General features: G+C 64.7%; 36 protein-coding genes (2 of these 36 only partly in view). 26 read left to right on the forward strand and 10 right to left on the reverse strand.

Annotated features, from left to right (window positions below):
* The 24 genes in view from F1609_RS20800 to F1609_RS20915 are tightly spaced (at most 46 nt apart) and all read left to right on the forward strand, a layout consistent with a single transcriptional unit that may run on beyond the window.
* Positions 1-301: the 3' end of a flagellar biosynthetic protein FliR gene (locus F1609_RS20800; RefSeq protein ID WP_167078568.1), read on the forward strand. Its footprint begins 461 nt before the window's first position; the window shows 301 of its 762 coding nt (coding positions 462-762); its start codon lies off the left edge, out of view; its stop codon occupies positions 299-301.
* Positions 301-1,380: an EscU/YscU/HrcU family type III secretion system export apparatus switch protein gene (locus F1609_RS20805; RefSeq protein ID WP_167078569.1), complete on the forward strand. Its 1,080-nt coding sequence runs from the start codon at positions 301-303 to the stop codon at positions 1,378-1,380. Before F1609_RS20800 ends, F1609_RS20805 begins: the two co-directional genes overlap by 1 nt.
* Positions 1,377-3,443, forward strand: coding sequence for a flagellar biosynthesis protein FlhA (locus tag F1609_RS20810; RefSeq protein WP_167078570.1), 2,067 nt, complete (start codon positions 1,377-1,379; stop codon positions 3,441-3,443). The genes F1609_RS20805 and F1609_RS20810 overlap by 4 nt, the downstream gene beginning before the upstream one ends.
* Before the next feature lie 38 nt (positions 3,444-3,481).
* Positions 3,482-4,210: a flagellar hook-basal body protein gene (locus tag F1609_RS20815; protein WP_167078571.1), complete on the forward strand. Its 729-nt coding sequence runs from the start codon at positions 3,482-3,484 to the stop codon at positions 4,208-4,210.
* 29 nt (positions 4,211-4,239) lie between these two features.
* Positions 4,240-5,013, forward strand: coding sequence for a flagellar basal-body rod protein FlgG (gene flgG / locus F1609_RS20820; RefSeq protein ID WP_167078572.1), 774 nt, complete (start codon positions 4,240-4,242; stop codon positions 5,011-5,013).
* A 7-nt stretch (positions 5,014-5,020) separates the two neighbouring features.
* Positions 5,021-5,962: a flagellar basal body P-ring formation chaperone FlgA gene (gene flgA, locus F1609_RS20825; protein WP_167078573.1), complete on the forward strand. Its 942-nt coding sequence runs from the start codon at positions 5,021-5,023 to the stop codon at positions 5,960-5,962.
* Positions 5,963-5,972: 10 nt separating this feature from the next.
* Positions 5,973-6,545 (forward strand): flagellar basal body L-ring protein FlgH, encoded by a 573-nt coding sequence (locus F1609_RS20830; protein ID WP_167078574.1) that lies wholly within the window; start codon positions 5,973-5,975, stop codon positions 6,543-6,545.
* On the forward strand, positions 6,545-7,657 hold the full coding sequence (locus F1609_RS20835; RefSeq protein WP_167078575.1) for a flagellar basal body P-ring protein FlgI: 1,113 nt from the start codon (positions 6,545-6,547) through the stop codon (positions 7,655-7,657). The genes F1609_RS20830 and F1609_RS20835 overlap by 1 nt, the downstream gene beginning before the upstream one ends.
* 34 nt (positions 7,658-7,691) lie before the next feature.
* Positions 7,692-8,075 (forward strand): flagellar basal body rod protein FlgB, encoded by a 384-nt coding sequence (locus F1609_RS20840; protein ID WP_167078576.1) that lies wholly within the window; start codon positions 7,692-7,694, stop codon positions 8,073-8,075.
* Positions 8,075-8,512, forward strand: coding sequence for a flagellar basal body rod protein FlgC (gene flgC / locus F1609_RS20845; protein WP_167078577.1), 438 nt, complete (start codon positions 8,075-8,077; stop codon positions 8,510-8,512). The genes F1609_RS20840 and flgC overlap by 1 nt, the downstream gene beginning before the upstream one ends.
* Entirely contained in the window at positions 8,509-8,811 is a 303-nt protein-coding gene (gene fliE, locus F1609_RS20850) for a flagellar hook-basal body complex protein FliE (RefSeq protein ID WP_167078578.1), read from the forward strand. Before flgC ends, fliE begins: the two co-directional genes overlap by 4 nt.
* Before the next feature lie 12 nt (positions 8,812-8,823).
* Positions 8,824-10,272, forward strand: coding sequence for a flagellar basal-body MS-ring/collar protein FliF (fliF, locus tag F1609_RS20855; protein ID WP_167078579.1), 1,449 nt, complete (start codon positions 8,824-8,826; stop codon positions 10,270-10,272).
* Positions 10,272-10,784 (forward strand): hypothetical protein, encoded by a 513-nt coding sequence (locus F1609_RS20860; RefSeq protein ID WP_167078580.1) that lies wholly within the window; start codon positions 10,272-10,274, stop codon positions 10,782-10,784. The genes fliF and F1609_RS20860 overlap by 1 nt, the downstream gene beginning before the upstream one ends.
* Positions 10,784-12,127 carry a FliI/YscN family ATPase gene (locus F1609_RS20865; RefSeq protein ID WP_167078581.1) on the forward strand — a complete coding sequence of 448 codons (1,344 nt, stop codon included), beginning with the start codon at positions 10,784-10,786 and terminating at the stop codon, positions 12,125-12,127. The genes F1609_RS20860 and F1609_RS20865 overlap by 1 nt, the downstream gene beginning before the upstream one ends.
* Entirely contained in the window at positions 12,124-12,591 is a 468-nt protein-coding gene (locus tag F1609_RS20870) for a hypothetical protein (protein ID WP_167078582.1), read from the forward strand. Before F1609_RS20865 ends, F1609_RS20870 begins: the two co-directional genes overlap by 4 nt.
* Complete coding sequence (locus F1609_RS20875; protein WP_167078583.1) at positions 12,588-13,637, forward strand: hypothetical protein; 1,050 nt, start codon at positions 12,588-12,590, stop codon at positions 13,635-13,637. Before F1609_RS20870 ends, F1609_RS20875 begins: the two co-directional genes overlap by 4 nt.
* Positions 13,624-14,019 carry a flagellar hook assembly protein FlgD gene (locus F1609_RS20880; protein ID WP_166875373.1) on the forward strand — a complete coding sequence of 132 codons (396 nt, stop codon included), beginning with the start codon at positions 13,624-13,626 and terminating at the stop codon, positions 14,017-14,019. Before F1609_RS20875 ends, F1609_RS20880 begins: the two co-directional genes overlap by 14 nt.
* 15 nt (positions 14,020-14,034) lie before the next feature.
* Positions 14,035-15,213, forward strand: coding sequence for a flagellar basal-body rod protein FlgF (gene flgF / locus F1609_RS20885; RefSeq protein WP_167078584.1), 1,179 nt, complete (start codon positions 14,035-14,037; stop codon positions 15,211-15,213).
* Between the two features lie 9 nt (positions 15,214-15,222).
* The gene (locus F1609_RS35395) at positions 15,223-16,005 is read left to right on the forward strand and encodes a FliM/FliN family flagellar motor switch protein (protein WP_167078585.1); all 783 of its coding nucleotides are present in this window, start codon (positions 15,223-15,225) and stop codon (positions 16,003-16,005) included.
* 28 nt (positions 16,006-16,033) lie between these two features.
* On the forward strand, positions 16,034-16,366 hold the full coding sequence (locus F1609_RS20895) for a FliM/FliN family flagellar motor switch protein (RefSeq protein WP_167078586.1): 333 nt from the start codon (positions 16,034-16,036) through the stop codon (positions 16,364-16,366).
* Positions 16,363-16,821, forward strand: a complete 459-nt coding sequence (locus F1609_RS20900; RefSeq protein ID WP_167078587.1) for a flagellar biosynthetic protein FliO — start codon at positions 16,363-16,365, stop codon at positions 16,819-16,821. Before F1609_RS20895 ends, F1609_RS20900 begins: the two co-directional genes overlap by 4 nt.
* Positions 16,814-17,581 carry a flagellar type III secretion system pore protein FliP gene (fliP, locus tag F1609_RS20905; protein WP_167078588.1) on the forward strand — a complete coding sequence of 256 codons (768 nt, stop codon included), beginning with the start codon at positions 16,814-16,816 and terminating at the stop codon, positions 17,579-17,581. Before F1609_RS20900 ends, fliP begins: the two co-directional genes overlap by 8 nt.
* 46 nt (positions 17,582-17,627) lie before the next feature.
* Positions 17,628-18,350 carry a sigma-70 family RNA polymerase sigma factor gene (locus tag F1609_RS20910; protein WP_167078589.1) on the forward strand — a complete coding sequence of 241 codons (723 nt, stop codon included), beginning with the start codon at positions 17,628-17,630 and terminating at the stop codon, positions 18,348-18,350.
* Between the two features lie 26 nt (positions 18,351-18,376).
* Positions 18,377-18,769 (forward strand): hypothetical protein, encoded by a 393-nt coding sequence (locus F1609_RS20915; RefSeq protein WP_167078590.1) that lies wholly within the window; start codon positions 18,377-18,379, stop codon positions 18,767-18,769.
* On the opposite strand, the gene F1609_RS20920 is transcribed toward F1609_RS20915, so the two are convergent.
* The 8 genes from F1609_RS20920 to F1609_RS20955 form a co-directional block, all read right to left on the reverse strand.
* Positions 18,763-19,329: a FliH/SctL family protein gene (locus F1609_RS20920; protein WP_167078591.1), complete on the reverse strand. Its 567-nt coding sequence runs from the start codon at positions 19,327-19,329 to the stop codon at positions 18,763-18,765. The genes F1609_RS20915 and F1609_RS20920 overlap by 7 nt on opposite strands.
* A gap of 436 nt (positions 19,330-19,765) precedes the next feature.
* The gene (locus tag F1609_RS20925) at positions 19,766-20,938 is read right to left on the reverse strand and encodes a tetratricopeptide repeat protein (protein WP_167078592.1); all 1,173 of its coding nucleotides are present in this window, start codon (positions 20,936-20,938) and stop codon (positions 19,766-19,768) included.
* Positions 20,939-21,057: 119 nt separating this feature from the next.
* Positions 21,058-21,669 (reverse strand): tetratricopeptide repeat protein, encoded by a 612-nt coding sequence (locus F1609_RS20930; RefSeq protein ID WP_167078593.1) that lies wholly within the window; start codon positions 21,667-21,669, stop codon positions 21,058-21,060.
* A gap of 353 nt (positions 21,670-22,022) precedes the next feature.
* Positions 22,023-22,412, reverse strand: coding sequence for a hypothetical protein (locus F1609_RS20935; RefSeq protein ID WP_167078594.1), 390 nt, complete (start codon positions 22,410-22,412; stop codon positions 22,023-22,025).
* 2 nt (positions 22,413-22,414) lie between these two features.
* Positions 22,415-48,610 (reverse strand): Ig-like domain repeat protein, encoded by a 26,196-nt coding sequence (locus F1609_RS20940; protein WP_206752966.1) that lies wholly within the window; start codon positions 48,608-48,610, stop codon positions 22,415-22,417.
* A gap of 640 nt (positions 48,611-49,250) precedes the next feature.
* Positions 49,251-50,708, reverse strand: coding sequence for an AdeC/AdeK/OprM family multidrug efflux complex outer membrane factor (adeC, locus tag F1609_RS20945; RefSeq protein WP_308609478.1), 1,458 nt, complete (start codon positions 50,706-50,708; stop codon positions 49,251-49,253).
* A 1-nt stretch (position 50,709) separates the two neighbouring features.
* Positions 50,710-53,856 carry an efflux RND transporter permease subunit gene (locus F1609_RS20950; protein WP_167078596.1) on the reverse strand — a complete coding sequence of 1,049 codons (3,147 nt, stop codon included), beginning with the start codon at positions 53,854-53,856 and terminating at the stop codon, positions 50,710-50,712.
* A 2-nt stretch (positions 53,857-53,858) separates the two neighbouring features.
* Entirely contained in the window at positions 53,859-55,079 is a 1,221-nt protein-coding gene (locus F1609_RS20955) for an efflux RND transporter periplasmic adaptor subunit (RefSeq protein WP_167078597.1), read from the reverse strand.
* A 266-nt stretch (positions 55,080-55,345) separates the two neighbouring features.
* Here F1609_RS20955 and F1609_RS20960 point away from each other — a divergent pair, with 266 nt between their 5' ends.
* Positions 55,346-55,987, forward strand: coding sequence for a CerR family C-terminal domain-containing protein (locus F1609_RS20960; protein WP_229421984.1), 642 nt, complete (start codon positions 55,346-55,348; stop codon positions 55,985-55,987).
* Positions 55,974-56,711: a TetR/AcrR family transcriptional regulator gene (locus tag F1609_RS20965; protein WP_167078599.1), complete on the forward strand. Its 738-nt coding sequence runs from the start codon at positions 55,974-55,976 to the stop codon at positions 56,709-56,711. The genes F1609_RS20960 and F1609_RS20965 overlap by 14 nt, the downstream gene beginning before the upstream one ends.
* Positions 56,712-56,743: 32 nt before the next feature.
* On the opposite strand, the gene F1609_RS20970 is transcribed toward F1609_RS20965, so the two are convergent.
* Both F1609_RS20970 and F1609_RS20975 read right to left on the reverse strand, forming a co-directional pair.
* The gene (locus tag F1609_RS20970) at positions 56,744-57,373 is read right to left on the reverse strand and encodes a Rossmann-fold NAD(P)-binding domain-containing protein (RefSeq protein WP_167078600.1); all 630 of its coding nucleotides are present in this window, start codon (positions 57,371-57,373) and stop codon (positions 56,744-56,746) included.
* A gap of 56 nt (positions 57,374-57,429) precedes the next feature.
* Positions 57,430-57,671, reverse strand: the 3' portion of a protein-coding gene (locus F1609_RS20975) for a hypothetical protein (protein ID WP_167078601.1). The gene runs 445 nt beyond the window's last position; 242 of the gene's 687 nt are visible here — the last part of the coding sequence; its start codon lies beyond the right edge, outside the window; it ends in the stop codon at positions 57,430-57,432.

The following is a 57,671-nucleotide window of genomic DNA, read 5'->3' on the forward strand; positions in this document are numbered from 1 at the left end:
ACGCATTCCGCTCGGCGCCGGCCTGGCCCAGCCCGACCCGGCCATCATCATGCGCCAGTTCGGCATCGTGTTCACGCTCGGGCTGACCCTGGCGGCGCCGGTGCTGTTCTGCCTGTTCCTGGTGGAACTGGCGCTGGCGGTATTGTCGCGCAACCTGCAGCAGATGAATATCTTCGTGCTGGCGGCCCCGATCAAGATCGTGGTCGGCCTCAGCATGCTCGCCCTGATGGCGAACCACATCGGGGTGGTGGCCGAACGCATTTTCAATACCGTGTTTTCGTTCTGGGATGCGGTGCTCTGATGTCGGACGAAGGACAGGACAAAAGCCAGGACGCCACCCCACACAAGCTGCGCGAGGCGCAAAAACGCGGCCAGGTTTCCAAGAGCGTCGAGGCCAACTACGCCGCTGTGCTGGCGCTGCTGGTCGGGGTCTGCTTCGCCTCGGGCCCCGCGATCGCCCAGCGCGTGCTGCTGCTGGCGCGCCAGACCTTCGGCCAGGCCGGGCGCAGCGACTGGGCCAGCGACAACATCGCCATGTGGCTGGTACAGCTGTTCGCCAGCGGCGTCTCCGCCCTGCTGCCGCTGCTGCTCGGGCTGGCGCTGGTGGCTCTGGTGGTCAACGTCAGCCAGACCGGCGGGGTGTTCAGTTTCGATCCGATCACGCCCGATTTCAAGCGCCTTAACCCGGCCACGGGCCTGGAGCGCCTGTTTTCCCTGAAGATGCTGTACGAAGCGGCACGCAGCGTGGGCAAGCTGGTCTTGCTGGGCCTGGTGGCCTGGAGCGCCATGCGGGCCCTGATGCCGGATTTGATGAAGCTCAGCTACATTGATGCGCGCGGGCACGCTGCCCTGGTGCTCGGCAAGGTCGGCCCGCTGCTGTTCAAGCTGATGCTGGCGGTGCTGCTGCTGGCCATGATCGACGTGCTGTACACGCGCTGGGACTTCGCCAAGAAGATGCGGATGAGCCATCGCGACATCACCGACGAACACAAGCAAAAGGAGGGCGATCCGCGCATCCGCAGCCGCCTGCGCCAGCTGCGCAATGAAATGCTGAAACAGTCGCGTTCCGCGCGCAAATTACCCGAGGCAGACGTGCTCATTACCAACCCGACTCATATTGCCATCGCCTTGTCCTACCGGCACGGCGAGATGCCCGCGCCCAAGCTGCTTGCCAAGGGCAGCGGCAAGCAGGCGGCGCGCATGCGCCAGGCCGCGCGCGAGCTGAACATTCCCATTGTCGAGAACCGCCCGCTCGCGCGCGAGCTGTACAAACGCATCGGCGCCGACCAGTACGTGCCCGAAGACCTGTACCCGCGCGTGGCCAAGATCCTGATCTGGGTGTACGCCATGCGCCAGGGCCGCGCCGGGAGCGCCGCTTGAACGCCCTGCGCCGCGTCCTCGGGGCCAACACCGACATCGCCATGGTACTGCTGGTGGTCGGCGTGCTGTTCATGCTGTTCGCGCCAGTGCCGCCAGGCCTGCTCGACTTCCTGATCCTGGCCAACTTCAGCTTCGCCCTGCTGATCCTGCTGCTGACCTTCTACATGTCCAAGCCGGTCGAGTTTTCGACCTTCCCGTCGATGCTGCTGATCGCCACCCTCTTCCGGCTGGCCCTGAACATCTCGGCCACCCGCCTGATCCTGCGCGACGCCGACGCCGGCCATGTGATCGGCGCCATCGGGTCCTACGTCGTAGGGGGCAACTTCGTCATCGGCCTGATCGTGTTCCTGATCCTGGTCGTGGTCCAGTATGTGGTCGTCACCAGCGGCGCCCAGCGCGTCTCGGAAGTAGCGGCCCGCTTCACGCTCGACAGCATGCCGGGCCAGCAGATGAGCATCGACGCCGACCTCAACATGGGCTTCATCGACCAGGAAGAAGCCCAGCGCCGGCGCGCCAACATCAGCCGCGAAGCAGCTTTCTACGGCGCCATGGACGGCGCCAGCAAGTTCGTCAAGGGCGACGCTATTGCCGGCATCATCATCATGCTGATCAACAGCGTGGGCGGCCTGGTAATCGGCGTCATGCAGCTCGGCATGCCGTGGGACCAGGCCATGCAAACGTTTACCCTGCTCACCATCGGCGACGGCATCGTGACCCAGGTGCCGGCGCTGGTCATTTCGGTGGCGACCGGCCTGATCGTCACCCGCTCGGCCTCAGACGACAACCTCGGCAATGCCGCCTTCCGCCAGATCACCTCCTTCACCAAACCGCTGGCCATGGTCACCCTGACCATGGTAGCGCTGATGTTCATGCCCGGCATACCGGTCTGGCCGCCACTCAGCCTGGCGCTCCTGTTCGGCGCCGTGATGCTGCTGCGCCGCAAGTCGGGCGACCTGGCCCCAAGCGCCGTGGCCGAGGGCGCCGATCCCGCCAAGCCCGGCGCGCCCGCGGCAACCGGCGCCAAGGACGACGATGCCTACGGGCTGCTGCCAATCGAACCGGTGGAAGTGCAACTGGGCGTGGACCTGGTGCCAATGATGGAAACCGACCAGGCCCTGTTCATGGAACGCATCGCCACCTTCCGCAAGCAGTACGCGCTCGAGTCGGGACTGGTGCTGCCGAGCGCGCGTTTCCGCGCCAGTCCGCGGCTGGGCGCGAATGCCTACGAAATCCTGATATTCGGCGTGGCCGTGGCAAGGGGCGAGATCCGGCGCGACCGTATCCTGGCGATCCATCCGGGCGGCGAGATTGCCAAGCTGGCCGGGATCGATACCAAGGAACCGAGCTTCGGCCTGCCGGCCGTCTGGATCGAGGAAGCCGGCCGCGCCGAAGCGATGGCCGCCAAGTACACCCTGGTCGACCCGCCGACAGTGTTCATGACCCACTTGTGCGAAGTGCTGCGCCAGCACGCCGCCACCCTGCTCACGCGCCCGGAAACGGAACGCCTGCTGGGGCGCGTGCGCGACGCCCAGCCCGGCCTGGTCGAAGAAATCGTCCCCACCGTACTCGGCGTGGGCGAGGTGCAACGCGTGCTGCAAAACCTGCTCAAGGAAAAAGTATCGATCCGCAACCTCGACGCCGTCATCGAAACCCTGGTCGACCATGCCAAGAACAGCAAGGACCCGGCCTACCTGACCGAACTCGTGCGTCAACGCCTGGGCTCGCTGATCTGCCAGTCGCTGACCAACGGCAGTAATACCTTGCAAGTCATTACGCTCGATCCAACGATCGAGCACACCTTGCTGCAAAACATACGCGCGGTCGAAAGCGGCGGCGCCATGGTGGTCGAGCCGAAATTCGCCGAGCAGGTCATCACGCGCCTGGCCCAGCAGGCAGAAAAAATGATGAAGGCGAACCTGATGCCGGTGCTGCTGTGCGCGCCCGAACTGCGGCGCCATATCCGCACCCTGTCCGAGCGCATGGTGCCGCAGCTACGGGTGCTGTCGCTTGCCGAAGTGCCCAATTCGCTTGAACTGCGCGCCTATGCCACCGTATCGCTGTAACTCCACCAGCGACCTGAACAAGAACCCCGAGGAAAAGCATGAGCAACGCCCTTATCGCCTCCGTGCAGAGCATGCAGAACGACCTGCGCCGCATGGACACCATCAGCCAGAACATGGTCAATATCGCCACGCCGGGCTACAAGCGCGCCATTCCCGTGGCCGGCGCCTTCGACGCCATGCTGGCCGCACCACAGCTAGACGCGCTTTCCAGCCCGGCCCGGGCGCCGACGATTAACAGCGTGCTCGACCTGTCGGCCGGCGCCTTCAAGCAGACCAACAAGCCGTTCGACCTGGCCATTGCCGGCGACGGCTACTTCGAACTGGCCACACCCCAGGGGCCGGCATACACGCGCGCCGGCGACTTCCATCTCGACGCGCGCGGGCGCCTGGTGTCGCAAGCCGGCTACGCGCTGCAAGGCATGCAGGGCGACCTGGTGTTGAACGGCGCGGCCGCCGCTATCGACCACAGCGGGCGCATCACCCAGGATGGCGCCACCATCGGCCAAGTCAAACTGGTGCGCTTCGCCGACGCCAGGGCACTGGTCAAGAACGGCGCCGGCCTGTTGCAGGCGGCGGCCGGCATGGACGGCGCCACCGAAGCGAAGCCTGAACTGCAGGTCGGCTACCTGGAAAACTCGAACGTGACCCCGATGCGCGAGATGGTCAGCATGATGGAAACCACGCGCCACTTCGAAGCGGCCCAGAAGCTGTTCCAGGGCTATGACGAAAAAATCGCCAGCGCCATCCAGAAACTCGGCCAGTTCTGAGCCGCCCCACCTTTTACTCCAGGATGATCATGAACGATTCACTGTACATCGCCGCCACCGGCATGCAAGCCCAGCAGCAAAACATCGACGCCATCGCCAACAACCTGGCCAACGTCAGCACGGCCGGCTTCAAGAAGGGCCGCGTTAATTTCCAGGAAATGATGCACGTCGACCCGAACCAGCAAGGCGCCGCGCGCGCCGGCCTGAACGGCCCGCTGGGCCTGGGCATCAGCGTCGGCAGCGTGGCCAAGGATTTTGCGCCGGGCGCCCTGGCCCAGACCAACGCACCGATGGATCTGGCCATCAACGGCGCCGGCTTCATCGAAGTCACCCTGGCCGACGGCAGCCGCGGCTACACGCGCGGCGGCGCCCTGCAGATCAGCAAGGATAATTATCTTGCCACCGCCGACGGCTATGTGCTCAAGGCCGCCATCCACGTGCCGGCCAACGCCGCATCGGTCAAGATCGGCGCCGACGGCAAGGTGTCGGCCCAGATGAGCGCCAACGGCCCCCTGACCGAGATCGGCCAGATCGACCTGGCCAGCTTCGCCAACCCGTCGGCGCTCAATGCGCTCGCCGGCGGCATCTACGCGCCGACCGAAGCCTCGGGCGACGCCAACATCGGCAAACCGGGGCAGCAGGGCATGGGCGTGCTCGCACAAGGCGCGCTGGAAAACTCGAACGTGACCCTGGTCGACGAAATGGTCACCCTCATGATCGCCCAGCGCGCATACGAGATGAGCTCGAAGGTGATCCAGGCCTCGGACGAGATCATGGGCCTGACCAACAACCTGCGCCGCTGAACCTGTGATGCGCGCCCTGCCCCTCCTGTCCCTGATCGCCCTGCTGCTGGCAAGCAGCGGCGCGCTGGCTGCCGTCCAGGTAACGCTGAAAGGCAGCGCCCTGGTGACAGGCGCGCGTATCACCCTGGCCGACATCGCCAGCGTACAGGGCGAGAACGCGGCCGCGCTGGGCGTGCTCGACCTGGGCCCTGCTCCCCTGCCCGGCTACAGCGCCCGCATCTCGCGCGCGGAACTGGAACGCACCCTCCGCTCACGCGGACTGGCATGGCGGCTGGCGGGCGAGAACGCGGTCAGCATCGAGCGCCGCGCGCAGGCTTTCGATGCGCGCCAGCTGGTGGCGGTGGCCGAAGAGCAGCTGCGTACGCACCTCGCCGCCAGCCACAGCCGGGTGGAACTGCAACTGGCCGCGCCGCTGGCCGAGCTGCAAGTGCCGGCCGGTAAAGTGGCATTCACAGCGCGCCCTCTGGCGGCCGGCCTGGCGCCGCGCCGCCGCATGCAGGTGTGGGTCGATATCGCGGTCGACGGCGCGTTCGCGCGTGCGGTCGCGCTGCCCTTCCAGGTGCGCGCTTTCCGCCCGCTGCTGGTGGCCGCGCGCGACCTGCAAGCGGGCGCCCTGCCCGACTGCACCAGCCTGGTCGTGCGCGAGGACGATGTGACCGCGCTCGACGGTCCCGCCGCACCGCTCGCGTGCGGCGCGGTGCGCGGGCGCCTCAAGCAATCCCTGGCGGCCGGCGCGCCCTTGCTGGTGTCGGCCTTGCAGCCGGAACTGGCGGTGGCCCAGGGCGAGAGCATCCGCCTGCAACTGCAGGATGGTGCGATCGTGCTGGAATCACGCGCCACCGCCCTGTCCGACGGCAACGTCGGCCAACGGATCGAGGTCCGTCCGGCCGGCGCCAGCGGTACCGTGCGCGCCGAAGTCGTTGGCCCGGCTTTGGTCAAAATTAACTGAAAGCGAATCGATGAACATCCGGATACTCTCCCTGCCGCTGCTCTTGGCCCTGTGCTGCGGCACCACCCACGCGGATAATCTGTACAACGAAAAAACCTACCGCCCGCTGGCCTCGGACAAGCGCGCCCACTTGCCCGGGGACGTGCTGACGATCATGATCTACGAGAGTTCGAGCGCCCTGACCAGCGCCGACACCCAGCTCCAGCGCAACAACACGGTCGGGGTGCAAGCGGCCGCCGACCGCCACGCGCACAACCTGGCCGTGGGCGCCAACAATACCTTCGACGGCGGCGGCACGGTGCAGCGCGCCGGCAAACTGCTGGCCCAGATGAGCGTCACCATCACCGGCACCGCACCCAATGGCGACTTGCTGGTCGCCGGCGAGCAAATGCTGGAAATTAACTCCGACAAGCAGGTGATCAAGGTCGAAGGCCGCGTGCGCACGCTCGACATTTCCGATGCCAACACGGTCATGTCGTTCCGCATCGCCGACGCTAAAATCAGCTACCTGGGCGATGGCGACCTGGCTGCGCGCCAGCGTCCGGGCCTGTGGTCGCGCCTGTTCACCTGGGCGGGCTTCTGATGCGCCGCCTGTTCGCTCTCCTTCTGCTTGCGCTGGCCGCCGCCGCGCCGGTCCACGCCGACACCGTGCGCCTGAAGGACATCGGCAAGTTCGCCGGCTGGCGCGACAACGCCCTGGTCGGCTATGGCCTGGTGACGGGCCTGGCGGGCACCGGCGACTCGGCCGGCAACAAGGCCACGCGCCAGTCGATCGCCAACGTGCTGGCCCAGTTCGACGTGGCCGTGCTGCCGGACGATATCCAGAGCCGCAATGCCGCCGCCGTGATGATCACCGCCAAACTGCCGGCCGTGGCGCGCGAAGGAGACACCATCGACGTCACCGTCACCTCGATCGGCGACGCCCGCAGCCTGGCCGGCGGCAACCTGCTGATTTCCCCGCTCAAAGGGCCGAACGGCAAGGTCTACGCGCTGGCCCAGGGCGCGCTGTTCGTGGGCGGCTATAAATACGACATGAACGGCAGCGTGGCCCAAAAGAACCATCCGACCGTGGGCGCTATTCCTGGCGGCGCCACGGTCGAAGTGGCGGTGCGCGCCAACATCCTCAGTGCCGACAACACCATGACCTTCACCCTGGCCGAGGCCGACTACACCACCGCCTCGCGCATCGCCGGCGCCATCAATGGCGCGTTCGGGCTTGCGCTGGCCAAGGCGGTCGACGCCGCCGGCATCGAGATCGCGGTACCCGAGAACGCGCGCGCCAACCTGGTCGAATTCATCACCCGCATCGAACGCCTCGGCGTCGAGCCGGACAACCGCGCACGGGTGGTGGTCGACGAGCGCACCGGAACCGTCGTCTCGGGGGGCGACGTGCGCATCGCGCGCGTGGTGATCTCGCACGGCGACCTGAAACTGTCGATCGTGACCGACAACAGCGTCTCGCAGCCGCTGCTGGTGCGCCAGACCGGTCCCGACGTGCGCACGGAAACGGTAGCCAATTCGCGCATCCGGGTCAGCGAGCGCGATGAAACCGGCTTTGTGAGCGCCTCCAACAATTCCGTGGCCGACCTGATCCAGGCCCTGACCCGCATCAAGACCAGCACCCGCGACATCATCTCGATCCTGCGCGCGGTGAAAGCGGCCGGCGCGCTGCACGCCGACCTCGTCATCCAATAACCCATGCGCCTCATTTACTACAGGAGTTTCACCCATGTTCGGTTCCACTGAAGCCGTCACCGTCGACATGGTGCGGCTGGCCCTCGACGCGGCCAGCCTGCGCCAGCAGACCATCGCGCACAATATCGCCAACGTCAACACGCCGGGCTTCGCGCCGGCGCGCGTCGATTTCGAACAGCAGATGGGCGCCGCGCGCGCCGCGCTGAACCAGGGCGAGCCGGTCACCGCCGCCATGCTCGGTGGTGTGCGTCCGGTCGTCATGCGCCTGGCGCCATCGGGCGAGGCCGACCGCAGTGCCATGCTCGACCTGGAAGTGGCCGACATGGCCCAGAACACGGTCCACTACCAGGCCCTGGTCAAGGCCCTCGGCAAGCATATGTCGATCATGAGCGCAGCCGTCGCGGAAGGAAAACGCTGATGGATTACCGTAACGCATTCGCCATCAGCGCCAGCGGCATGACGGTCGAAAAGACGCGTCTCGACACCACCGCCGTCAACCTGGCCAATGTACACAGCACGCGCGGCCCGGATGGCAAGCTGTTCCGTCCGCTGACGGTCAAGGTGGGCGAAGCCGGCGCCAGTTTCGCCGCCGGTTTCACCCAGCTCCAGGGCGCCGCCCTGCGTGGCGCCGAAGTGGTGCGCATCGAAGAAGCCAACGTGGCGCCGCGCATGGTGTACGAGCCGGGCAACCCGGACGCCGATGCCAAGGGTTACGTGGCCATGCCGGGGGTGAACCAGGTGACCGAAATGGTCAACCTGGCCAGCGCCCTGCGCGCCTATGAAGCGAACGTGGTGGCGATGAACGCCGCCAAGACCATGGCCCTGAAAGCACTCGACCTGGGAGGTCCGCAATGAGTATCGACGCCATCACATTCCTGCCGCCGCTGGCCATGCCGGCCGCGCCCGACGCGGCAGGTGCCGCCAAGGCCCCGAGCGGGGAATTCGCCAGCTGGTTCAGTACCCAGCTGGCCGACGTCAACAGCCAGCTGGTCACGGCCGACCAGGGCATCGGGCAGCTCGCTGCCGGCGACGCCAGCAATCTGCACCAGATCATGATCAACCTCGAGCAGGCCAAGCTCTCCATGCAACTCGTAATGCAAGTCCGGAACCATCTGCTGGACGGCTATCGCGAACTCATGCAAATGCAAATGTAAAGGCTGCAACTCGTGACCGCTTTTAACGACTACTGGCAACGCGCCGACCAGCGCGCCCGCACCGGACTGGTGATCGGCGTGCTGCTGATCGCCGCCCTCACCGTGGCGCTCGGCGCCCTGCTGCTGCGCACCGACTACCAGGTCCTGTTCTCCGACCTGGCCCCGCAGGACGCCGCCACCATGACGGCCGAGCTGGACAAACTGAAAACCCCGTACCGCCTCAGCGGCGACGGCAACACCATCCTGGTCCCGGCCGAGATGGTGCACCGCACGCGCCTGAAGCTGGTGGCCAAGGAACTGCCGCTGCGCGGGGCGGTCGGCCTGGAACTGTTCAATTCGAGCGAAGTCGGCATGACCGAGTTCACCCAGAAGGTCAACTATCAGCGCGCCCTGCAGGGCGAACTGACCCGCACCATCCTCTCGCTCGACGAAGTGGCGACCGTGCGGGTGCACCTGGTGATGGCCGAGCAGGCCCTGTTCAAGAAGAACGTCAAGCAGGCCAAGGCCTCGATCAGCATCGCCATGAAGCCTGGCCGCACGCTCGACACGGCCCAGGTGCAGGGCATCCAGCGCCTGGTCGCGGCCGCCGTGCCCGACATCAGGGCCAGCGACGTGACTATCGTCGACCATAACGGCGTGGCGCTGACCCGGCGCAGCGGCGCCGAGGGCGACGAGGGCGCGGCAGGCGGCGACAGCCTGGACGACAAGCGTGCGCTAGAAACCTATCTGAACAAGAAGATATCGGCCATGCTCGACCGCACCTTCGGCCCCGGCCAGGGCATCGCCAGCGTCGACGTCACGCTCAACCACAAGCACATCAAGACCACTACCGAAAACGTGCTGGGCAAGGATGCGTCCGGCGAGGGCGAGGGCGCGGGCGCCGGCGTGATGGTGCGCGAACGCATGACCTCGCGCGACGGTCCTGCCGATGCCTCGGCGCCGGCCGGCGCCGGTCCTGCCAACGGCACGGTCACCAGCGAAACCGACTACCAGGTCGGGCGCCGGGTGGAACAGGTGGTCGCCTCGGCAGGCGCCATCAGCCGGGTCAACGTGGCCGTGGTGGTCAGCGGCGCGCTCGACCAGGCGCGCCTGGACCGGGTACGCGATGTGGTCGCGCTGGCGGCCGGCATCGACAAGGCGCGCGGCGACGCCGTCGCGGTGTATTCGATGGACCAGATGGCGACCGTGCCGGCCGCTGGCGCGGCGCTGGCCCAGGCCGTGCCGGCCCAGGCGGCAGCGCCCGCCGCGATCGGCGCCACCTCCGCCCCCGCCGCCGCATCGGCCAACACGCTGCTGCTGGCCCTGGGCGCGCTGATCGTGCTGGCCGTGCTGGCCCTGGCCTGGCGCCTGTTCGCGCGCCCGGCCCAGCCGCAACTGACCCTGGAACAGCGGCGCCTGCTCCTGAACCAGGTCAACGACTGGCTGGACGCGCCAGCGGCTGCGCGCAAGGACCAGTTCTGATGCCCGCGCACCGCCAATCGGCCCTGCTGCTACACGGCCTCGGCCAGGCCGACCAGCGCTGGATCCTGTCCCAGCTGGGTGAGCAAGACCGCCGCATCCTGGCCGGCCACCTGGCCGATCTGAAGGAACTCGGCATTCCGGCCGATCCCTCGATCGCCCGCCAGGCCGGCGGCGCGCGCGCGGTGGCCGACCAGGGCCCGCTGCACAAGGCGTCGGCGGCCGCCATGCTGCAGGTGCTGGCCGATGAACCGGTGTGGCTGGTGCGCCAGGTGCTGGCGCTGAGCGACTGGCCATGGCGCCAGGCCTACCTGGAAGCCCACCCGCAGCAGCAGCGCGCGCGCCTCGGCGGCGACGCCGGTACGCCCCTGCATCCACAAGCGGCGCAGCGCCTGCTGGAACGCCTGGCCGAGCGTGCCGGGCAACACGCCGCCAGCCCCGCCGGCCCGGCCAGTGGCGCCACCGCGGCCGGCCTGCTGGCGCGCCTGCGCCAGGCCATGCGTCGGAGCGCCTGATGCAGCGCTACCTCGACGCCATCCGCTCGGCCGATCTGGTGCGAAAAGTCGGGCACGTACGCCAGCTGGCGGGCCTGAGCATCGAGTCGTGCGGGCCGGACGCGCTGGTCGGCGAGATCTGCGAGATCCGCCCGCGCCGCGGCGGCGCCAGCGTGCGCGCCGAAGTGGTCGGCCTGCGCGACGGCCGCGTCATGCTCATGCCCTACGGCGAAATCCAGGGCATCGGGGTGGGCAGCGAAGTCGTCGCCACCGGGCGGATGCCGCGCATCGCGGTCGGCCAGGGCTTGCTGGGCCGCGTGATCGACGCCTTTGGCGACCCACTCGACGGCGGCGCGCCGATCCACGCCAGCGAGTTTCGTCCCCTCAAGGCCACGCCCCTCAACCCGCTCTCGCGCCCGCGCGTGACGACCGTGTTGGAAACCGGCGTGCGCGTGATCGACAGCATGCTGACCATGGGCCACGGCCAGCGCGTCGGCATTTTTGCCGGTAGCGGTGTCGGCAAGAGCACCTTGCTCGGCATGATCGCCCGCAATACCCTGGCCGAGGTCAATGTGATTGCCCTGATCGGCGAGCGCGGGCGCGAAGTGCGCGAATTCATCGACAAGCACCTGGGCCCGGAAGGGCTGGCGCGCTCGGTGGTGGTGGTCGCCACCTCGGACCAGCCGGCGCTGGCGCGCGCGCGCGCGGCCTACGCTGCCACGGCGATTGCCGAATACTTCCGCGACGCCGGCAAGCAAGTCATGCTCACCATGGATTCGGTGACCCGCTTCGCCATGGCACGCCGCGAAATCGGCCTGTCGATCGGCGAGCCGCCGACCGCGCGCGGCTACACCCCGTCCGTGTTCGCCGAACTGCCGGAACTGTGCGAGCGCTGCGGCACGGCCGACTCGGGCGGCGCCATTACCGCCTTGTATACAGTACTGGTCGAAGGCGACGACTTCAACGAGCCGATCTCGGACATGCTGCGCGCTACCCTGGACGGCCACATCGTGCTGGCGCGGCGCCTGGCGCAACAGGGGCACTACCCGGCCATCGACGTGCTGCACAGCGTCAGCCGCCTGTTCGGCGACCTGACTACCGAGGACGACCAGACACTGGTGCACGACACGCTCGAATGCCTGGCGGTGTACGACCGCAACCGCCAGCTGATCGACATGGGCGCTTACCGCGCCGGCAGCAGCGCCGAGATCGACAACGCCATTGCCCTGTGGCCGGCCCTGACCCGCTTCCTGCGCCAGCGCGAAGCGAGCGGGATCGCCCGCGCCGACGCCATGGCGGCCCTGCGCGAGGTCATGGCCCAGCGTACCGACGCGGCCGGCGCCGGCGGGGAGCAGACGGCATGAGCGGCGACCGCCGCGGCTTCGCTTACGCACTCGAACCGGTGCGCAGCGTGACGGCCTGGGAAATCGACGAGATCGCCGGCGAGCTCGCCGTATTGAACCAGGCCGCACGCGCGCTGCAGCAAGAGTGCGACGCGCTGGCCGGGCAGTTCGCGGCGGTGCGCGCCGACATCATCGCCCAGCGCCAGGCCCAGGCTGCGCTCGACATCGCCGGCCAGCGGCGCGCCCACGACTACATGCTGCAGGTGCAGGTGCAGCTGCAGGCCAAGGTGGTCGCGCTGCGCGCCGCCGAAGAGGAGCGCGACGCCATGTACCTGCGCCTGATCGACGCACGCAAGTTCGCCGAAAGCCTGGACCGCGACAAGGAAGCGCAGGCCGGCGAGCATGACCAGAAAGTCGCCAAGCAAGGCTACCAGCTGTCCGACGACAACTGGCTGCAACGAATTCATTGGAGGAAAACCACGTGACAAAAATCAGCGCCTTTATCCCCGCCCCGGACGACAAGTCCGCCGCGACGCGCCAGGCCGACGCCGCCAATCAGCGCGAGAGCTGGCTGCGCCAGATGGAGCTGGCCCAGTTGGCCGGCATGGGCAAGGCCGGCGGCGCCCAGGACCGCGCCAGCGCCAAAGCCGCGGCAGCGCCGCCGGCCACCCTGCGCCCGATGCCGCAGGCCGAACGCAGCGTCGAGCGCGAAGAAGAGCGCGCGCGCGACGCCGCACCCGAAAAGCGCCCCGACGACGCGGGCCAGCAAGGCAGCGACAACGCGCGCCCTGCAGCCGAACGCGTTCCCGAGGCCAGCCCGCAGGCCACAAGCGCGGCGCCCGCTGCGGCGCCCGCTGCGGCTGCGGCTGCGGCGCAACAGACCGCGCCAGCGGCCACGGCGCAAAACGCCAGTGTGATAGCGCACGGGCCAGCGGCCCACGCGCCGCGAGGCCCCGCCATCCTTTCCGCCCCCGCCACCACGAACGCACCGCCCCCCGACGCGCCCGATAGCGGCATGGCGCTGACGGCGGCAGCGGCGGCCGGGCGCGGCGGCGCGCTCCAGCTGGCGCTCGAGAGCGCCGCGCCGGCTTTGCCGGCGGTGGCCGCGCGCGAGCCGGTGCGCCTGAGCGCCACGCTGGCCGCCAGCACCGAGGAAGGCGATGCCCAGGAAGCAACGCCCGCGCACCAGGCGGCCGACACCGACGCCGAACTGGGCGACAAGCCGGTCTGGGAAAAGCGTCTGATGCACCTGACCGGCAAGGGCAAGGACGTCGACGTTTGGATCCGCGATGGCGAGCTCGATCCGGCTCAGTCGATGAGCCTGCTCTACCGCCTGGCCGGCGACATGGCCAGCGCCGGCCTGCGCCTGAAAGGCGCCACCGTCAACGGCAAAGCGCTGCTGCGCGCCGGCGCCGCCCTGCCGGCGTCCACGCGCGCGGATTTTGCACAGGCACTGGACACCGACGAACCGGCCGCGCACGAAAGCGCTGCCCCGATCACCCCCACAGGAAACCATCATGGCAATCGATAGCGTCAACACCGTCAACGCGACGAGCAACAGCTCGGTCAACCAGCAGGATTTCCTGCGCATCCTGCTGACCCAGCTCAATTCGCAAAACCCGTTGAAGCCGATGGACAACACGGCGTTCGTGGCCCAGCTGGCCCAGTTTTCCCAGCTTGAGCAAACCCAGCAGATGCTAAGCGGGATCAACCAGCTGGTGTCGGTGCAAACCGCGACCCAGACCGTGGCCCTGCTTGGCAAGACGGTCAGCTTGCTCAACAACAACGCCTACACCACGGGCGTGGTCAGCAACGTCTCGTTCAGCGGCACCACGCCGACCCTGTCGGTCAAGCCGGCAGCCGGCGCCGACATCAACAATATCGAGCGCAAGCAGATTCTCGACGTTAAATAGACCCAAGGACATCCCATGCTCAAATCAATCAATATCGGCACCTCGGGTCTGATCGGCTTCTCCAAGGAACTGGAAACCATCAGCAACAACGTAGCCAACCTGAATACGCCCGGCTTCAAGGGCGCCAACAGCCAGTTCGCCGCCCTGTTTTCGGCCGGCGGCAACAGCGCCGGCGCGGGCGCCGGCAAGACCGGCACCCACAGCGGCTCGGGGCTGGGCACCCTGCCGACCATGGTCGACTTTACCCAGGGCCCGATCAACCAGACCACCAGCGACCTTGACGTGGCGATCGACGGCAACGGCTTTTTCGTGCTGCACGACGCCGCCGGCAATACCAGCTACACGCGCGACGGCCGCTTCAACTTCAACAACGACGGCATCCTGACCAACGCCGCCGGGGACAAGGTGCAGCAGCTGAGCGCCGAGGGCGCCCTGAAAGACATTACCCTGGAAGGCTCGCGCATCAACGCCGCGCTGCCCAGCACCAGCATCAAGCTGGGCGGCAGCCTGTCGCTCGCCGAATCGCCCAAGGTGGTCAGCGGCATCAACGTGATCGACAGCGTCGGCGCCAACCGCGCCTTGTCGGTCGAGTTCAAGAACAACGGCGCCGTCACCGCCGGCAGCTGGCTGGTGACGATCAAGGATGGCACCACCACCGTGGGCAGCGGCGAAGTGCGCTTCATCGACGGCAAGCTGGACCCGGCCCGCTCGACCGTGTCGTTCAACTATGCACCGGCGGACGCGGCCAAAATGCCGATGACCTTGACCTTGAACGCGGGCATGACGGTGCTGCCGGCCGGGCTGGCCAACATCAGCACGCCAACCGTGGACGGCTACGGTCAGGGCGCCCTGAGCAAGGTCACCTTCGACAAGGCCGGCAAGATGGTGATCAACTACTCGAATGGCCAGACCAGCAGCGGCCAGCAGCTGGCGCTGGCGCAGGTCAATACCGCCACCGACCTGGACCAGGTCGGTGGCAACACCTTCAAGAGCACCAACTCGCAGGCGGTCAAGCTGGGCGTTGCCGGCGAAGACGGCAGCGCCATCAGCGCCAAGTCGGTGGAAGGCTCGAACGTCGACCTGTCCAAGGCATTTTCGGCGATCATCGTCACCCAGCGCGGCTACCAGGCTTCATCGGAACTGATCAGCACGGCGAACGAGATGCTCGACACCTTGATGCGCATGAAAGGCTAAGGCGGACCCGTGAACGTTTCTCCTTTTCAGTTGCTAAAGCGCAGCAGCGGCAATGCGCTGGCGGCCTGCGCCAGCGCCGCACTGGCCCAGTGGGGCGCTGCCTGGACCACCCTGCCCGACCATGCGCTCGGCTGCGCCGCCGCCAGCGACCAGGTTGGCCGGCTGGCGGCGGGCGAGTTGCGCTGCCGCCAGCTGGACGGCGGCCTGCCAGTGTGGGCCGTTGTTCCTGCGGGCATGGAGCGCTATCTGGAACAGCTGGTGTTCGGCTTGTCGGACCTCGATGCCGCCAGCGGCCACAACATGGCCTCGCACCTTGGTGGCGGGGTGGCCAAAGACGCGCTGGAAGACTTGCTGCAAACCCTGTTCAGTGCGCTCACCGGACGCACCTCACAGTCAGCGCCCGCGCAAGCGCTTCCCGCGCACCTGACCCGCCCGGGCTCCGGCGCGGTGGTGTGCAGCGTGCAGCTGGGCGAGCGCGCCTTGCGCCTGCTGCTGCCGGCGGCAGTGCTGCCGGCGCCGCCCCCGCTACGCGCGCGCGCCGGCGCCGCTCCCCTGACCAGCCTGCACCGCGCCTTGGCGGCCTTGCCGGTGCCGCTGAGCGTGGAACTGTGCCGTACCGAACTGACCCTGGGCTACCTGCGCACGCTCGCCGTGGGCGACGTGCTGGCGCTGCCGATGGCCACCGATCAGGAATTGCGCGTCACCGGGCCGGGCGATACCACCGTCTGCAGCGCCCACCTCGGCGCGCTGGACGGCGCCTACGCCGTCGAACTGATCAAGGCTGCGCGCTGAGCGCGGCGATACTCTAAAGGAATGCAAGATGAACGAGCAACAAAGCAACAGCGCACCCCAGCATATCGACTTGCCGGAACTGCAAGCGGGCAGCGGCCAGGGCCACTCCATCCTCAGCGGCAACCTGGACGTGATCCAGAACGTCAAGGTCAAGCTGTCGGTAAAGATCGGCGATGCGGTGGTCAGTATCGGCGAACTGATGAACATGAAGGAAGAGCACATCCTCAAGCTGGACGCGGCACTCGACTCGCCGGTGGACGTTCTGCTCGAAGGCAATATCGTCGCGCGCGGCCAGCTGGTGGCGGTGGACGACAACTTCGGCGTGCGCATCACGGAACTGCCGAAAGTCGGCCAGCCATGAACGCACTGCGCGCTGCCCTCGGCGTTTTGCTGCTGAGCCTGACAATGGCGCTGCCGGCGGCCGCGCGCGCCGAGGCGCCGTCCGCGCCTCCGGCGGCGCCGCGTGCTGCGGCGCATACCCCGATTCCGTTCAAGCAGGACAAGCAAGGCGCCGGATCGCTGGCCTACCAAAGCATGGCCGGCCTGGTGCTGGCGGCGCTGGCGGCGTACGGCGTCATCTTCGCACTGAAGCGCTACTCGCTCAAGGGCGGCGGACCGCTGCGGCAGGCGCGCCGCCTGCGCACCATCGAATCGATGCGACTGAGCCGGCGCAGCACCTTGCACGTGGTGCACTACGACGGCGAAGAACTGCTGCTGGCCGAAAGCGATAACGGCTTGCGCCTGGTGAGCAGCCGCAGCGCCGTGGCGGTCGAGGCCAAGGCGGTCGCGGCCGCGCAAGGAGACCAACATGCATAAACCCGTCTTGCGCGCCGCCCTGCTGTGCGCCTTGCTGTGCGGCGTTGCCGCCAGCGCCATGGCGGCCGGCGCACCGGCCGTCAGCCTGCCCGGCGTCGACATCAACATCAACGGCGCCGGCGGCCAGGCCAGCCAGGTGTCGGCCGCGCTGAAAATCCTGCTCGGCCTGACCGTGCTCAGCCTGGCGCCGGCGCTGCTGGTGTCGGTCACCTCCTTCATCCGCATCACGGTGGTGCTGTCGATGCTGCGCCACGCCATGGGCATGCAGGAAACCCCGCCGAATACCGTGCTGATGAGTCTGGCGCTGTTCTTGACCTTCTTCACGATGGCGCCGGTGCTCACGCAAGTGAACGACCAAGCGTTCCAGCCCTTCATGAACGGCAAGATGGAAGCCCAGCCGGCGTTCGACACGGCGCTGCGTCCGATCCGCGACTTCATGGTGCGCCAGACGCGCGAGCAGGACTTGCAGTTGATGGTCGAGATCGCCAAAGCCCCGACCCCGACCACGGTCGACGACATCTCGACGGTGCAACTGATTCCGGCCTTCATGCTGTCGGAACTGCGCGCGGCCTTCCAGATCGGCTTCGTGATCTTTTTGCCCTTCGTGCTGATCGACCTGATCGTCTCCACCATATTGATGGCGCTGGGCATGATGATGGTGCCGCCGGTGACCATTTCGCTGCCGCTCAAGATCTTGATGTTCGTGCTGATCGACGGCTGGAACCTGGTGATCCGCGCCCTGCTCGGCACCTTCAATTAGCGGGCCTGTGCAACGTCCTGCTTCACAAGGCGCCGTTGGCGCCCCCATGTCCACCGCGCTGGCCGACGAGCCGGCGCTGTGGAAAGCTGCGCGTGGCGGCGCCGCGGCCGCGCGTACGCGCCTGATTGAAGCCTACCTGCCCTTCGTGCGCATGCTCGCCGCCAAGATGTTCGCCGGCCGCATCGACCACGACCTCGAATTCAATGAATACCTGCAATTCGGCACCATCGGTCTGATCGAGGCGGTCGACCGCTTCGACCCGGGCATGGGCAACCAGTTCAAAACGTTTGCCGCGCACCGTATCAACGGCGCCATTCTCGACGGCATCGGCCAGATGAGCGAAAAGCGCACCCAGGTGAACACCCGCAGGCGGCTGCAGATCGAGCGGCGCGAATCGGCCCGGGAGGCGCTCGACGCCGGCACCGGGGACCTGTTCCAGCAACTGGCCGACGTGGCCATCGGGCTGGCACTCGGTTACGTGCTCGACGATCCGGTGGTGTACTACCATGAAGACGCCACAGTGGCCGACCAGCATTACACGCGGGTCGAGATGACTCAACTGCGCAGCAAGATACAAGCACTGGTGGGCAACCTGCCTGAGCAGGAACGAATGGTGATAAAGTACCATTATCTGAACCAGGTGCCGTTTGCCGCCATTGCCCAGACCATGGGCTTGACCAAGGGACGCGTGTCGCAGATTCACAATAAGGCGCTGGGATTGTTGCGGCGGGCGGCGAATGCGGTGAACGCCTGCGATATGGTGTGGTAGCGATCAACAAGAACGAAAGCGGGTCCATGGCGGGAATAAACAGCGTGCAGCAGATCGTCGCGACGATCCGTGCCGAAATGAGCAGCCGGGTCGGCAAAAACGACCGGCGCGGCCTGGCCATGGCCGAGAAACCTCCGCTGCGCTCCAGGCCGGCGCAGGCGCGCGCGCGCATGAGCGGCCTGCTGCAGCAGCGCGTGGCAGCACTCGACCCGGCCGATCCCGAGCGCGGGCGCAAGGCTTTCCGGATTTTTCTCGAATCGGTGTTGCTCGCCGAGTTCGGCGAAGAGTTGATCAACGATCCGGCGTTTTACGCCATGGTCGACCAGGTGCAACTGACGATGGAAGACGATCCGCAGATTGCCGGCGCGATCGCACAGGCTGCGCAGAGCCTGTGCGGCGACGGACGGACAACTTACTGAGGATTGGCGCGCGCGCCGACCAGCGTCGCGCGCAGCCGTTCGAGTTGGGTTTCGAGGCGGGCATCGAGTTCGCCATTTTCGGTTTCCACGATGCAGCCGCCCAGGGCGACCTTCTTGTCGCCGCTCCACGACACCAGGGTGCCTGAGGGCAGTGCGTCGTCCAGTGCCCCAACCTCGCGCAAGGCCGCCAGGTCGCCAGGATGCAGGCGGACCACCACCTTTTCGCTGCTGACCGCGTGCGCCGCCGCCTCGCTCACCAGCGCATGGATGCCCTCGCGCGTGACGGCGGCGCTCCCCATCATCTTGCACACCGCTTCGAAGGCGATGGCGACGGCCATGTCTTCCAGGCCCTTGAAGCCGGTGGCGGTGGCCTGCTGCAGCGCGTCGGCGATCGAGCGCACCCGGGCCAGCTCGGATTCGAAGGTTTTTTTGGCTTCCTCGGCGCCGCTCTGGCGCCCTTCCTGCAGGCCGCGCTCGCGGCCCAGTTCGCGTGCTTTGTCGGCTTCGACCTTGAACTCCGCAAGGACCGATTGGCGCGCCTGGGCGATCAAGACCTTCATGTCGGGCGCGGGCGGCGCCGGCGGGGGCGGCACTGGCGGGGGCGGTGCGGCTGGAGCCGGTGGCCGCAATGCTGCTGCGGGCAGCGGTGCAAGGGCACTGGCGGCCGGCGCCGTTAGCGCACTGAGCGCTGCCGGTGCGGCAGCAGCAGCGCTACTGGCCTCGCTGGCAACCGTACGCCGGCTCTTGAGCTTGCGCCTCTCTTCCGAGATGGCGGGGGAACGAATGATTGAAACCATAACTTCGACGATCTAAAAATAGGGAAGCCACGCTGTTGCGCGAGTGAGGGAACTGACAGTCTGTACTATGTCAGATCGCCGCTACCTTGGAAAGCAGGTTTTGCCGCGCCGGCGTGCCTGACTCGGCTGGAAGACGGCGCATTCCACGCATCGCATGCGTGGAAATGATCAGCCTACCTGTCTTCAAGCCGGCGGCGCCTTACTGCTTTGGATGCGCGGCGGGGGATGCGACGTCGAGAACGCGTTCGGCCACGACCTTAAAGTCGACACCGAACAGGTTCGTGCGGCCGGCTGTCGCTTTGAGCGTGGTGCTGCGGAACTGCTCCAGGTCGCTCAGCTTGCCGTCGAGCGCCATGCGGGCCATGGTGCCGGTCACGGATTGGGGGTTCAGACGCAGGGCGCGCTGCAAGGCTGCCTCGGCCGCGACGCGCTCACCGCGCAATGCGGCGACAAACGCAATCGAGCCATGGGTTTCGCTCATGTCGGGGTTGAGTTCAAGGGCACGCGAGAAGGCGGCGTCCGCCTTGGCCGGCTGGTTGCTCATCACGCGACACCAGCCGAGCGAGGTCCAGTTGGCGATGTTCGATGGCATCAGCTCGGCGGCGCGTTCGAGTTGCTGGCCAGCCGCAGGGAAGTCGCGCTTGAGCAGGTTGGCCATGCCGAGGCCATTCCAGATGCGGCCTTCCTGGGGATTGAGGGCGAGCGCTTCCTGGAACAGCGCGAGGGCGCCGTCGGCATCGGCGTCTTCCAGGCACAAGGTCGCACTGACGACCAGAGCTTCGAGCGGACGCGCGCCGTGCGCGAGTGCGGCTTCGCTCAGTCGGATTGCTTCGGCGCCTTTGTTGCTGTCTGCATAGGCGAGGCTGGCGGCGGCCAGGAACACTGGATCGGCCGACAAGCGCGCTTCGTGCTGCTCGATCAGTTCGATGGCGCGTGCGGTATTGCCGATGTGGTGATTCGCACGGACCAGCAAGGTAACCGTTGCCGCAGGCAAGTCGGGAGCGCGTTCGAACGGCGCCATCGTGTCCAGCGCAGCCTGGTGCTGGCCGAGCCAGAACTGGCAGGTGGCAAGGCTGAAGGCCAGGTCGGGATCGCTGATCTGGCTGAGCAAGGCGGCGTAGATCGGCGCCGCATCGCTCCAGCGCTGCTGGGCGGCGAAGACGTGGGCTTGCAGGCAGACGATCATCGGATCTTGCGGGAAAGCGGCGACGGCCGCCGCTGCGTGTGGCTCGGCGCCGGCCGGGTTGGACAGGGCAAGGTTGAGCTCGATTGCGCGGGTAAGCAATTTCTTGTTGGTGGGGTCCGCCGCGAGATACTCCTCGGTGCGGTCGCGCTGGCGCGTCAGGTCTTCTTGCGATGTCTGTTGTTGCATGATTCTAGGTCCGGGAGATGGTGGGTGCGGCGTGGCGGTGCGTTGGGCTGGCGGCGGCAGTGCGGGTTCTGCCTGGGCAGGTGCCGCATTGCCGCCGATTGTAGCTGATCGTGGGTGACTTACGTCGGTAGCGTGCCACCGTATGCGGACATGAGCAGGTGTCGGTGGTAGGGGTTGTCTTCAGCAGGCTCGTCGGCCGTTGCCGCCGGGGCGGGGACGGCCGATGGCGCCGGATTATCCGCGATCGCTTTCGCAATATCGTCGATGAACATTTGCATGTCCTTGTTAAGCGCAAGATTGGTGTGGTTCAGTTCGATACCTTTTGCCAGCGCGGCACTGGCCTCGGGCAGCTGATTTTGCGCGAGCAAAATCAAGCCGTGACCGAACAGGCGTAGTGGATCGCTGTCCGTCAGCTCCTGCAATGGGGAGAGTACCGTGACGGCACGCTCGGCATTGCCGTTGGTCAGCCAAAGCAAGCCTAACTGAAACCGTGCGATCGACAAGCCAGGATCGAGCGCGAGGGCGGACTCCATTTCGCCGACGGCACGGTCGTACATCTGGATCTGGGCATAATGAGCGCCAAGCAAAAAGTGCGTCGTGCCGGAGGCGTCAGGGCGCGATGCAGCCTCCTTGAAGTAGGCAATTGCCGCGCCATCATCGCCAGATGCGCTTGCGTTAACAGCAAGCTGGCATAGTTCGGCGTGATCTAATGTCGAAAATGTAGTTGACATAGATGAAATTATTCTTTTAATGTTGTTTAGCTAAACTAGTAGAGATCATTTTATCTGAAAATCAGTGTTAACTAGAGCACTATGGCCGCGAACAAAACTATGCTTTACGTGCCAAAATGCTTAAACCCTACCAACTGCGTACGTGATAGCAAATTATTTCTTCCTGTGCCACAAGCACATATTTTTTGGTAGGGTAGCCTTGGTTTTTCTCAGCCAAAAGGATCTAAATCTTATGATACCGACGCGCACCAGCGTCGAGCTTTCCATATAAAACCCCCTGATTCAATAATTTTCAAAATTAAAAATGCGATCAATATAATATTAAAGCCATACTATCCTGGAAACCTTGAGCATCACTCAGTACCATCCAATTCAAATAATATGTCCAAATTCATTTTTTTTGCGCTTGATTCCAAACCACTCAATTCATCTTCCGAGTAAAAACCAAGGTCCCACCATGGCAATCCAGAAGCAATCTGACGATCTAAATCATCTGGTCGGAAATTTGTCTTCCCGGAAAACACCTTGCGCACCTTAATTCGCAATTTCGTCACGGCTGTTGGATCAGCAGCGTTAATTTTAGCTTTATATGTCTTAATCCCCAAGGAAATAGGATCATGAACGTAATGAACCCGAGCATAAAATTCCTTACCGCATTTTTCGCAACGATATAGGCGCACAATCCCAACCTCGCTGACGATAACCGCGTCACCACCGCATTCTATACAACTGATCTCACTCATAATTATTTTATCCGTATTTGGTACTCAGCACCTGATTTAATATACTTATCAACCGTCTTTTGCGTAATATTGGGATAAAGTTTATTATTTTCAACCAATAATTTCATTACGTGAGCATCGGTTTTTAGCGACGTCGCACTATCAACCACACGTTGCACATTATACGCAGCAAGTTCACTCTTTAAAGCAACCATATCATCGGCGTATGACCATGGAGTTAGTTTTTGAAGATAGTGTTCTGCCTCATGAGCAACCACACCAGCTGCTTGTGCGGGACTACCGATATAAGGGCGCCAAACAATCATTTCGTTTTTGCCGAATGGCATGAGTCCACCTTGAGGTGACTCTAGAATATCGTCCGAAAAATTGATTGTAATTTGTCCTCGCTTCAACATTTTCGCAACTGCCAGACCTTCAGCCTTATTGCTTTGCCGCAGCGCTCGCATGACTGAGGGGAGACTAATTCGGTGGCTCCGGCTTGCAAAATAATCTGAATGCAAACCTATAGCTGCGGCACCGGGTGAGTTCCCTGACGATTTTAGCTCAACATCGGTCTCCAACAAGGAAAGTGTTTTAATTTCTTTATCTACAATAGCAGATGGAGAAATTAGTTTATTGGTAGCGACAGCCTGTTGCCCTCCAACTACTATAGGTGGGGCCTTTTTTTGAATTACTGGAGAAGGCATTGCCAGGTTCGAGGGCACGCTAGGTGGTATCAAAGCACCAGTACGATAGCGCAGCCCTGTAACAGCAGAAGATGCGCTAGATCTGAGTGCATTAGCCTCAGCAAACCCCAATCCCGCCACCCCACTGTCGTAGGCCGCCTCACCTATTCCCCCTACAAAATATTGACCGGTAACAGTCGTCGGCCGATATGTTAAGTTCGCAGCAACTGTACTTGCTAGCTTTTCAGCGTTTCTTACGCCGTCCTGTTCGCCATATGTCTCCCACTTGAATGAGCCCACAACGCCGACGACCGGACCGACAACAGTTGCGACAGCGCCCGAAATCAATGCAGCCGGTGTTTCGATAACGGCCCCAACTATCATTCCGGGGACGTTGTCACGAGCTTCCATGCCTTGAACGTACTCCACATCCTGACGTGTGACTGAGCTGCGTCCCTCGAACGGCACCTCAGCCAATTGTACCTCGGGCCCGGATCGCGACGTATTCACGTTCCCAGCGATGGTTCCTGGCTCCGCAGTTGGAAGGATGATGCAAGCAGTCGAAGTAAGCCAGCAATTGACTAGTTGTCCAGTCTTTGCGTCACGTACAGTTACCGCACTCCCCTCTCCGAAAACTTCCGGGTAGCTATGTGAGTTAGCTGGATCGGGTGTTGGTGATCCTGACGAATACTGCCCGATTGTTTTTAATCCAAGGTCAAATGGTCGAACACCTGTACTTTCAGGGGAGACTTCGCGCCGTTCAGATGCGGAGCGCCTGTCAGCTAGAGAATCATTCAAGCCGTAGCCAAATTTCCCGCCGTTCCTTAAAATTTCTTGCCCGGAAGGGGTATCGAAAAATGCGTCCTCGGCAGCCGCGAAATCAGTAGCATCAGAGTGAACAAACGGCAATTCGCTCAATGATGGGTTGATTGGCAGCGGGGCAGAGATCGATTCCGCCCTCAACGACGGCGGAATATTAGATTCATTTAAAATGTCTGAGCTATCCCTTCCACCCTGCTTCGAATATTGGGTATTGGTGCCATCGCCCGCTTGACGCCCCTCCACCTCTATATATCCTCGCTCCGCATCCCATCCTGTCTTTATGCCGTCACTAATCGCCTCAAGCGCCACCATTGCATAGCTGACCTTGCCTGGCGACAGCAGAGCCGTGGTCATGCGACCTGCCAACCCGGCCATGGTGCCACGCCTGAACCCCTCTTCGAAATCACCATGGATCGTCGGAGACGAACCCGCCGGTGATGTCGGCTTCATATCCTGGTTCACTGCCGAATTGACAGCAGCGCCGGCCACAGCTGCCCAGCTGAAACTCTTCTGCATCCCGGTCGCGATCGATAAGCCCTGAACGATGACGTTATTAGCTACCGCATTGCCTACGGCACTGCCCACGGCATTTCCTGTCAGATTCGACGCGCCGAGGGCGCCAGCGAAAGCGCCCATGCCGACGTTCTTCCACTTGATACCATCCTGCTTCCCTGCCGCTACCGACGTCACTTCCGTAGCCAGGCTGGTTGCGCCGCCCATGATGGCGCCGGCGACATACGGGGCCGCCGTTGCGTAGCCGGCCGCCGCAAGTTCGGTGGCCGCCATTGCCGCGTACGGCGCGACAATGTAGACCACGATCAGCACGATGATGATCAGCAACACCAGAAAGCCATAATCCTTCGGCGTCGGCGGGGCAGGCAGATTCGGCGACAAATTGCCGATCAGCTTACCATTGTTGAAGGTCAGCTTACTTTCGACATCGGTAGCCGCCGCTGGCGTCACCAGCACCTGCCCGCCTTTCAGCACGCTCCCAAAACCGAGATTGTTGGCGTCCGCCAGCAAATGCCAGTCGTCGGCATTGCCGTAAACGCGCAAGGCCACGGAACTCAGCGTCTCGCCTTCCATCGCCTCCACCGCACCGCCGCTGGCCGCGCTCTCGCCCGATGGACGCAAGCCATGCGGCGTCAGCGCACTCTGGCTGGTGTCCTTGTCATAGATTTTCCAGAAGAAGTCTTTGATCTCGTCTTCGACATCCTTATGGAAGGAACCCACGTCCCTGCTGTAGCGCAGCTGCAATTCGCCGCCGCTCAGGATCTGGCGCTGCTCCAGGTCGGGCGACTGGTGGTAGCCCTCGCGGCTGACCAGGATCGCCCCGCGCGCATCGGTAACGAACGATTTCTTCCAGATGCCCGTCGTAGGCTGCAGCCCGTTATTTTTGTACGTCAGCCCAATCAGCACGCCGTTCGCGTCGTAAATCGAGGTGTTGCTGGACGTGTCTCCCAGTTTGCCGGCCAGGTCGCCCGTGATCATGCGCAAGAAACCCGAAGACGTGTCGATCACCAGGCCATTGGCCGTCATGCGATACGTGTTGGTATAAGTGCTCAATACATGATCGCCCACCAGCGAGTCAACGTGATAGGTCTTCACGTTGCCGACGTGGTCGAAGCTGTCGTTCGACACCTGGTTCTTGACGTGCCCGCTGTCCTGCAGCGCCTGCTCCTTGATCAGCCGGCCGAATGAATCGAACATCCGCAGATGGCGTTCGTAGCCGCTGGCGGCGCGCTGAACCTCGTAAATCGCCTTGTAGATGATCCCCTGCTTCTTGTGATTATCCAGATCCTTCTCATAGGCTTTCAGCGCAACCTCGTACGCCTTGCGGCTGACCTCATACTGCTGCATCGCCTCTGGCGAACTGCCTGCGGGCGGCGCGGTCGGAGGAAGCGGCGGCAGCGGTGCAGCCGGCCCCATGTCGATGGTCACTGGTGTATTCGGCTGTTCGGCATCCGCCACAGTGCGGCCCCAGCGGTCGTAACTGGTGTTGAACGCCAGAACGTTGTTCACCTTGGTGGCGACCAGGCGGTTCATCGCATCGTAGTCGTAGCTCTCGGTGCGCGCGCCGATGGTGGACGATGCCAGGTTGCCGGCGCTGTCGAAGGTGCGCCGGATCGATGTACTGTCCAGCCCGCCGGCGGCATTGGTGGCATTCGTGACGATCGTGCGGTTGAGCGCGTCGAACATGAAGTAGCCATCTTCATTGTGCTGTTTATCCTTGCCCGGCGCGCTCGAGGTGAAGTGGGTCCGGTTGCCGAAGCCATCGTATTCGTACGACAGGGTCTGATGCAGTCCCGCGTGATCGTCCGCAACCACGCTCAGCAGGTGACGATACCCATCGAAGCGCTGCAGGTTGTCCTGGAACGTCACGCCGTCAACCATGGTGCGTTCCACCGTGCGGTTGCCCGCCAGGTCGTACTCGTAGATGGACAGCTTGCTGTAGGCAGGCGACGCTTTCGGACCGGACACAATCTCGCTGATCACCGTCATCTGGCCGATCGTGTCGTAGTCATACGTGATGACCTGCCCATTGAATGCTTTGGTTGCGCTGATCAGCTGGCCCGCGTTGTCGTACGCATATACCGTCGTCGAATTGTCGCGGTTGTTCGACGTGGCCATCCGGCCAAAGCTGTCATAGGTCCATCCCGCAAACATGCCGTTCGCGTCTTGCTCATAGTACTTCTGGCCGGCATTGTTCCAGCGGGTGGTCGCCAGCATCTTGCCGGGCACCTTCATTTGCTCCACATTGCCCCGGATATCATGCAGGTAGGTCGTGATCTCGCCCGCCGTATTGGTGGCGCTGACCACGTAGCCCATGGCATCGTAGACGTAGCTCTCGGTAAGCACCTGCTTTCCAAGGCTGACCAGGGCCAGAGGCGGAATGCTCGGCCCCATGTCCGAGACCCACAATGTAGTGCGCGCAGGCATCACCCCTTCCTTGACGGTGAACACTTCGACCGGCAAGTGGCTGACCGTTGTCACATGACCGAGCATGTCGTAGGTGTAGATCGTCATCTTCGACGGATCGAGTTCGTCGGTGCGCAACTGGTCGAAACTGTCGTAGGTGTGACGCTCCTTCATCAAGCCATTGGTCACCGAGGTGAGCAGCTTGCCGGCCGGCGTGTAGCTGTCGGTCGTCACGCGCCAGAGTGCGCGCATGGCGTCGTTGGCGGACGGACCGGTGACGTTGGCGCTTTCGCGGTCGACCGTCTGGCGTCCCACCAAGGTGCCCTGGATGCCAAAGGTGTAGGTGTATTCCCGCACCCGCCCGCCCGCACTGCCGTCGGCGCGCGAATTGCGCTCGCTGGTGACGCGGTCCTGCATGTCGTAGGTGTAGGCCGTGGTCGGCCCCGCCGCAGCGGTCGGACCCGGCTCGGTCTTGCTGAGCAGGTTGCCCCAGCGGTCGAACTGCTGCGTCACGCGCGCGCGGCCGGCCGGCGTCTCCGGCATCAGGGTCTCGATCATGCGCCCGGCAGCGTCGTAGCGGTACTCGATGCGGCGCAGGTCGGCGTGCTGCAAGGCGTCGGCAGCGCTGGCGATGGTGGTCAGGTCGCGGTCGCCATGGCCCTTGCCGCCGCTGTTAATCGCCTGGACCATGCGGCCTTGCAGATCGTACAGGCGGATCTGGTAGGCCCCCTTTTCATTGGTGCGCCACATGTGGCCGGCGTTGTCGTACTCGTAGGTGGTGACATGGTTGCCCACCGTTTTGCGCACTACTTCGCCGAACGCGTTGTAATCGAGCTGTTCGCCCGTTTCATTGTCGACGGACAAGCGGCCAAACAGGTCGTAACCGTTGCCGGCGCCGTACTGAGGGTAGGTCGCCTCGCTGCCCGGAGCGGGCTTCTTCATGTGCACGTGCGAACTAAGATTGCCGCGCGAATCATAGGTAAAGTCGTGCCGGTTACCTTCGGCATCGATCACGCGGATCGGCTTGCCCTGCTGGTTGTACTCGCTACGGGTGATGCGGTCTTCCGGACCCGGCTCCGCCGGCACCGGACTGATGCGGCTTTGCGAACCCTTCGCAAACCGGGTTTCCAGCGTGACGTTGCCATACATATCGTACTGGTAGGTGGTCAGGCCGAGCCCGTCACCGATCACGCGGCTGCCATCAAGCACTGCCGTCACGCGCCCGAGCACATCGTAGAACATGCGCGACGGCGAATCCGAATCGCCGGCGCCCGGCCCCCACGATTTGACCGAGGTGACCTGGCCAAGGGTGTTGTAATCGTTGACGCTGACGTGCGCGTTACCGGCGCCGTCGGCCCTGGTCTCGCGCAGCACCAGGTTGGCCTTGTTGTAGGTGTTGGTAACGATGCGGTCGCGCGCATCAAGCTGGGCCTGCGGCGCCTTTACTTCATTGCCGGTCCAGCCGGCCACTGCGACGGCCGACTCCACCGTCGTCGTCAGATTGCCGGCGAAATCGTAGGTGTGCGTGGTCAGGTAGCCGCTGGCGTCGACGGTGGCGAGCAGCTGACCGCGCTGGTCGTAGTAGTTGTTCACCACGCTCCACTGGCCGCTCACAGGATTGACCAGGGTGGCGATACGCGTGGCTTCGCCGAAGCTGTTGTAGGTATTGCGCGTGACCGCGCCGGCGACGAAGCTGCGCTGGGCAGGGTCGCTGGCGGCCGCATCGATCACATACGCGGAGGGCTGGGTCACTTCCAGTACACGGCCGGCGTGATCGTAACGGGTGACGATGCTGCGGTCCTGGCTGTGATCGCGGCCGGCCAGCAGCGCTTCCATGTCGGCAAGGCTGGTCCGTAAGTCCTGGTAGAACGTGATCGGCTGGGCGTAGCGTGTCAGGCGCGTCACCTCGCCGAACGCATTGCGCTCGTAGCCGGTGACGTAGCCCTTGACATCGATCTCGAAGCGCAGCATGCCGCTGGCGTCATACATGCTGTTGCTGACCGAATTGAGGATATCGGTCTTCTTGATCGCCAGGCCCAGGCCGTTATACTCGATCTTGCTCTTGCCGACCGGATCGTTCTGCTTTTCAACCGAGGTGACATACCTCATGCTGCCGCCGAAACTGATCTCGACCTGTCGCCCGAAATTGTCGTAGGTATAGCGCGTATCGCGCGGCGCACCGCCGCCGGACTCCAGGCGGTACAGCAGACGACCCTGGCCATCGTAGATGGTCCTCACGACGCGCTTGTAAGGCCCGTCCGGTCCCGCTACGGTTGGCCCTGTTTCGGTGTCCAGATTGCCATTGCCATCCCAGGTATAGGTCCACAGAGCGCCATGCTTGTCGACCAGGGTGGCCTTTTGGCCGGAGCTGTTGTAGGTCGTCGTTTCGGTGGCTCCCAGCGCATCCTGGCGCCATACCACGCCGCCCATCGGGCCATAGCGGAACAGTTCGGTGCGATCGTTTGCCGCGTCGGCGACCACGAGCTTGTCCAGCGCCGCCTGGCTGAAATCGTTGCCCTTGTAGGGCGTGGCGAACTGGGTGGTCGATTCCAGGTTGCCGAACAGGCCGTAGGTATTTTTCTGCACATGGCCGAGCGCATCGATGCTGTAGGCAAGCCGGTTGCGCGCGTCGAAGGCCTGGTGGCTGCTGCGGTCCTCGGCCGGGTTGGCCAGGGCTTGCGCTTTCTGGGCCACGCTGCCCAGGTCGTAGTCGCCCGCCAGCGCCAGGGCCGCCACGTCGATCCGCTTGGCAAACAGCGTCACGCCGGTCATGTTGCCGTAGGCGTCGAACTGCTGGTGACGCAGCACGCCTTCCGGGTCGATCGAATAGATCAGCTGCCTGTCCTGGTTGTAGGCCATCAGGCTGATGCGGTCGTCCGCACTGGCGACCACATTGGCCGGGTCGGCGCCCGGGGCGATTCTGTTGGCGTACTGGATCTGCTTGGCCAGGTTGCCGGCGCCATCGTAGCCGTAGCCGGTGACGATGCCACCGCCGTCCACGCTGGAGATGAGGTTGTTCAGCTCATCGTATACATAGCGCACACGCAAGTTATTGTGTTTTGCAGCTTGCACGGTAAAGGCAACCAGGGCCTTTTCGTTGATCGGCGTATTGGCCGGGAAAGGCCGTTCATAAGTGATGCGTTCAATCACGTTGCCGCGCGCGTCGAAGCGCTGCTCGACCACGTTCTCGTAGTTGTCGATCGTAAAAATCGGACGATAAGCGGCGTCGAAGATTGTCTTCAAACCGACATCGCTATCCTGCCCCCCATCCGGGGCGTTGTACCAGTTGGATGCGAAAGCGTTGGACGGCCGGTTTATTGTAACGATGACCTTGCCATTGGCATCGTAGCTGACGGCACTGTCCGCGCCGCGCGAGCTGTGCGTGGTTGTCAGGCGTCCGTCGGTATCGTAGGCCTGCAAGACATGGTTGCCATCCGGCATGATGCGTTCGATCTGGTTGCCGTGCGGATCGTAGGTGTAGCGCGTGACGCCGCCGTTGGCATTGGTCGAGGTGGCCATGCGGCCGCTGCCGTCGTAGGTTTCGCGCACGTAGTTGTCGCGCGTCACATCGGCCACCTTGGCCGCAGCCTCGCTCAGCGCGGCCACCGTCAGCGCGGTATCGGCGCCGATGGCGACTGCGTAGGCGATCCGTTCGACCACATTGTCCTTGTAGCGCCAGGCGATCAGGGCGCCGTTCTGGTCCAGGCGGAACAGTTCGCGCCCGAAGTTGTCGAACACGCTGCGCACCAGCTTGTCGCGGGCGGCATCGGCGGCCGGCATCGCAAAATCGGCGCCCAGCGCGGCGCTGCGGGCGTGCGGACGCGCCACGCGGTTGGCGTAGCTGGTCTGCTCGACCAGGCGGCCGCGTGCGTCGTAGACCATGCGGCTGACGTAGCCGTCGCCATCGACCGTGAGCACCGGACGGCGCTCGGCATCGTAGGCGGTCAGGGTGACCCGGTCCAGTGCCGATTCGGCTACGCTTTGCGGCGCGGCGCCGATCGCCACAGGAATGCCGTAGCGTACCTGCTTGATCAGGTTACCCTCGGCGTCGTAGCTGTAGGAGCTGACCATGCCGGCGGTATCGGTCTCCCAGGCCAGGCGGTTAAACGCGTCGAAGGCGCGCACGCTGCGGGCATCGCGCCTGGCGTCGGCACGCACGGCGGCGCTGACCGCGGCCGTGGTGGGCGCGGTCGCCGGATCGATCGGCTTGGCATACGCCAGGCGTTCGATCACGTTGTCGTACATATCGTACTTCAGCGCCACCACGTTACCGTTGTTGTCGATGGTGAACACCGGCCGGTTGCGCGCGTCGTACACGGTCTGCAGGATGCTGTCGCTGTCGAAATCGGGAGTAAACGCCGTGCTGGCCTGACTTGGCGCGTTCCACTGAGGATCTTGCCGGTAGTGCCAGGCCGTTGCCATGTGGCCGTTACTGACCACTTTACCGGCCAGGTTACCCTTGCCGTCGTACTGGTATTCCATGATCAGGCCGGTACCGTCGACGGTCACGGCAAGGCGGTTGGCGGCATCGTAGACGTAGTCGTAGCGGGCGTCGTACACCTTCTGGAACAGAATGCTGCTGAGCTTGTCGCTTGTCAGCTCGACGCCCGGCTCGACCTTGCGCATGTACGTCAGCAGCGTGGACAGCTTGCCTGCCGACGTGTAGGCGTAACTGTTCACATCGCCCGCCGCGTTCACGCTCCACTCGAGCAAGCCGGACGCATTGTAAGCATAACGCACATGGTCGTCGCTGGCTGCGTTGGCGACCAGCGCCACCGCCGCCGCGACCGATGCCGTATCCGGCACGGCAGGCACGGTGATGCCGGCTGCATAGACAATCTTGTCGGTCATGTTGCCGCGCGCATCGTACTGGCGCACGGTGGTGCGGCCCAGCGCATCGATGCTGACGGTTTCTCGGTCGGCTGCGTCGTACAGGCTGAACGACACCTGGTCGTTGGCGCCGTCGGGCTTGACCAGGGCGGCGATAGCCGCGCCGGTGGCGCTGCTGCCGGCCACCGGCCGCGCGGCCAGCTGGTGGTAGCTGATGCGCTTGGTCACATTGTCGTGCGCGTCGTAGAACAGCTGGGTGATCTGGCCATGCTCGTCCACCTTGTATTTCAGGCGATTGTCGGCATCGTAGCTCATCAGGCTGACGCGGTCGGAGGCGCTGGTCTTGACAGACTCGAGCGCGGCGCCGGCGGCGATCGGCGCGCTGTAGCGCACCTGGCGCACCAGGTTGCCCTGCACATCGTACAGATAACCTTCGACGAAGCCGAAGCTGTCCGCTTGCAGCGCCACCCGTCCGGCGCTGTCGTAGGCATAGCGTTCATGCAGATCGCGCACGCTGTCCGGCTTCAATGCGGCCTCGATCGCCGCCGCCGTGCTGGCGCTCGAGAGCGCAATCGGTTCGGCGTAGCGCAGCTTGTCGCTGACCTTGCCGTTGCTGGCATAGGCGTAGCGCACCACCATGCCGGCGCCGTCCACGCTGAGCACAACCCTTCCGGCGGCGTCGTAGACGCTGCGCTGCACGCTGTCGCGCGCGGCGTCGGCCACTACCGCCGGGGCGGAACCGATGGCCCACTTGCTCCGGTCGATGCGGTTGGCGTAGCTGGTCTGCTCGATGACGTTGCCGTTGCCGTCGTAGCCGAAATGCACCACGCCGCCGTTGCCGTCGATGGTCCATTCCAGGCGACTGGCGCCGTCGTAGATGCGATAGCTGGCGATATCGCGGTCGTACGTGTACGTCGATGGCACGAACTTGCCTTGGAAGCGCGACAGGTCGAGGCGTTTGTTCGACAACACACTCGAGGTCAGGTTGCCCTTCACGTCGTAGTGGAACTCGGTCAGCGCGCCGCTGCCGTCGTAGGTCCAAAGTAGATGATTCTGCTTGTCGTAGACGCGCACTTCCTTGCCGTCGGCGCCGGTGGTGGCGGCCAGCGCCGCAGCGCTCAAGGTCATGTTGTTGTACTGCGACAGGTCGGCCGGAATGGCCTTGGCGTACACGGTGCGGCCAAGCAGCTCGCCTATGTGGCCGTAGCTGTAAGCGGTGAGGTTGCCCTCGCCTTCCACGCTCCATTGCAACAGCCCGTTGGCGTCGTACACGAAACGCGCGTGATTGTCGCGTTTGGCATCCTTGAGCAGCGCCACCGCAGCACCGAGATCGGCGGCGGTCATCTTGACCGAGGCCGCCACTTGTGTCGCGTAGACAATGCGCTCGGTCACATGGCCGCTGGCGTCGTAATGCTGTTCAGTGACGGCGCCCACGCTGTCGACGCGGTACAGTTCGCGGCCGATGGCGTCGTACACGCTCCGTAGGGTCTGGTCGCGCGCCGCGTCGGGGACGACGGTGGCGGCCAGCGTCACTGCATCGGCCGGGACCTTGCCCGCCGCCGGCATGGCGACGCTGTTGGCGTAAATGGTGCGGCTGACCACCTTGCCAGCGCGGTCGACGCTCTGGCGCGTGACTTGCCCGGCCTGGTCGATCTGCACCACCATGCGGTGGGCGGCATCGTAACCCATTAGGGTGACGCGGTCGCCCGCGCCGCCCTGCACCGCCGCTGGCAAGGCGCCGGCGGCCAGCGGTTTCGCATAGCGGACCTGGCGCAGCAGGTTACCGGCGCGGTCGTAACTGTAGCCGGTGACCTGGCCCACGCCGTCGACTTCCCAGGCCAGGCGCCCGGCCTTGTCGTAGGTGTAGCGCACATGGATGTCGCGCGCGGCATCGGCGCGCGTCAGCAAGGCCTCGCGCACGCCGGTGGCGGTGAGCGCGACGAACGACGGCATCGCAGTGGCATACCCGATCCGCTCGCTGACCTGGCCGTTGGCGTCATAGCGCAGTTCGCTAACCCCACCGGTGCCGTCGATCGTAAACATCGGGCGGTTCGAGCTGTCGTAGACCGTGCGCAGGCTCTGGTCACGCAGTGCATCGACGACCACGGGCGGTACCGTGCCCGGCACCCACTTCGACATCACGATGCGGGTGGCATAGGTGGTACGCTGCCCGACGTTGCCGTTGGCATCGTAGGCGAAGGCGGTCACGCCGCCCAGGCCGTCGACGTCGAACGCCAGGCGCCCGTCCTTGTCGTACAGGTGGTGCACCAGTGTATCTTCGGCGGGCAAGGCTACCTTCTCGACCAGGGTCTTGATGGCCTCCAGGCTGGCATCGCTGCCGAGTTTGATCGGTTTCACGTAGTTCACGGTGCGCGTGAGCCGTCCTTCGGCGTCGTAGCTCTGCTGGGTGACGTAGCCGAGCGGATCGACCGTGTACACCGGACGGTCCAGCTTGTCGTAGGCAACTTGCGTGCGGTTGCCGCCGGTATCGACTTTGGCGACCACATTGTCGTTGCTGTCGTACTGATAGGTTTCGGTCAGCTTCAGCCCGTCAGGATCGACGACGGTGGACGTACGGCGGCCCAGGGCATCGTAGGTATGCACGGTGACCACGCCGGCGGCGTCGGTGACACTCAGGGTGGCGCCGCGCGCGTCGTGGGTGTAGCGGGTGACCAGCTTGAGCCCTTGCGGGTCCAAGGTCTGGGTCAGTACCTGGCCGAGCAGGTCGAACTCGGTGAGCGTCACGGTGCCGGCGGCATCGGTGGCGCTCACGCGCTGGCCCTTGGCGTCGTAGCTGTAGCGGGTCACCAGCGCCAGGCCATCCTGGTCCTGGGTGCGGGTAAGGATACGGTTGACGGCGTCGTAGGTGTAGTTGACCTCGTTGCCTGCGGCATCCTTGGTGTGCGCCAGGCGCCCGGCGGTGTCGTAGTCGCGCGTGCTGTGGCCAAGCGGCGTGACGGTGTCGACCAGGTTGCCGTCGGCGTCGTAATGGAAGCTGGTGGTATTGCCCCTGCCATCGGTCAGGCTGTGCACCTGGCCATGCGCGTTCTGGCGCGTGACCGACGCGACCTTTTCGGCGGTGCGCACGGTGGTGCTGCGCGTCGCCGTGTCGTAGCTGTACTCGGTGACGTTGCCCAGCGCATCGGTGACCGTCAATCGACGCCCGAACGCATCGTAGGACTGCTTGCGCACGCCATTGGCGGCGTCGGTGGTCGTGACGACCTGGCCCATGCGGTCGTAGGTAAGCGTGGTGACGTTGCCGTTGCCGTCCACCGAACGGACCAGGCGCCCTAACACGTCGTAGGCCTGGCGCTCCTGGACATACAGCTTGTCGCCGCTGCGCGCCACGGTCAGCTGGCGGCCCATGTGGTCGTAGGTCGTGGTAGTGACGGTCGCGCCGTGCTCGGCGGTCGCCGGCGCGGTGACGCTGGCCACGGCGCCGAAGGCGTCGTAGCTAGCGCGCGTGGCGGCGCCGAGAGCGTCGGTCGTTTCCACGACCTGGCCGCGCGCGTCGTAGCGCATGCGCGTGATGCTGTTGTCAGCAGGCCGGGTGTTGGCTGCCGTGACCAGCGCCGCCACGTCCGCCATGTTCGCCACCGAGGCGATCAGGCCGCCGCGCAGGGCGGCGCGCGCTGCGGGCGGGATCGCCGTGGCGTAGCGCAGCACGGCGTCGAGCCGGCCCTGGGTGTCGTACTGGTTTTCGGTCACGCCGCCTTCGGCATCGACCGTGTAGCGCACCCGGCCGGCCTCGTCGTGGAAGAACACGGTACGGTGACCGAGCGCATCGGTGCTGCTGGTGCGCTGGCCCAGCGCGTCGTAGGTTAAGGTGGTGGCGTGGGCGGCCCAGATGGCGTCGACCTCGGCGGCGCTCTGCTCGCCCGTGATCAGGGCGCTGCCCATGCCGTTCAGCTCGGCCTTGACGCGGCCCTGGACGTCGAAGCGGCGCAACACCGTGCGCGCTTCGCTGGTGTCGCGCGCGCTGATGCTGGCGACCATGCGCCCTTCGCTGTCGTAGGTGTAGGACGTGACGGTGCCGTCGGCACCGGTCTGGCTCAGCAGGCGGTCCTTCAGGTCCCAGCTGCGGCTGGTGCTCTGGTCGGCCGGATGAACGGCGGGACGCAACGCCGCGAGGCTCGATTGCGCCGTGACCGGGGTGCGCGCGGGCGTGGCGTAACGGGTCGTGCCGACCAGGCGGCCGCCTGCATCGTAGGCATACTCGGACAGGTAGCCTTCGCCATTGACCTCGCCGATTTTCTGGCCCAGGCTATCGTAGTAGATATAGGTATGCACATCGGCGGCGGAGGGAAGCGGCATCCAGCTGGTGATGTTGGCGTGCTTGTTCGCCTCGCCATTGGCTTCACTCGAGAGCACTGTCAGCATGCCTCGAATGGGGCTGGCAGATGCAATCGTGTGCACCAGCCGGCCGGCGGCATCGTAGATGTACTCGATATAGCTGCCCTCGGCGTCGAGGGTGGCGCGCACGTTGCCGTCGCTGTCCATGAACTGGCGCGTCTTGCGATCGGCGTCGCTATGCCCGACGACGACCGATTTGACGCCGGTCCGAACGATCTGCTGGAGCGGCGCCGAGAGTGCGGGCGGATTGTCCGCATCGCCGGCAAACGAGGCGACGATGGCCAGCGTGCCGATGTCGAAGGCGTTGCTCGCCAAGGTCAGGGTCGCAACGCCATCGGTCACGCGCTCGGTCCCCAGCACAATTTTTCCGTTCAGGAAAGTCACCACCCCGCTTGGCAGCTTGCCGCTGACCGTCGCCCGGTAAGTGATCGGCGCACCCTGGCGTACCGGTCCCGGCCCGCTCAGTGCGACGCCGACCACGGTGCCTGCCATGTCCTGGTGCACCACCGCCGACATGCTCGACGCCGACAGGGCATCGCCCAGATAGACCGCCACCAGGCGGTTGGCCCCGGCGGGCAACGACATCAGCTTGAGCGAGGCGCTGCCGTTGACCGTATCGACGGTGCCAAGCAGTACCGAGCCGCTGTAGAAAGCCACCTTGCCGGGTGACTGGCCCGTACCGGCAACGGTTGCCGCCAGCACGATGCCGTCGGCACTGCTGCTCACGGCCAGTCCCGTGCCGGTCGGGGCGAGCGGCGCCGCCACGGCGTGTTTGGTAATGCGCGCGCTGTTCTTGGCATCGCCGGCATACTCGGCGCTGACGCCAGCCAGGCCACCGGCCGGATCGGCTACGGTCAGGCTGGCGCGTCCGGCCAGCATCACGCCCACGCCAAGAATGTTTCCGTAGCTATCCTTGAAAGTGATGCTGCCATCCGGGTTGTTGCCATTGACGACCGCCTGCAAGGTCACCATGCCGGCTGCGGCCGGGCTGCTGGTCAGGCTCAGCGTGGCGGCCTCCGGTGCGATGACATCGACGCCGGTAAGGTTAGGAAGACTGAACATGAGCGGTGCACCCGCTGCGTTGTAGGCGTCGCCGGAATACACGACCCTTACCGTATTGGAGCCGGAGCGCAACGAGCTTAGCGGTACGAGGATGACGGCGACGCCGTCGACCACCGTGCCGGAGCCGAAGCGCAGGCTGGGGTCGGCACCGAACAAGGCGACGGTACCGGAGGGCGCCGTGCCGTTGACCTTGATGCTGATCCGGGCAAAGCGCGCCAGCTTGGCCTGCTGTTCCGTCAGTTCCTTGCCTGCCGCATCGACCAGCACGCTCTTACCTTCAAGAATTGCGGGGGGATTGTTGACTGTGTAGAGAAGCACTTCCGAGCTCGACGCTGCGATCGCGCTGCCCGGGTTATCCGAGTATTCGGCACGGAACTGGTGCGTTCCGGCAGGCAGGAAATCGAGCACCAGTTTGGCGCCATCAATATCGGGATCCACGCTGCCAAGCAAGACGCTTCCGTCAAAGAAGCTGATGGTACCGTCCGCCGTCCGCCAAGGAAAGGAATTTCCCGGGACGTTAGCGGTCAGGGTCACGGGCAGCCCGCCCGGTGTCTTCGCGCTGCTGGTCAGAATCAGCGGCAAGGTGGAACTGTCGGGCACAGTAACGGCCTGTCCTACCGAAGTACCGCTCGCCTTGACGTAACCGGCGGCATCGTAAACCGCCGTGAGGGTGCCGCTCATCAGATTTTCGTTGTGGAAGCCCGTGAGCATCGCCATGCCATCGATGACTACAGCGCGCTCCAGCCGTTTGCCATTCAGATAGAAATTGACGTAGGTATTGCGGGAACCGTCCAACAGCTTGGACAGATTTCCAGGAGGATATTTAACGATCGCCATCAGATCGATCACCGGCTTGTTGCCCACCATGCGCACCACTGCCGAGACCAGCGGATCGATGATGATGTCTTCGAACACAACAGGCAGCATAGTCACGTTGACCATGCTGGTCGGCGCATTGGCGTCATCTCCCGAGTAGACCGCGTATACGTTCTCCTCGAACGGCGAGCGGTTCGACCAGTCGAGGGTCGCGACGCCGTCGATCAGTTGGGCGCTGCCCAGCAAGTCGCGGTCGTTATAGAAAATCACCGCCCCGCGCGGTGCCGGGGCGCCGGGCACTCCCTTTACCGCCGCCGTAAGACGAATGGCGTCGCCGAATGCGACCTTCGGCGGCGTGGCCGACAGCGACAGGCTCGATGGCGTGGCGACCGGCACCGGCACCGGTGGTGCGGCCGGATTTTCCGACACGCTCAGTGTCAATCGGGTGCGCAGGCCGCTCGTGCCGGCGTTGCGTTCGTCGCCCGAATACACCGCATATACCTCGACATTGCTTGTGGTAGGAACCCGGTAGGTCAGCCGGGCCATGCCGTCGACTAACATCGCGGTGCCGAGCACGCCCTTGTCGTTGACGAACGTGACCAACCCGCCAGGGCCAGCGCCGGCGTCGCCGGTAACACGGGCGGTAAAGGTCACCTCGTCGCCGCGGCGCGCGCTGGTGCTCGACATCGACAGCGCAATGCTGGTCGGAAGCGGCGCTTGCAGCACGGTCTGGACAATCGCGTCAGAGCGTGCCGCGCGGTTATTGGCGTCGCCATCGTAACGCGCGCTGAGCGCATGGCCGCCAGTGGCAAGATTTTTCAACGCGAGCACTGCCACCCCGTTAAACAGGGTGGCAGTGCCGATGGCGGTGGCGCCGTCATAGAAGGTGACCGTGCCGCCAGGATAGCCGCGGCCAAGGTGCTCGACCCTGGCCGTCAGGATCAGGGGCGTGCCTTCATCGACCGTAGCGCCGTTGGTGCTGAGCGTGGTCGCGGTCTGCGCCTGCGCCACGTCCTGCACCATGCTGGCCACTTGCATGGCATGGCCCAGGTCACCCTGATAAACTGCGGAAATGGTGCGCTGGCCGGGTGGGAGGTCGTCCACAACCAAGCGCGCGACCCCATCGACAACCTCGGCCGAACCCAGGAATTTGCCGGCATCGCTGAAGTACCTGACCACGCCCCGTGCCTGGCTGTCGCCGAGCGTCGCGCTCAGCGTCAGCGCGGTGCCGAACGACACCGAGGCGGGCGAACCGGCCAGGGCCAGCGAGGTGCGCTGGCCCGGCACGGCGGCCGGGCCAGCAACGCTAACGGCGTTATTGGCATCGCCACTATAACTGGCCATGACAGCTCCCCTGCCCTCGACATAGCTATCCAACGTCAGGACGGCCCGGCCCAGGCTGAGCGAATCGCTGTCGCTGATAGTGGCGATCCCCAGCACGTTGCCGAACTGGTCGAGGAAGGTGACGCGTCCACCGGGACGAACCCCGGTGACGGTGGCGGTGACGATCTGGCTGGCGCCGCCCGCGCCCTGCACGATGCGACTCTCCAGCGCCGTGGTGGTGGCAACGGCAACCGTACGGCCGTTCGGGCTATCGCTGGTGGCCGAGACATCCTTCGATTCATTGTTATTGGCGTCTCCCGAATAATACGCGCGTACTAGGCGATTGCCCTGGATGGTGCTGCGCGTCAACAGGGTGGCGACCCCGTCGACAACCAGTGCCGATCCGAGCAACGCGCCGTTTTCGTAGAATTCCACCACGCCCCCAGGATGGTCGCCGTTCACGCTGGCAATGAGCGCGACCTCGGTGCCGATTAGCGCTACCGGCGGCTCGGAGCGCACGACCGTGGTGGTCTTCGCTGCGGACCGTACCACCACTGCATTACTGGCCCTCCTGGCCAAGTCGTTTTCGGCCACGAATTGGGCTTCGAACCGATGTGGGCCCGAGGTCATGACCGGAGTGTTCCAGGTGAATGTGCCAATGCCGCCGGAGGAGTAAGAGCGTCCGACGTTGACGCCGTCACAGAACACCTCGACCATGCCGGTGCGGTACGCGCCGTGGACCGTAAATTTGATGGTGAGCTGCTCGCCACTGACAAAGCTTTCAGGCACGCTCAGCAGCACCTCGGCATCGGCATACGGCGCCTGCGCTGCCAGCGATCCGCCGCTCGATGGTGCATGCAGCGCGTCGCCGGAGTAACTAGCGGACAAGCTTGCAAGACGACTACTCGGCACCGGCACGCTCAACTCGGCGACACCATTGACGACCCTTGCACTGCCGAGCAGGACTTGTTTATCATAAAAGCTGATGGTACCCGATGCGGCCGGATCGCCGATCCTGGCACGGATGACCAGTCGATTGCCGAAGGCCGTCGCCAGCGTCGAGGTGCTAAGCACCGGCAAGCTCACCGGCCGGGTATCGGAGGCACGCACGCCGTCGGCATTAATGTACGGTCCATTAATTTGGACCGAAGGCGCGTTGGCGGCGTCGCCCGAATAGCTCAGGCTGACGTAGCCGGTTGCCTTGCCGATGTCGTTGCCCGACAGAACCAAGGTCGCCACGCCATTGAGCACGTTGGCCGTCCCCAGCGTGCGCAAGCTGTTGCCCAGCATGAAGCTGACGACGCCGGAGGGATTGCTGCCACCGGCTACGGTTGCAGTAAGTGTGATGCTGCCGCTGCCATTGGCGTTAAGCGTCCCGCCGCTTGGCGCCACTGCCAGGGTGGTGGCCTGGAGCTGGGGCGGAACCACAACATTGAACGCCACCGGCGTGGCCGATGGGCTGTGGTAAGAATCGCCGGCATAGCGCGCGCTGAGGCTATGGGCGCCTGCGGACAGGCGGGTAAGCAGACGCGCCGAGCCATCGACGCCGAGTTCGCTCGTGCCAATCAAGGTCGTGCCTTCGTACCACTCCACCTTGCCGCCGACGGGCGCATTGCCGTTCGGCGTGACCTGGGCCGAAAGGATGATATTGCTACCGCTGGAGACAATGGTCTGCGCGGCATTGACCTGCAAGCTTGCCTGACCGGACGACACCTTGTGGAGGATGGCCGGGGCCACCGCCGGGGCATTAAAGCCATCGCCTAAGTAGCTTGCGCGAATGTAGTAGGTCTGGGGAGTAAGTGCAAACGGCAGCACCAGGGTAGCGACGCCGTCGACCACCGGTACCGGGATCAGCTTGTTGAAGTCGGGGTCAACCCGAGAGACGGAAAAGACTACCATGCCGCCAGGCTGATTGCCGCCGACCTCGACCCGCACGGTCAGCGGGTCGCCATAGGTGGTGGCCGGGGTTGCACTCATGCTGATGCTGGTGTTGACCGCCACCAGTTTCAGTGCGACGGTCGCGGAGAACGTGGCTGCGGCCTTGCCGTCGCCCTCGTACACGGCACGCACATCGCCGGTGGTGGCGACCAGGCGATCGAGGCTGAGCGAAGCTTGTCCATCGACCAGGGTGGCAGTTCCGATCAGCAGATTGCCGCTCATAAACTTGACCGTGCCGGTAGCGCCCGGCTCGGCCATGGTCACGTTCAGGCGCAACGGCGAGGCGATATTGCCCTGGCCTCCGTTCGAAATCAGCACCATGCCGCTGGCGGGACGGGTGACCGCCTGCGCCAGGACGGCGGAGGCAGCCTGGCGATTGTTGACATCGCCGCAATACAGCGCGGTCAAGCGGCGCGCGCCGACCTGAACATTGTCGACTTGCAATGTCGCAATGCCATCGATCACATTCGCGCTGCCGAGCAACAGCTCGCCATCGAAGAAACTGACCGTGCCATGCGGGGTGGAACCGCTCACCCGGGCGCTGAGCAGCAGCGGTACGCCAACGACGCTGGCGGCGGCGGCGGAGCTCAGGTCGACCGTAACGGAGTCGTTGAACACCAGCGCGGCCAGGTGGGCCGAAATACTCGCGGCACTGGCGGCGTCGCCGGCATACTCCGCACGCAGGATGGCGGGACCACCAGCCAGGGTGGCATCGAGCCTGGCGACACCATTGACCAGCGCAGCCTGCCCGACCAGGGCGTTGCCATTGTAGAACTTGACGATGCCGGTGGTGAGCAAGTTGCCGGTCACCTGGGCGATCAGGGCGTAGCGGTCCTTGGCTGCGCCCGGCAAAGGCTGTGCGCTCAGCAAGGTGGTGCTGGCTGCGGCGCTGACGCTCACCCCGTGTGCGACCGACTCGCTCTGGCCCGCCGTGCCGTAGCCGGAGTAGACCGCGCTGAAGGAATAATCTCCCACCGGCAGTTTGCCCAATTGAAGATAGGCCTCGCCGGAGCGGAAGTCGGCCACGCCGATCAGCTGGCTGCCGCTGTAAAACGACACAGTGCCGTACTGGACGCCCTCGCCGCTGACCTTCACGTGCAGGGTCAATGGCTGGTCGGTGCCGGCAAGGTTCGTATCGACGCTGCCGCGCTCCAGCAAGAGCACGGTCTTGCTCGGCTTGCCCTGCTTGATGGCAGGCGGATTGCTCACCGCAGTGACGTTGACGGCCACCGTATTGGTCGCAGCCTGGTTGTCCACCTGCCCGGAGTACGCGCTGGAGCGAACGAAAACCGCTTGCACCGGCGTCATGCCTACGCTGGCGAGGCTGGTCGCCAGCGTGGCCACCCCCGCCACCGTACTGGCGTAACCCAGGTAGGTCTTGCCGCTATAAAAATACACGTTACCATTGAGCAGTTCCGGCTTGTTCAGGCCGTCTGCAGTGCCGATCCTGACTGTCAGGGTCAGGCTCGTCCCCTGGGCTGCTGTGGCGGCGCTGGCCGTGATCTGGGCGACAGGAATCGACCCCGGTGCCTGATTGACGGTCAGATAGGTGCCGTTCGTCGAGGCGGCGTAAAGCTGGTCGCCTTTGTAGCGCGCCACGATCGACATCATGCTGAAGGATGTGTCGAATTGCGCACCCAACGACGCCACGCCATTGACCAGCTTGGCCGTGCCGATGATCTTTCCGGTGGCCGATTCGACAAACTCGACCTCGCCGCTTGGCGTCACGCCGGGATTGCCGGTCACTTTCGTCGTCAGTTCCACGGTCTGGCCGGTCAACACCTTCCCGTCTGTAATGTTGTTCAGTGTCAGTACCGTGGTGCTATTGGCTGGCGTTACCTTGAGCACCACTTGCGACGCTGCGGCCGCATTCGTGGCGTCCCCCGAGTACAGCACGGTCAGGGTGTTGGCGCCGGCTGGGAGAGGATAATCCTTGATGTTGAACGTGATCGATTTCGCTGCCGGCACCTGGCGGATCAGCCGGCCCTGCGCATCGATCAGCGAAACCGTTCCGCCCGGATTGACACCCTCGAGGGTGTAGTTGACCTGCGCCTCGCCAAACGCGACCATTTCCTTGGTGGCACTGGTGAGCGCCAGGCTTGCCGCCTGACGCGGGTACGGAAACACGCGCGCGACACTGTCGGCATTATTGGCATCGCCCGCATACACGGCCAGCACCTGCTCGCTGGTCACCGTCGGATTGACCAGATACAAGGTGGCCAAGCCCTGCACCACGGTCGCGCTGCCGAGTAGTCCATTGTTCGCATCGAAAAAGTTGACTTGGCCGGTCGGGCTGAAACCACGCACTTCCGCGACCAGGCTGAGCGCCGTGGCAGTCCCGCTGGTGGTGGTGCTGGCAAACAGGGTGGTCTGGCTCAGCGCGCCGGTGACTGGCGCCGACAACACCGCCGAGGTGCTGCCCGCATTGTTCGGGTCGCCCGAGTACACGGCTTTCAGTTCCGCCGTGCCGGAGGCAAGGTTGCGCACCACCAGGGTTGCAACGCCATTGATGACCATCGCGCTGCCGAGCAACTGGGCGTTGCGGTCGTAGAAGCTGACCGTGCCGCCAGGGCGGTAAGCCTGGACCGTCGCCGTGAGCGTGACCTGATCGCCGGCGCTCGGGTGCAGATCCGACGCACTGAGCACGACCGAGGTCGGCGCGATCGCGACCGCCTGCTCCAGCACCGCCGAGCTGCTGGCGGCGTTGGCATCGTCGCCCAGGTAAGCCACGCTCAGGCGGTTGGCGCCAAGCGGCAACGACGGCAAGGCCAGGGTGGCCACGCCATTGACGACCGACGCATGGCCAAGCAGGCTCGTGCCGTTATAGAAGGCGACCATGCCGGACGGATTGACCCCACTGACGCTGGCGCGCAGGGTGGCGGCGGCGCCGTACACCGGCTTGGCCAGGTCGAGCGCCAGGGTAACCGTGCTCGGAGCGCCCGCCAGCACGTCGGCGCCGATCTCGTTCGAATTGCTGCCGACATTGGCGGCGTCGCCCGAGTACACGGCCGTGATCTGGTGATGTCCGGCGAGCATGCTGCCGGTGGTGAAACTGGCGGTATTGTTGACCAGGGCCGCACTGCCTAACAACACGCCGTCGGCAAAGAAACTGATGGTGCCGCTGAGCGCGCGCGCGGCATCAGCGGCGCTGGCCACCGCCACGAAGGTGCGCGGACTGTGCGGACCGGCCGGGATGCCGCTTTCGCTCAGCCGCACCGTGGTGCTGCTGCCGGCCAGGCGCAGCATGACCGCGCTGCCGTCGCCCAGCAAGGCAGTGTCGAGCGGGGTGGCCAGGCGATTGGTGGCGTACTGCTTGCCGGTGGCGTCATACAGGGTCTGGGTGGCGTAGCCGAGCGCATCGACCTGCCACACAGGACGCCCGGCGGCGTCGTAGATGGTCCAGGTCCTGGCGTCCTGCGCGCTGGCGGCCGGACGCAGTGAGTCCAGGCTCAGCTCCAGCATGCTTTGCAGGAAGGCGGCATTGTCGGCCGCGCCCAGGTCGCGCGAGGCGCTCATGGCCACGCCCGGATCGACCCGGGTCGCGTAGGCGATGCTCTGGGTACGGCGGCCATTGAGGTCGTAGCGATACTCGCGCAAGGCACCGCTGGAATCGACCTCGCCGATCTGGTTGCCGGCGCCGTCGTACCACCGCATGGTTTTGGCGCCGTTGGCGTTTTGCGTCAGACGCAGGCGTCCGCCGGCGTCGTACCAGAAGCGGGTCTCACCCAGCACCGCGCCTGCGCCGGTGTCGATCCTGGCGATCAGTTCACCTGCTCGATTAAACACCGTGGTACTGACCATGCCGCTGCTGAGGGTGGTGCGCACGGCATTGCCCGCATCGTCATAAACACTGGTCGCCGCCATGCCGGTATTGTCGTGGACATTGAGCGTGCGTCCCAGGCCGTCATAGGCGTAGCTGGTCGCCAGGCCGGCGGCGCTGATGCTTTGCAGCAGTTGTCCACTCTGGTCATACACCATGCTGGTCACCTGTTGCAGTCCGTCGGCGACACCGGCGCCGCTGCTGTCGAGCGTCTTCCAGCTGGTTGTCTTGCTGACCTGCCCGCGGAAATCGTAGCTGATATCGGTGCGCTGGTTGCGCGACTTGTCGGCGATGCCCGCAGCCCAGCTCATGAAAGCCGCTTCGCTGTTGGTGCCGCTGAACCCATCGGCGCTGTAGTCGATCACGCTGGTACGGTTGCCGAAGCCATCGTAGCGGTACTCGGTGACCCTGCCATCCGGGCTTTTGGTAAAGCGCAGGCGTCCCGCGCTGTCGTACGCGTGCAGCGTATCACGGGTAAAACGCAAGTTCGACTGGGTGTTACTCCACGCCGCCGTTTCCCTGATCAGCTGATTGTTCTCGCTGAAGTCGTGGTTGACGATAAAACCAAGCTCATCATAAATCTTGATCAGATTGCCGCGTGCATCGTATTCGTAGGTGCTGGTATTACCGGCGCCATCGGTACGCGATTTCAGGTTGCCGCTCGCGTCGTAGGTGAAGCGCATGCCGGCCGACACGCCGCCGGCGGCCGGGCCGTAAGCCTCCGTCAGGCGGCCGGTGCTGTCGCTGGTCAGGGTCGTGACATTACCGAGCGCATCCGTAATGCGGGTTTGCGCACCGGTCGCCGGCGCCTGGGCATAGTGCAAGGTAGACGGGACGTTGGCGAGCTGGGCGCCCGCCAGCAGTGCCTGGTTACCGAGCAAGGTACGCAGCGCCTCGGCGGCGCCGGCATCGCTGGTGCCGTACAGGGCCGCCGTGACGCTGGCCCAGGTATCACCTTCGCGCACCCGGTAGTAAGGTGCTACCGGCACGCCGGTGGCGGTGACGTCGTAGCGCAGGGTGGCGGGCACGCCGGCCAGCTTGACCCCGGCGGCGAGAACTGGATTGCCGAGCGCGCCGCGCAGAGCGGCGACGGCGTTGCGGTCTTCCGTACCGAACAGGAACAGCGCGATGGCGGCCCAGGTGTCGCCCGTCTTGACCACATACGTGGCATTGAGCGTGACGGTGGTGCTGGTGCTGTAGTTAACGGTTGCCGGCAGATTGCGCAGCGTCTTGCCCGGCGTCAGCGCATCGGCCGCGTAGCCGCTCTTGACGCGCTGGACCAGGCCGGCATCGTCGCTACGGTACAGCGCCAGTACAATGCTGCTCCAGGTGTCGCCGCTGCGCACCACGTAATACGGCGCGACCGGCGTGACGACGTCGAAGGCGAGCTTGGCCGGCAGACCGGTCAGCTTGGCGCCAGGCACCAGTTCTGGATTGCCGAGCGCAAGGCGCAAAGCCTCGCCGCTCGCCGGCTCGTTGGTATTGTAAAGAAAGGTCGCGATGGAGAACCATGTCGCGCCTTGAGGAATGCGGTAGTAGGCCGGTACAGTTACCGCACCGATGGTGTAATTGATCCCGCCCGGAAGCGATTCGAGCTTGGCGCCGGGAACCAGCGCCACATTGGCCATGGCCGACTGCAAGGCCTTGGCGCCTTCGACTTCGGTCTTGCCGAACAGGGCGGCAAAGATGCTGGCCCAGGTATCACCGCTCTGGACGCGGTAGTACGGCGTTACCGCCACGGTGGTTGTGGTGTAGGCCAGGCTGGACGGCAGGTCCGTCAGCTTGGCGCCCGGGACCAGCGCCGGGTCGCCCAGCAGGGCCCGCAGCGCGGCCCCCGCTTCCGGCGCGCTGGTGCCGTACAGCGTCTGCGCGATGCGGGTCCAGGTATCGCCGCTGCGGATCGCATAATAGGCCGGCACCGCCACTGTCACCTGGTAATCGAGTGTTGCGGGCAGCTTGCCCAGGGTGGCATCGGTCAGCAAGGTCGGGTTGCCCATGGCCGCACGCAGCGCGGCGACCGCATCGGCATCGCTGGTGCCGTACAGTTTCTGGGCAATTGCGCTCCAGCTGTCGCCCAGCACGATACGGTAGTACGGCGCTACCGTCAGCGTTGTCTTGACGTCATAGCCGAGCGTGGCCGGCAGACCGGACAGGGTCGCGCCTGCGCTCAGGGCCGCATTGCCCATCGCCGCCTGCAGCGCCAGCGCCGCCTCGGGGTAGGCGCTGCCGTACAGGCGGCTCGTCAGGCTGGTCCAGGTGTCGCCCGCTTTCACCATATACGTGGCCGGACTCTGCGTGGTCAGCGCGGAGCTGACCAACCCGGCGCTGCGGCGGTCGACCTGGGTGATCGTGGTCGACAGTCTGGCGGCATCGAGCGCCAGGCTGTTGGTGTCGCCCTGCGCTTCCCGCAAATCCAGCGCCGCGCTATTGATGGCGGCCTTGTGATCGGCAATCAGCGCTTCCGTACTGGTCAGTTTCGAGTGGTTAAGCGACGCGTAGCCGGCGCTGGTTGGCGTTTCGCTGGTGGAGAGGCGGTCGGTTAATACGCTGGCGCCGCGCGCCTCGGTCAGCGTATCGGTCGTCACCAGCTTGCCGTTATCGATGCTGGCATTGTTGTTCGTGACAACCGTCTCGCTGGTGGTCAGGCGCGACGGATCGAGCGGCGCGCTGGTGCCGACCACCTTGTCGCCGATGGTATCGAGCTTGCTTTCATCGACCTGCGCACTGGCGGGCAAGGCATTGTTCAGGTCGGCGTAATCGAAGCGTGTGGTGCGCGCTACGCCATCGACCGTCTGGCTCATGCTGGCGATCTGCCAGCTCGCGCCAAGCTGCTTGTAAGTGAAGGTCGCGTGGGTGCCGTCGCTCTCGAGAACGCTGGCGAGGCGTTTGCTGTCGCCATCGTAGCCATAGGTGGTGACGTAGCTGCGGCCGTCGGCGATGCTGTTGTCTTCCGGGCTCAGATCGACCGTCACGCTGCTCAGGCGGCCAAGGGCGTCGTAACCGTAGCGGGTGCGGGTCTGGATGGCGCCGCCGCGCGCTTCGGTATGAATCTGGCGCAGCCTGCCATCGGCATAGTCGAGCACCATTTTCTCGCCATCCTGGTCGGTCAGCGCGATCAGGCGCTCGCCGTCATAGGTGAAGTCGACGAAATTGCCGCTGCGGTCGGCCTGGCGGATCATCTTGCCCTTGCCGGATGTCCAATCATAGGTCTCGACCGCCTGGGTATCCCCATCGATCCAGGTGAGCTGCTTGCTGGTTTCATCGTATTTGAGCAGGTCGTAGGCGCCCGCACCCTCGCGATGGACGTAGGCCCTGAGATGGACGTCGTACACATACACCAACTGGGCGCCGTCGCCGTCGGTGCGCGTGATCGTGCCTTCGGAGTTGAATTTCCCGGTCACGTTGCCGACGCTGCGATAGAAGCCGAGGCGCCAGTTATCGGCGCTGCCTTCGCCCTGGAAATTGCCCTGGCTGTTATAGCTGCGCAGGACTGTTGCATCCAGTCCCTGCCCCATCAGGCGATCGTCGCGGTTCTGCAGCACCAGATTGCCGTTGGCGCTGTTCACATACACCTGCTGGCCGTTACGGCCGAGCGCGGAGGACCCGCTGGCGCCGTTCTGGCCCAGGGTCGACAGTGAGGTAAGGCTCAAACCCAGAGTGTTGCCGCTGACGATCGCTACCATATAGATGTATACCTTGCGTTTGGATGGCTATCACTGGACAGCCAAATATTTTGGACGGAGGCGGTCGTTTGGATTGCCAAAAAATCAGTGCGCGGGACGGACTGCCCTGATCGCGCGTATTGACAAACTTTCGACCTGCGGCTCAACAGGCCGCTTCTACCAATACATCTGGGAAATGGCGCGGAAGTTTAGAGCTTTTTAGAAATATTCTTAATTCGTAACAAGTCGACGCGGCTGGCACGCTTTACCTGGCGCCGGGACTCAGCGAATGCAGCTTCGAATCTGCGAGAAGCGCTGTCAATGACGATATGCCGAGCCGTGTACGCCGATTGCATTAAGAACGCGATGGGAAACTTGCGCTATAGCTGTTTTTCTTGGTCAAGCGGTTTTCCCAAAGGGACTTCGCCGGTAAAAACCCGCGCCACAACAGTCAGCATCCGCCATTGCGGCTGCGCTCCGCACAAGCGAACGGTGGAGTTGCGCTGGCCGATGGCATCCTTTCCCGGCCAGTGAGCGCACGTGGATCTGGCTTCGGCGGAAAAAATCCCGCTGGCGGCAGTTGCCGCAGCGGGATTGTCGACATTCAGTGCACGCGATCAAATTCCTGTCATGGCATTTTCCCGGTCGCAGCATCGCTCGCCTGCCAGCCGCCGCCAAGCACCTTGTACAAGGTGACCCGACTGGTCTGCTCGGCCAGCCGCACCGAGATCAGGCCCTGCTGCGCCGCGTACAGCGCGCGCTGGGCGATCAGCGCATTCTGGAACGTATCGGCGCCGTTTTTATAGCGCGCCTCGTAGATCCGATAACTCTTGTCGGACGCTTGCACCAGTTGCTGCTGGGCGTTCAGGCGCTCGTCCACCGTGCCGCGCTGGGCCAGGGCGTCGGCCACTTCGCGAAACGCCACCTGGATGGTTTTCTCGTACTGCGCCACGCCGATGTCGCGGCTGACCTTGGCCACTTCCAGATTGGCGCGGTTGGCGCCGCCATTGAAGATCGGCAGGCTGATCGAGGGCGCAAAACTCCACGCTCCCGAGCCGCTTTCGAACAGGCTAGATAAGCTGTTGCTGGCCGTGCCGGCCTGCCCGGTCAGGGTGATGCGCGGGAAGAATGCCGCGCGCGCCGCGCCGATGTTGGCGTTGCTCGCCTGCAGGGTGCGCTCGGCGGCCAGTACGTCCGGACGGCGGTACAGCAAGTCGGACGGCAAGCCGGCTGCCACTTCGGTCAGCGCGGTCACGCCGGCCAGGCCGGCCGGCGGCAGCAGGTCGGCCGGGACGGCGGCCCCGGCCAGCAGGCTCAAGGCGTTCTGGCCCTGCGCCACCTGGGCCGTGTAGGCGGCGGCATCGGCGCGCGCCGTTTCCACGGTGGTACGCGCCTGGTACAGGTCCAGCCCGGCAGCGGCGCCGGCCTTGACCCGGCTTTCGCTCAGTTCGAGCGACCGCTGCTGGCTCGACAGGGTCTGGCGCGCCAGGGCCAGCCGTTCCTGGCCGGCCATCAGGGTCAGGTAGGCGTTGGCCACCTCGGCCACCAGCGCAATCTGCACGCTGGCGCGCGCTTCCTCGGTGCCCAGGTAGGTTTGCAGCGCCACCTCCGACAGGCTGCGCACGCGCCCGAACAGGTCGACTTCCCAAGCGGCCACGCCCAGGTTCACGCCATATTGCCGGCTCACGCCGCCCTGCCCGCCCACGCTCAGCTTATCGGCCGTGCGCTGGGCGTTCTGGCTGGCGCCGGCCGCAACAGACGGCAGCAGCGCCGCGCGTTCGATGCGGTACTGGGCGCGCGCCTTGTCGATGTTGAGCGCCGCTACACGCAGATCGCGGTTGTTGGCCAGGGTCAGGGCGATCAGTTTTTTCAGGCGTTCATCGGCGAAGTAATCGCGCCAGGCGACGTCCGCCGCTGGCGTCCCCTGCGCGCCCTGCGCCGGGTACGCCGTGCCGGCAGGCCAAGCCGCAGCGACCGGGCTTACCGGCTGCTGGTACTTGGGCATCATTGTGCAGCCGCTGATCAGGGCTGCGAGTACGGTCAGTTTCAGGGTCGAACCCATCACATTCATCATTTTCTTGTTCATCTTAATGGCCTTCCACGGTAGCGGCGGCAGGCACGCTTGCCGCCTTGTTTTTGCGGACCACGAAGGCGCGTACCACCACGAAGAACACCGGCACGAAGAAGATGCCCAGGAAGGTCGCCGTCAGCATCCCGCCCAGCACGCCGATGCCGATGGCGTTCTGGCTGGCCGAACCGGCCCCGCTGCTGATCGCCAGCGGCAACACGCCGAGGCCGAAGGCAATCGAGGTCATCAGGATCGGACGCAGGCGCAGGTGCACCGCTTCCAGCGTCGCTTTCTTCACATCCATGCCGCCGTCTTCCAGTTCCTTGGCAAACTCGACAATCAAAATCGCGTTCTTGGCGGCAAGACCCACCACCGTCAGCAGCGCGACCTGGAAATACACGTCGTTCGACATGCCGAACACCATCGTGCCGAGCACGGTACCGAGCACGCCCAGCGGCACGACCAGCAGCACCGAGAACGGAATCGACCAGCTTTCATACAGCGCGGCCAGGCACAGGAACACGATCAGCAGCGACATGGCGTACAGCTCGGTGGTCTGCGAACCGGCGGCGCGCTCTTCGATCGAGACGCCGCTCCACTCGAAGCCGATGCCCGGCGGCAGCTGGGCCACCAGTTTTTCCATTTCCAGCATGGCGTCGCCCGAGCTGAAACCCGGCGCGGCCACGCCCTGGATGTTGACCGATGGCGTGCCGTTATAGCGTTCCAGGCGCGGCGAGGCGTAGATCCACTTGCCGGTGGCAAAGGTCGAGAACGAGACCATCTCGCCATTGGCATTGCGGGCGTACCACTTGCCGATGTCTTCCGGCGCCATGCGCGCATCCGACGCGCCCTGCATGTAGACCTTCTTCACACGGCCGCGGTCGATGAAGTCGTTCACGTACGCGCCGCCCCACGAGGTGGAGAGCACGCTGTTGATGTCGGCCAGTGACAGGCCGAGCGCGCTGGCTTTCTCCTGGTCGATCTCCAGCTTGTATTGCGGCGAATCTTCCTGGCCGTTGGGACGGACCTGCACCAGCATCTTGTTCTGCGCAGCCATGCCCAGCAACTGGTTACGCGCACCCATCAGCGCTTCGTGGCCGAGGCCGCCTTCATCCTTGAGCATCAAGTCGAAACCGTTGGCATTGCCCAGTTCCAGCACCGCAGGCGGGGCAATGGCGAACACCATCGCATCCTTGATCTGCATGAAGCGGCCCATGGCCTTGCCGACCACGGCGGGCGCGCGCAGGCTGTCGTTGTTGCGCTCGTCGAAATCCTTGAGCTTCACAAACGCCATGGCCGCGTTCTGGCCGTTACCGGCAAAGCTGAAGCCGGCCACCGAGAACACCGAGGCAACCGCATCCTTCTGGTCGTTCAAATAATGCTGCTCGACCTGCTCGACCACCTTGAGCGTGCGCTCCTGGGTGGCGCCGACCGGCAACTGCACCAGGGTGAACAGGATGCCCTGGTCTTCCGCCGGCAGGAACGAGGTTGGCAGGCGCAGGAAGGCAAGCGCCATCACCACCACCAGGATGCCGTACACGACCAGGGTGCGGCCGGTGCGGGTGATCAAGGTACCGACCCAGCCCTGGTAGCGGCGGCTGTTTTTGTCGAAACCGCGGTTGAACCAGCCGAAGAAACCGGTGGAGGCCGCCTTGTGGCCTTTTTCGACCGGTTTGAGCAAGGTGGCGCACAGCGCCGGGGTGAACACCATCGCCACCAGCACCGACAGCACCATGGCCGAGACGATCGTGATCGAGAACTGGCGGTAAATGACGCCGGTGGAACCGCTGAAAAACGCCATCGGCACGAACACGGCCGACAGGACCAGCGCGATACCGACCAGTGCGCCGGTGATCTGGGTCATCGACTTGCGGGTCGCTTCGACCGGCGACAAACCTTCTTCGCTCATGATGCGCTCGACGTTCTCGACCACGACGATGGCGTCATCGACCAGCAGGCCGATCGCCAGCACCATGGCGAACATGGTGAGCGTATTGATGGAGTAACCAAGCATGCTGAGCACGCCAAAGGTGCCGAGCAGCACGACCGGCACGGCCATGGTCGGAATCAAGGTGGCGCGGAAATTCTGCAGGAACAGGTACATCACCAGGAACACCAGCACGATCGCTTCGACCAGGGTCTTGACGACTTCCTCGATCGAGAGCTTGACGAAGGGCGAGGTATCGAAGGCAATCACGGCCTTCATACCGGCCGGGAAGTTCTTTTGCAGCTGTTCGACCTTGGCCTTGACGTTGTTGGCCGTATCGAGCGCGTTGCCGCCGGTGGCGAGCTTGATCGCCACGCCGGCCGCCGGCTTGCCGTTAAAGCGCGCCACGATGTTGTAGCTTTCGCTGCCCAGTTCCATCGATGCCACGTCGCGCAGGCGCACCACGGCGCCGTCGGCACGGGTTTTCAGCAGAATGGCGCCGAACTGTTCCTTGGTTTGCAGGCGGCTCTGGGCCGACACGGTGGCGTTCAGTTGCTGGCCGGGACGCGATGGCGCGCCGCCCAGTTCACCGGCCGACACTTCCGCATTCTGGGCGCGGATCGCCGTGCTCACGTCGGCCGGGGTCAGCTGGTAGCTGAGCAGCTTGGCCGGATCGAGCCAGATCCGCATGGCGTACTGCGAGCCGAACTGCTGCACATCGCCCACGCCTTCCACGCGGCTGAGCGAATCGACCACGCTCGACGCGACATAATCGCCCAGGTCGGCCTGCTGCATGCTGCCGTCTTCCGACACGAAACCGAGCACCATCAGGAAGTTCTTGGTGGCCTTGCTGACCACCAGGCCCTGCTGGGTGACGGCGGTCGGCAGCAAGGGCGTTGCCAGTTGCAGCTTGTTCTGCACCTGCACCTGGGCGATGTCCGGATCGGTACCGTTGCTGAAGGTCAAGGTGATGCCGATCGAACCGCTCGAATCGCTGCTCGACGACATGTACTGCAAACCGTCGATGCCTTTCATCTTTTGTTCGATGACCTGGGTCACGGCGTCTTCCACCGTCTTGGCGGAGGCGCCCGGATAATTGCCGCTGATCGAAATCGACGGCGGCGCAATGCTCGGATACTGCGAAATCGGCAAGCCCAGAATGGCCAGCACGCCGCCCAGCATGATCACCAGCGCGATCACCCACGCGAAGATCGGACGATCAATAAAGAAACGGGCCATGGTTATGCTCCTGCCGGGGTCGGACGGGCGGCGGGCGCGCCCGCAACACCCGGTGCGCCAGGGGCCGGCGCCGCTGGAACCGCCACGGCGGGCGCGCCCGGACGCACTTTCTGCAAGCCTTCGACGATCACGCGTTCACCCGGCACCAGGCCGGCGTTGACCACCCACTGGTCGCCCACGGCGGCGCCGGTGCTCAGCACGCGCTGCTCGACCTTGTTTTCCTTGGTTAATACCAGCGCGGTCGCCTCGCCGCGCTGGTTGCGCGTGACGCCGACCTGCGGCACGGTGATGGCCTTGTCGTCCAGCCCGCTGTCGAGCACGGCGCGCACATACATGCCGGGCATCAGTTCGCCTTTCGGATTCGGGAACAGCGCGCGCAAGGTCACGTTGCCGGTGCCGGCATCGACGCTCACGTCGGCGAACTGCAGCTTGCCCTGGGCCGCATACTTGCTGCCGTCGGCCAGCAGCAGGCTGACCGAGGCCTGGCCGCCATTTGCCTGCTTCAGTTTGCCGGAGTCGAACCGGCGGCGCAGCGCCAGCAGTTCGGTGCTGGACTGGGTCACGTCCACATAGATCGGGTCGAGCTGCTGCACGGTGGTGAGCGGGTCGGCCTGGCCGGCGGTCACCAGGGCGCCGGCGGTCACGTTCGAGCGACTGATGTGGCCGCTGATCGGCGCGTACACATTGGTGTACTTCAGATTGATATTGGCGACGTCCAGCGCGGCCTGGGCCGATTCGACTTCGGCGCGCGCCTGGGCGGCGGTGGCCAGCGCATCTTCGACATCCTGCTTGCTCACGCCTTCGATGGCCAGCAATTCCTTGTAGCGTTTCGCTTTCGGCTCGGCCGCCAGTGCGCGCGCCTTCGCGCTGGCCAGGGTGGCCTTGGCCGAACTGACCGAGGCCACATAGCTGGCCGCATCGATCTGGTACAGCGCCGTGCCGGCCTTGACGGTGGAGCCTTCGACGAACAGGCGTTTCAGGATCAGGCCGCCGACCTGGGGCCGTACTTCGGCCACCTGGAACGCCGAGGTACGCCCGGCCAGCTCAGTGGTCACTGTCATCGGCCGGGCCGCGACGGTGTGCACCACGACCTGCGCGGGACCTGGCGGCGGCGGTGCGGGAGGGGCTTTCTTGCCGCAGGCGGCGAGCAGGATGGCAATGCCAAGGGCGATGGCGGCGCCGGCGGCCGGCTTGGCGCTGCGGAAAATTCGGTTCGATTGCATGGTGACCTTCGTTAGTTGAACGGTGGGTGCCTGTCGCGGCAAGCCTGGACTTGCCGCTGACGGCGCCAAACAAGTGTTTCAAACAAGCGTTTAATACAACTGTATCAAACACCTTTTTAGTTGTCAACCAGAAATCCCGAGTTGATAATGTGGCATTGCCCGCACGCCAGCCAAAACGCATGGACAAGCCATGGGCTGCTATGTACAATTCAAAAATCAGAAATTAAACACATGTTTAATTCGCATAAAACAGGAGTATCTTGAAGATGAAGGCTGACGACAACGATGTCCGCAACCGCATCATCACTGCGGCCACCGAGTGCTTTGCCGAGAATGGCTTCAAGGCAACCTCGGTGCGCAAGATCTGCGAGCGCGCCGGGGCCAACCTGGCAATGGTCAACTATTACTTCGGCAGCAAGGATGGGCTGTACCTGGCGATCATCGACCGCGAAGGCGGCAGCGAGGAGATGGAAGAACTGACCGGGCCGGCCGGCGACAAGAGCGTCCCGCCCGCGGAGCGCCTGGGGTGGCTGATCGAGCGCCTGCTGACCGACATGATGATCAGCGGACCGCATTCGCTCATTTCACGGCTGATCAGCTGGGAACTGGTGGAGCCGACCGCGGCGCTGCGGCATATCGTCGACACCCTGATCCTTCCGTTGCAGGAATCGATGACGGCCCTGGTGCGCGAACTGGCGCCGCCCGGCACCAGCGGAATGGAGATCCGCAACAGCCTGTTCAGCATTTTGGGGCAGATGCTGTACTACAGCCATTCGCGCCCGGTGAACGAAATACTGGCGCCGGACATCGTCTACGACGACGCCGGCATCCGCGAGATTGCGCGCCACGTGACCGCGTTTTCGCTGCGCGCGCTGGGCGTGGCCGATGGGGATCATGGAACGCCTTGATGGCGCCACGCTGCGGCAGCCGACGGCGCCCGCCGCCGAGACGCGCCAGACGCATGCCGCGCCGGCCGATCTGCGCAAGCCGCACGCCACCGGCTCGCACACGCGCAAGCGCCTGCTGCTGGTCGCGCTCAAGCTGTTCGGCGAGCGCGGCTACGCCAACACCTCCACCCGCGCCATCGCGCAGGCGGCGCGCGTGAACATCGCCTCGATCAGCTACTACTTCGACAGCAAGGAAGGCCTGTACTGCGCCGCACTCGACCAGCTGGTGTCCGCATCGCGGCTGGACGTGTCGGCGTTCACCGCGCCCGGCCAGCCCATCGGCACCCTGCTGCACGACTTGTTTTCATCGCTGCTTGCTCCCTTGCGCAAAGGCCGCACGGCCGGCTTTGCCGTGCGACTGTGCCTGCACGAACTGATCGCGCCGACCCCGATGTGCCGCGACAAGATCGCCCCCGTGATCCGCGACATCCACCAGGCACTGGTGGGCGTGCTGTGCAGCCATCTCGGCCCCAGCGCTGCGCACGAGGACGTGTCGCGCCTGGCGTTTACGATCCTGGGCATGGCGCTGCAACCCGTGATGATGCGCGATGTCATCGACGGGATTCATCCCGGTCTGTTGCAATCGGATGCGGCACTCGATACCTGGATCACGCGCATGGTGGAAGGTTCCACGGCGATGATCGCTGCCGAACAGCGCCGGCTGGCGTCGTCTGCGGCGCGCTGACAGCGGCGCTTTGGCCCTTCTCTTGTTACGCCTCAGAGCAGTTGGTCGGACCCAAGCACATGGACGCCTGGCGTGGCACGGATGGCCGCCTCCAGCAAGGCTGCGGCAATCGCCGGCGCCGGATTGAGGCGCCAGCGGCGCGGCAGCACGGGGCCGAGCAGCGCCAGCGATTGCATCATCAGCCACTCGCCGGTGCGCACCGTCTCGCGCGCGCCGCCGATCAGGCCGGGACGCGCGCAGGTCAGCGAAGCGAAGCCCAGGCTGGCCAGATCGCGCTCGAGCTCCCCTTTGACCCGGTTGTAGAAAAAGCGCGACGCCGGGTCCGCGCCGATCGCCGAGTTCAACACATACGTGCGCGTGCCCGCCCCGGCAGCCAGGCGCGCCACAGCCAGCGGATAGTCGTAGTCCACGCGCCGGAACGCGTCCTCGCTGCCGGCCTGCTTCATGGTGGTGCCGAGCGTGCAGATGACGGCGTCGGCGCGCCACCACGGTGCGTCCGGCGGCAACTGGGCAAAATCAACCAGCGGCGCCACCAGTTTGGGATGCGCGGCCACGGCCCGTCGCGTTGGCGCCAGCACGGACGCAACGCGCGCATCGTCCAGCGCCAGCCGCAGCACATGGCTGCCGACCAATCCGGTTGCACCGGCAAGTATGAGTTTCACATTCGGTTCCTGGTGATTAAGGCACGCCCGCTGCCCGCCACGGTATTTCGAGATTGCTACCGTCGATCGGATGCGTCGCGCGCGAGGAGCTTGGTCGCCGCATGCCACAAAAACACGAGCAACATGAGGAACGCGATGGCCAGACTTACCCCGCCCTGGTAAGACGACGCGCGCGACCGTCCCCGCCACCTGCGCGATGTTGTGTGCTCGTACTCGACCATCTGGTTCCCGAGCGCTTCCCAGCTCCAGTCGAACAAGGGATAGTAGACGAAACGCCCCAACAGGATCAAAACATTGA

The sequence above is a fragment of the Massilia aquatica genome, from assembly GCF_011682045.1.
GTDB classification, from domain to species: Bacteria; Pseudomonadota; Gammaproteobacteria; order Burkholderiales; family Burkholderiaceae_D; genus Telluria_A; species Telluria_A aquatica.

Coding starts and splice junctions, on each gene's coding strand:
- F1609_RS20805 (WP_167078569.1), top strand. CDS start 301: ATGTCGGACGAAGGACAGGACAAAAGCCAGGACGCCACCCCACACAAG.
- F1609_RS20815 (WP_167078571.1), top strand. CDS start 3,482: ATGAGCAACGCCCTTATCGCCTCCGTGCAGAGCATGCAGAACGACCTG.
- flgG (WP_167078572.1), top strand. CDS start 4,240: ATGAACGATTCACTGTACATCGCCGCCACCGGCATGCAAGCCCAGCAG.
- flgA (WP_167078573.1), top strand. CDS start 5,021: ATGCGCGCCCTGCCCCTCCTGTCCCTGATCGCCCTGCTGCTGGCAAGC.
- F1609_RS20830 (WP_167078574.1), top strand. CDS start 5,973: ATGAACATCCGGATACTCTCCCTGCCGCTGCTCTTGGCCCTGTGCTGC.
- F1609_RS20835 (WP_167078575.1), top strand. CDS start 6,545: ATGCGCCGCCTGTTCGCTCTCCTTCTGCTTGCGCTGGCCGCCGCCGCG.
- F1609_RS20840 (WP_167078576.1), top strand. CDS start 7,692: ATGTTCGGTTCCACTGAAGCCGTCACCGTCGACATGGTGCGGCTGGCC.
- flgC (WP_167078577.1), top strand. CDS start 8,075: ATGGATTACCGTAACGCATTCGCCATCAGCGCCAGCGGCATGACGGTC.
- fliE (WP_167078578.1), top strand. CDS start 8,509: ATGAGTATCGACGCCATCACATTCCTGCCGCCGCTGGCCATGCCGGCC.
- F1609_RS20860 (WP_167078580.1), top strand. CDS start 10,272: ATGCCCGCGCACCGCCAATCGGCCCTGCTGCTACACGGCCTCGGCCAG.
- F1609_RS20865 (WP_167078581.1), top strand. CDS start 10,784: ATGCAGCGCTACCTCGACGCCATCCGCTCGGCCGATCTGGTGCGAAAA.
- F1609_RS20870 (WP_167078582.1), top strand. CDS start 12,124: ATGAGCGGCGACCGCCGCGGCTTCGCTTACGCACTCGAACCGGTGCGC.
- F1609_RS20880 (WP_166875373.1), top strand. CDS start 13,624: ATGGCAATCGATAGCGTCAACACCGTCAACGCGACGAGCAACAGCTCG.
- flgF (WP_167078584.1), top strand. CDS start 14,035: ATGCTCAAATCAATCAATATCGGCACCTCGGGTCTGATCGGCTTCTCC.
- F1609_RS20895 (WP_167078586.1), top strand. CDS start 16,034: ATGAACGAGCAACAAAGCAACAGCGCACCCCAGCATATCGACTTGCCG.
- F1609_RS20900 (WP_167078587.1), top strand. CDS start 16,363: ATGAACGCACTGCGCGCTGCCCTCGGCGTTTTGCTGCTGAGCCTGACA.
- fliP (WP_167078588.1), top strand. CDS start 16,814: ATGCATAAACCCGTCTTGCGCGCCGCCCTGCTGTGCGCCTTGCTGTGC.
- F1609_RS20910 (WP_167078589.1), top strand. CDS start 17,628: ATGTCCACCGCGCTGGCCGACGAGCCGGCGCTGTGGAAAGCTGCGCGT.
- F1609_RS20915 (WP_167078590.1), top strand. CDS start 18,377: ATGGCGGGAATAAACAGCGTGCAGCAGATCGTCGCGACGATCCGTGCC.
- F1609_RS20920 (WP_167078591.1), bottom strand. CDS start 19,329: ATGAAGGTCTTGATCGCCCAGGCGCGCCAATCGGTCCTTGCGGAGTTC.
- F1609_RS20925 (WP_167078592.1), bottom strand. CDS start 20,938: ATGCAACAACAGACATCGCAAGAAGACCTGACGCGCCAGCGCGACCGC.
- F1609_RS20930 (WP_167078593.1), bottom strand. CDS start 21,669: ATGTCAACTACATTTTCGACATTAGATCACGCCGAACTATGCCAGCTT.
- F1609_RS20935 (WP_167078594.1), bottom strand. CDS start 22,412: ATGAGTGAGATCAGTTGTATAGAATGCGGTGGTGACGCGGTTATCGTC.
- adeC (WP_308609478.1), bottom strand. CDS start 50,708: ATGAACAAGAAAATGATGAATGTGATGGGTTCGACCCTGAAACTGACC.
- F1609_RS20950 (WP_167078596.1), bottom strand. CDS start 53,856: ATGGCCCGTTTCTTTATTGATCGTCCGATCTTCGCGTGGGTGATCGCG.
- F1609_RS20955 (WP_167078597.1), bottom strand. CDS start 55,079: ATGCAATCGAACCGAATTTTCCGCAGCGCCAAGCCGGCCGCCGGCGCC.
- F1609_RS20960 (WP_229421984.1), top strand. CDS start 55,346: ATGAAGGCTGACGACAACGATGTCCGCAACCGCATCATCACTGCGGCC.
- F1609_RS20965 (WP_167078599.1), top strand. CDS start 55,974: ATGGAACGCCTTGATGGCGCCACGCTGCGGCAGCCGACGGCGCCCGCC.